The 57671-nt window shown below is 73.7% G+C and carries 42 protein-coding genes, 3 tRNA genes, 1 rRNA gene and 4 pseudogenes (1 of these 50 running past the window's edge); 20 read left to right on the plus strand and 30 right to left on the minus strand.

Annotated elements, in window-relative coordinates; all coding sequences use genetic code 11:
• From BJF77_RS03255 to BJF77_RS03270, 4 genes are all read right to left on the minus strand, one after another.
• Positions 1-77 (minus strand): 16S ribosomal RNA (locus tag BJF77_RS03255); the annotation flags it as partial.
• Between the two features lie 542 nt (positions 78-619).
• The gene (gene glgB / locus BJF77_RS03260; RefSeq protein WP_075871262.1) at positions 620-4549 is read right to left on the minus strand and encodes a 1,4-alpha-glucan branching protein GlgB; all 3930 of its coding nucleotides are present in this window, start codon (positions 4547-4549) and stop codon (positions 620-622) included.
• A gap of 53 nt (positions 4550-4602) precedes the next feature.
• Positions 4603-6372 (minus strand): maltose alpha-D-glucosyltransferase, encoded by a 1770-nt coding sequence (gene treS / locus BJF77_RS03265; RefSeq protein WP_047803027.1) that lies wholly within the window; start codon positions 6370-6372, stop codon positions 4603-4605.
• 107 nt (positions 6373-6479) lie between these two features.
• Positions 6480-8978: a maltotransferase domain-containing protein gene (locus BJF77_RS03270; RefSeq protein WP_075871263.1), complete on the minus strand. Its 2499-nt coding sequence runs from the start codon at positions 8976-8978 to the stop codon at positions 6480-6482.
• A 144-nt stretch (positions 8979-9122) separates the two neighbouring features.
• Between BJF77_RS03270 and glgP the strand changes: the two are divergent.
• A pseudogene (gene glgP / locus BJF77_RS03275) lies at positions 9123-11719 on the plus strand (alpha-glucan family phosphorylase).
• Between the two features lie 87 nt (positions 11720-11806).
• Here glgP and glgX read toward each other — a convergent pair.
• Genes glgX through BJF77_RS03300 form a run of 6 tightly spaced genes read right to left on the minus strand, consistent with a single transcriptional unit; the run spans position 11807 to position 18288 of the window.
• Positions 11807-14026 (minus strand): glycogen debranching protein GlgX, encoded by a 2220-nt coding sequence (gene glgX, locus BJF77_RS03280; RefSeq protein WP_075871264.1) that lies wholly within the window; start codon positions 14024-14026, stop codon positions 11807-11809.
• Positions 14013-14987, minus strand: coding sequence for a 23S rRNA (guanosine(2251)-2'-O)-methyltransferase RlmB (gene rlmB, locus BJF77_RS03285; RefSeq protein WP_047803023.1), 975 nt, complete (start codon positions 14985-14987; stop codon positions 14013-14015). The genes glgX and rlmB overlap by 14 nt, the downstream gene beginning before the upstream one ends.
• 40 nt (positions 14988-15027) lie before the next feature.
• Entirely contained in the window at positions 15028-16458 is a 1431-nt protein-coding gene (gene cysS, locus BJF77_RS03290) for a cysteine--tRNA ligase (protein ID WP_075871265.1), read from the minus strand.
• 35 nt (positions 16459-16493) lie between these two features.
• Entirely contained in the window at positions 16494-16985 is a 492-nt protein-coding gene (ispF, locus tag BJF77_RS21355) for a 2-C-methyl-D-erythritol 2,4-cyclodiphosphate synthase (RefSeq protein WP_047803021.1), read from the minus strand.
• Between the two features lie 3 nt (positions 16986-16988).
• Positions 16989-17798, minus strand: coding sequence for a 2-C-methyl-D-erythritol 4-phosphate cytidylyltransferase (gene ispD, locus BJF77_RS21360; protein ID WP_255396117.1), 810 nt, complete (start codon positions 17796-17798; stop codon positions 16989-16991).
• 7 nt (positions 17799-17805) lie between these two features.
• Positions 17806-18288: a CarD family transcriptional regulator gene (locus BJF77_RS03300; RefSeq protein WP_047803020.1), complete on the minus strand. Its 483-nt coding sequence runs from the start codon at positions 18286-18288 to the stop codon at positions 17806-17808.
• Between the two features lie 154 nt (positions 18289-18442).
• Here BJF77_RS03300 and BJF77_RS03305 point away from each other — a divergent pair, with 154 nt between their 5' ends.
• Positions 18443-19006, plus strand: a complete 564-nt coding sequence (locus BJF77_RS03305; RefSeq protein WP_047803019.1) for a hypothetical protein — start codon at positions 18443-18445, stop codon at positions 19004-19006.
• A gap of 107 nt (positions 19007-19113) precedes the next feature.
• Here BJF77_RS03305 and BJF77_RS03310 read toward each other — a convergent pair whose 3' ends face one another.
• Positions 19114-19794: a response regulator transcription factor gene (locus BJF77_RS03310; protein ID WP_047803018.1), complete on the minus strand. Its 681-nt coding sequence runs from the start codon at positions 19792-19794 to the stop codon at positions 19114-19116.
• A pseudogene (locus tag BJF77_RS03315) lies at positions 19791-21058 on the minus strand (sensor histidine kinase). The gene BJF77_RS03310 and the pseudogene BJF77_RS03315 overlap by 4 nt, the downstream one beginning before the upstream one ends.
• A gap of 215 nt (positions 21059-21273) precedes the next feature.
• On the opposite strand from BJF77_RS03315, the gene phoU reads away from it, so the two are divergent.
• On the plus strand, positions 21274-21972 hold the full coding sequence (gene phoU / locus BJF77_RS03320; protein WP_047803016.1) for a phosphate signaling complex protein PhoU: 699 nt from the start codon (positions 21274-21276) through the stop codon (positions 21970-21972).
• 100 nt (positions 21973-22072) lie between these two features.
• On the opposite strand, the gene BJF77_RS03325 is transcribed toward phoU, so the two are convergent.
• From BJF77_RS03325 to BJF77_RS03335, 3 genes are read right to left on the minus strand one after another with little or no spacing between them, the layout of a single operon-like run.
• Positions 22073-22831, minus strand: coding sequence for a phosphoglyceromutase (locus BJF77_RS03325; protein ID WP_047803015.1), 759 nt, complete (start codon positions 22829-22831; stop codon positions 22073-22075).
• A 56-nt stretch (positions 22832-22887) separates the two neighbouring features.
• Entirely contained in the window at positions 22888-23202 is a 315-nt protein-coding gene (locus BJF77_RS03330) for a DUF2516 family protein (protein WP_047803014.1), read from the minus strand.
• A gap of 9 nt (positions 23203-23211) precedes the next feature.
• The gene (locus BJF77_RS03335) at positions 23212-24381 is read right to left on the minus strand and encodes a PLP-dependent aspartate aminotransferase family protein (protein WP_075871266.1); all 1170 of its coding nucleotides are present in this window, start codon (positions 24379-24381) and stop codon (positions 23212-23214) included.
• A gap of 82 nt (positions 24382-24463) precedes the next feature.
• Here BJF77_RS03335 and tmk point away from each other — a divergent pair, with 82 nt between their 5' ends.
• Genes tmk through BJF77_RS03355 form a run of 4 tightly spaced genes read left to right on the plus strand, consistent with a single transcriptional unit; the run spans position 24464 to position 28590 of the window.
• A complete protein-coding gene (gene tmk / locus BJF77_RS03340) occupies positions 24464-25177 on the plus strand; it encodes a dTMP kinase (protein WP_083664939.1) in 714 nt (237 codons plus the stop codon).
• Positions 25174-26313: a DNA polymerase III subunit delta' gene (locus BJF77_RS03345; protein WP_075871267.1), complete on the plus strand. Its 1140-nt coding sequence runs from the start codon at positions 25174-25176 to the stop codon at positions 26311-26313. Before tmk ends, BJF77_RS03345 begins: the two co-directional genes overlap by 4 nt.
• Before the next feature lie 32 nt (positions 26314-26345).
• The gene (locus tag BJF77_RS03350) at positions 26346-27932 is read left to right on the plus strand and encodes an alpha/beta hydrolase (RefSeq protein WP_047803012.1); all 1587 of its coding nucleotides are present in this window, start codon (positions 26346-26348) and stop codon (positions 27930-27932) included.
• A gap of 31 nt (positions 27933-27963) precedes the next feature.
• Positions 27964-28590 (plus strand): HutD family protein, encoded by a 627-nt coding sequence (locus BJF77_RS03355; RefSeq protein ID WP_083664940.1) that lies wholly within the window; start codon positions 27964-27966, stop codon positions 28588-28590.
• 39 nt (positions 28591-28629) lie between these two features.
• Here the strand turns inward: BJF77_RS03355 and BJF77_RS03360 are convergent, their stop codons facing one another.
• The 3 genes from BJF77_RS03360 to BJF77_RS03370 form a co-directional block, all read right to left on the minus strand.
• Positions 28630-29034: a hypothetical protein gene (locus tag BJF77_RS03360; RefSeq protein WP_139318421.1), complete on the minus strand. Its 405-nt coding sequence runs from the start codon at positions 29032-29034 to the stop codon at positions 28630-28632.
• Positions 29019-29267, minus strand: a complete 249-nt coding sequence (locus BJF77_RS03365) for a hypothetical protein (RefSeq protein WP_075871269.1) — start codon at positions 29265-29267, stop codon at positions 29019-29021. The genes BJF77_RS03360 and BJF77_RS03365 overlap by 16 nt, the downstream gene beginning before the upstream one ends.
• A 128-nt stretch (positions 29268-29395) precedes the next feature.
• On the minus strand, positions 29396-30103 hold the full coding sequence (locus BJF77_RS03370; RefSeq protein WP_075871270.1) for an HAD-IA family hydrolase: 708 nt from the start codon (positions 30101-30103) through the stop codon (positions 29396-29398).
• A gap of 243 nt (positions 30104-30346) precedes the next feature.
• Between BJF77_RS03370 and BJF77_RS03375 the strand changes: the two genes are divergently transcribed.
• A tRNA-Thr gene (locus BJF77_RS03375) sits at positions 30347-30422 on the plus strand.
• A gap of 69 nt (positions 30423-30491) precedes the next feature.
• Here BJF77_RS03375 and BJF77_RS03380 read toward each other — a convergent pair.
• Positions 30492-32186, minus strand: coding sequence for a cell wall metabolism sensor histidine kinase WalK (locus BJF77_RS03380; protein ID WP_075871285.1), 1695 nt, complete (start codon positions 32184-32186; stop codon positions 30492-30494).
• A gap of 88 nt (positions 32187-32274) precedes the next feature.
• Here BJF77_RS03380 and BJF77_RS03385 point away from each other — a divergent pair, with 88 nt between their 5' ends.
• The 5 genes and pseudogenes from BJF77_RS03385 to BJF77_RS03405 all read left to right on the plus strand — a co-directional run bounded on the left by BJF77_RS03385 (position 32275) and on the right by BJF77_RS03405 (position 36838).
• The gene (locus BJF77_RS03385) at positions 32275-33399 is read left to right on the plus strand and encodes a PP2C family protein-serine/threonine phosphatase (protein ID WP_075871271.1); all 1125 of its coding nucleotides are present in this window, start codon (positions 32275-32277) and stop codon (positions 33397-33399) included.
• Positions 33396-35350: pseudogene (locus BJF77_RS03390) on the plus strand (glycosyltransferase family 2 protein). Before BJF77_RS03385 ends, BJF77_RS03390 begins: the two are co-directional and overlap by 4 nt.
• Positions 35334-35666 (plus strand): STAS domain-containing protein, encoded by a 333-nt coding sequence (locus BJF77_RS03395; RefSeq protein WP_047803006.1) that lies wholly within the window; start codon positions 35334-35336, stop codon positions 35664-35666. Before BJF77_RS03390 ends, BJF77_RS03395 begins: the two are co-directional and overlap by 17 nt.
• Positions 35659-36090: an ATP-binding protein gene (locus BJF77_RS03400; RefSeq protein ID WP_047803005.1), complete on the plus strand. Its 432-nt coding sequence runs from the start codon at positions 35659-35661 to the stop codon at positions 36088-36090. Before BJF77_RS03395 ends, BJF77_RS03400 begins: the two co-directional genes overlap by 8 nt.
• A gap of 166 nt (positions 36091-36256) precedes the next feature.
• Positions 36257-36838: a glycosyltransferase family 2 protein gene (locus tag BJF77_RS03405; protein WP_047803004.1), complete on the plus strand. Its 582-nt coding sequence runs from the start codon at positions 36257-36259 to the stop codon at positions 36836-36838.
• 38 nt (positions 36839-36876) lie between these two features.
• On the opposite strand, the gene BJF77_RS03410 is transcribed toward BJF77_RS03405, so the two are convergent.
• From BJF77_RS03410 to BJF77_RS03425, 4 genes are all read right to left on the minus strand, one after another.
• Complete coding sequence (locus BJF77_RS03410) at positions 36877-37206, minus strand: hypothetical protein (RefSeq protein ID WP_139318422.1); 330 nt, start codon at positions 37204-37206, stop codon at positions 36877-36879.
• Between the two features lie 60 nt (positions 37207-37266).
• On the minus strand, positions 37267-37731 hold the full coding sequence (locus BJF77_RS03415) for a hypothetical protein (RefSeq protein ID WP_139318423.1): 465 nt from the start codon (positions 37729-37731) through the stop codon (positions 37267-37269).
• Positions 37732-37844: 113 nt separating this feature from the next.
• On the minus strand, positions 37845-38828 hold the full coding sequence (locus BJF77_RS03420; protein ID WP_075871273.1) for an NAD(P)H-quinone oxidoreductase: 984 nt from the start codon (positions 38826-38828) through the stop codon (positions 37845-37847).
• Between the two features lie 155 nt (positions 38829-38983).
• Complete coding sequence (locus tag BJF77_RS03425; RefSeq protein WP_255396118.1) at positions 38984-40420, minus strand: deoxyribodipyrimidine photo-lyase; 1437 nt, start codon at positions 40418-40420, stop codon at positions 38984-38986.
• 83 nt (positions 40421-40503) lie between these two features.
• Here BJF77_RS03425 and BJF77_RS03430 point away from each other — a divergent pair.
• From BJF77_RS03430 to BJF77_RS03440, 4 genes are all read left to right on the plus strand, one after another.
• A tRNA-Ser gene (locus BJF77_RS03430) sits at positions 40504-40591 on the plus strand.
• A 169-nt stretch (positions 40592-40760) separates the two neighbouring features.
• Positions 40761-42881 (plus strand): bifunctional UDP-sugar hydrolase/5'-nucleotidase, encoded by a 2121-nt coding sequence (locus BJF77_RS03435; protein WP_075871274.1) that lies wholly within the window; start codon positions 40761-40763, stop codon positions 42879-42881.
• 76 nt (positions 42882-42957) lie between these two features.
• Positions 42958-43710, plus strand: coding sequence for a lamin tail domain-containing protein (locus BJF77_RS21365; protein ID WP_255396119.1), 753 nt, complete (start codon positions 42958-42960; stop codon positions 43708-43710).
• A complete protein-coding gene (locus tag BJF77_RS03440; RefSeq protein WP_255396120.1) occupies positions 43707-45602 on the plus strand; it encodes an ExeM/NucH family extracellular endonuclease in 1896 nt (631 codons plus the stop codon). Before BJF77_RS21365 ends, BJF77_RS03440 begins: the two co-directional genes overlap by 4 nt.
• Positions 45603-45678: 76 nt before the next feature.
• Here BJF77_RS03440 and BJF77_RS03445 read toward each other — a convergent pair whose 3' ends face one another.
• The gene (locus BJF77_RS03445) at positions 45679-47643 is read right to left on the minus strand and encodes an FAD/NAD(P)-binding domain-containing protein (protein WP_047802999.1); all 1965 of its coding nucleotides are present in this window, start codon (positions 47641-47643) and stop codon (positions 45679-45681) included.
• A gap of 63 nt (positions 47644-47706) precedes the next feature.
• On the opposite strand from BJF77_RS03445, the gene BJF77_RS03450 reads away from it, so the two are divergent.
• A complete protein-coding gene (locus tag BJF77_RS03450; RefSeq protein ID WP_075871287.1) occupies positions 47707-49824 on the plus strand; it encodes a prolyl oligopeptidase family protein in 2118 nt (705 codons plus the stop codon).
• 12 nt (positions 49825-49836) lie between these two features.
• Here the strand turns inward: BJF77_RS03450 and BJF77_RS03455 are convergent, their stop codons facing one another.
• The 5 genes from BJF77_RS03455 to BJF77_RS03475 form a co-directional block, all read right to left on the minus strand.
• Positions 49837-50247 carry a phage holin family protein gene (locus tag BJF77_RS03455; protein WP_047802998.1) on the minus strand — a complete coding sequence of 137 codons (411 nt, stop codon included), beginning with the start codon at positions 50245-50247 and terminating at the stop codon, positions 49837-49839.
• 116 nt (positions 50248-50363) lie between these two features.
• Positions 50364-50783, minus strand: coding sequence for a spore germination protein GerW family protein (locus BJF77_RS03460; protein WP_083664942.1), 420 nt, complete (start codon positions 50781-50783; stop codon positions 50364-50366).
• A gap of 141 nt (positions 50784-50924) precedes the next feature.
• Positions 50925-52034: a glycosyltransferase gene (locus tag BJF77_RS03465; protein ID WP_075871275.1), complete on the minus strand. Its 1110-nt coding sequence runs from the start codon at positions 52032-52034 to the stop codon at positions 50925-50927.
• A gap of 5 nt (positions 52035-52039) precedes the next feature.
• The gene (locus BJF77_RS03470) at positions 52040-52963 is read right to left on the minus strand and encodes an ATP-grasp fold amidoligase family protein (RefSeq protein ID WP_158041178.1); all 924 of its coding nucleotides are present in this window, start codon (positions 52961-52963) and stop codon (positions 52040-52042) included.
• Positions 52964-53122: 159 nt separating this feature from the next.
• Positions 53123-53211 (minus strand) — tRNA-Ser (locus BJF77_RS03475).
• A gap of 449 nt (positions 53212-53660) precedes the next feature.
• Between BJF77_RS03475 and BJF77_RS03485 the strand changes: the two genes are divergently transcribed.
• The gene (locus BJF77_RS03485; protein ID WP_075871277.1) at positions 53661-55043 is read left to right on the plus strand and encodes a hypothetical protein; all 1383 of its coding nucleotides are present in this window, start codon (positions 53661-53663) and stop codon (positions 55041-55043) included.
• Entirely contained in the window at positions 55043-56512 is a 1470-nt protein-coding gene (locus BJF77_RS03490) for a lipopolysaccharide biosynthesis protein (RefSeq protein ID WP_075871278.1), read from the plus strand. The genes BJF77_RS03485 and BJF77_RS03490 overlap by 1 nt, the downstream gene beginning before the upstream one ends.
• Before the next feature lie 36 nt (positions 56513-56548).
• On the opposite strand, the pseudogene BJF77_RS03495 reads toward BJF77_RS03490, so the two are convergent.
• Positions 56549-57671: pseudogene (locus BJF77_RS03495) on the minus strand (ATP-dependent DNA helicase RecQ) (it continues 1072 nt past the right edge of the window).

The following is a 57671-nucleotide window of genomic DNA, read 5'->3' on the forward strand; positions in this document are numbered from 1 at the left end:
GGAGATCATCGTTCGACTTGCATGTGTTAAGCACGCCGCCAGCGTTCGTCCTGAGCCAGGATCAAACTCTCCGTCAAAAAACAACGAAAAACATTTCGAACCCGGCCGAAAAGCTGCCGCCACCCCACGGAGGCGAGGCGCACGACAACCATCAACCGATAAAACAATCGGTATCAACAAACATGGCACACTATTGAGTTCTCAAACAACAGACCGGTGAGCGTGTCCCGCTGGACATCCTGCTCCCGGAGTGCTCTGCAACCTTAGCCCTCCCGGTCGGTCCGGTCAATCTCGGGTGAACACTCGGTGACCCGATCGTGACTGGAGCCGCCGTCCGGCGAAGCTCGCGAGCCGCCACCCTAGCACGTCCCCGGCACCTCGCGGCGCGCTGGCCGTCCGGTCCGGAACGATGTGGGTGGGGCGCCGTCCCGTGGTGCTCCCGGAGGAGTTCCTCGCCGCGACGACTTGGAAGAAGTTACCCGGTTCGCCGTTCCCGTGCAACCCGGCTGTTCCGTGCTCCGCAGCACCGGCCGGGAACGGGGAAGGGGCCCCGGTCCGAAGACCCGGGCCCCTTCCCCCCGTGCACCGGTCCCGTCCCATCGGGAGGACCGGCTCGGTCTCAGTGCTCGGCAGGCCTGAGGTACAGCACCGCCAGCGGCGGGACGGTCAGCACGGCGGACGCCGGGCTGCCGTTGTGGGCGCCCTCGGTGGCGCTCACCTTCCCGAGGTTGCCCACGCCCGAACCGCCGAAGTGCTCCGAGTCGGTGTTGAGCACCTCGGTCCAGTCGCCGGCCCACGGCAGACCCAGCCGGAAGTTCTCGTGCGGGTTGCCGGCGAAGTTGGCGACGCACACCAGCGGGTTGCCCTGCTCGTCCCACCGGGTGAAGGACAGCGTGTTGCGCCCGGCGTCGGCGGCGTCGATCCACTCGAAGCCGGCGGGGTTGTTGTCCCGCTCGTACAGCGCCGGGGTGTCGCGGTAGATGGTGTTCAGGGTGCGCACGAGCTCCTGGACGCCCTTGTGCGGCGGGGTCTCGGAGAGCCACCAGTCGAGTCCGTGCTCCTGGGACCACTCGGACTCCTGGGCGTACTCGGTGCCCATGAAGATCAGCTGCTTGCCCGGGTGGGCCCACATGAAGGCCAGGTAGGCGCGGACGTTGGCCAGCTGCTGCCACCGGTCCCCGGGCATCTTGCGCAGCAGGGAGCCCTTGCCGTAGACGACCTCGTCGTGGGAGATCGGCAGCAGGAAGTTCTCCGAGAAGGCGTAGACGAGCGAGAACGTGAGCTTGTTGTGGTGGTAGTACCGGTTGACCGGGTCCTCGGCCATGTACTCGAGGGTGTCGTTCATCCACCCCATGTTCCACTTCAGCCCGAAGCCCAGTCCGTCGGCGTCGGTGGGCCGGGTCACCCCCGGGTACGAGGTCGACTCCTCGGCGATCATGACGATCCCCGGGGTGCGCTTGTAGGCCGTGGCGTTGGCCTCCTTGAGGAACGCGATGGCCTCGAGGTTCTCCCGTCCGCCGTAGATGTTCGGCTCCCACTCGCCCTCGTTGCGCGAGTAGTCCAGGTAGAGCATGGAGGCGACGGCGTCCACGCGCAGCCCGTCGATGTGGAACTCGTCCAGCCAGTAGGAGGCGTTGGCCACCAGAAAGTTGCGGACCTCGTTGCGGCCGTAGTCGGGGATCAGAGTCCCCCAGTCCTTGTGCTCGCCGCGGCGGGGGTCGGCGTGCTCGTACAGGGGCTCGCCGTCGAACCGGGCCAGGGCCCACTCGTCCTTGGGGAAGTGCCCCGGGACCCAGTCCACGATCACGCCGATGCCGGCCTGGTGGAGCTGGTCCACGAGGTAGCGGAACTCGTCCGGGCTGCCGAAGCGGGAGGACGGCGCGTAGTAGGACGTCACCTGGTAGCCCCAGGACCCGCCGAACGGGTGCTCCGCCACGGGCATGAACTCCACGTGCGTGAAGCCCTGCCACGTGAGGTACTCCACGAGCTCCTTGGCGAGGTCCTTGTAGCCCAGCCCCATCCGCCACGAGCCGATGTGCAGCTCGTAGACGCTCATCGGGGCGTTGTGGGGGTCGGTGGCCGCACGGCGGGCCAGCCAGGCGTCGTCCTGGAACTCGTAGGTCGACTCGAAGACGCGCGACGCGGTGGAGGGCGGGACCTCGGTGCCGAAGGCCATGGGGTCGGCCTTCTCCCGCCAGCCGCCGTCCCGGCCGAGGATGCGGAACTTGTAGGTGGCGCCGGAGCCCAGCCCCGGCACGAAGATCTCCCACACGCCCGAGGAGCCGAGGGAGCGCATCGCGTGCTCGCTGCCGTCCCAGCCGTTGAAGTCGCCGATGACCCGCACGGCCTGGGCGTTGGGCGCCCACACGGCGAAGCTCACGCCGGTGATGTCCCCGAGGGCGGAGGGGTAGCGGCGCACGTGGGCGCCGAGGACGGTCCACAGCGTCTCGTGCCGCCCCTCCCCGATCAGGTGGAGGTCGAGCTCGCCCAGCGTGGGCGCGAAGCGGTACGGGTCGTCCATCCGCTGCGGCTCGAGGTCCCGGTAGGTCACGTCCACCCGGTAGTCGGGGATCCGGCCCGGCTCATGGGCCGGGACCACACCCGTGAAGATGCCGCCCCACTCGTGCTCGAGCTCGAAGGTGCCGTCCTGCGTGACCACGGCGACCGCCGTGGCGAACCGGCGCAGGGTGCGCACCGTGACGCTGCCGTCCGGTCCCAGATGGGCGCCCAGGACCCCGTGCGGGTTGTGGTGGCGGCCCTCGGAGACGGCGGCGAGCACGTGCTCCGGCACGGGGACGGGCCCTGCCGGGGCGACGTCGTGGCCGGTCGCCCGGACGGGGTCGGATCGGTCCTGCGGGGTGCTGGCGGTCACTTCGTCCTCGATTTCCGTTCCCGGTTCCGTCGCAGCGCGCCGCGCGGAACGGGACCTGTCGTCGTCTTGGCCGGTGCCGGATGCGGAGTCCGCGCCGGCGGGTTCAGGGTTCACGCTACGCGACGGCAGATCCTCCAGGAAACGGCGCACCGCTCCGGCCGGCACGCCCAGCCAGTCCGGCCGGTTGCGCTGCTCGTAGACGACCTCGTAGAGCGCCTTGTCCAGCCACAGCGCCCGGAACAGCGGCGAGTCGCGGTCGACGACGTGCCCGGCGCCCTGCTCGTAGCCGGACAGGAAGGCCTCCGCGGTCCGGCGGCCCCACTCCTCGGTGTCCCCCGCCCCGGCGCGCGCCCCGAACGCGGCGGCGTAGTCGAAGGAGCGGAGCATCCCCACGACATCGCGCAGGGCCACGTCCGGCCTGGTGCGCTCCTCGATCGGGCGCAGGGGCTCGCCCTCGAAGTCCAGGACCTTGAACTGGCCCTCCTCCGTCTGGAGCACCTGCCCCAGGTGGTAGTCCCCGTGGATGCGCTGCAGCGGGGGCAGGTCGGTCACGCCGTCGAGGGACCCCAGCAGCGCGTCGAGAGCGTCCGAGTGCTCGGTGAACAGGGACCCGGACTCCGCCCGGGCCCACCGGATGCGCCCGGCGAGGCCGTCCAGCAGGCGGGTGCGGGCCGCGTCGTCGGGGGTCTCCGTGCCGAAGGCGCGCGCCAGGTCCCGGTGCACGCGGGCGGTCGTGCGTCCCAGCTCGCGGGCCTCGTCGGTGAAGTCGGCGCCCTGCTCGGCCGCCTCGACGGCCCGGCCCCAGGCGTCGGCGGAGCCGGCGAGGAACTCGGTGGCCACCGCCAGCTGGCCCTCCGCGGCGGCCAGGCCGGTGCGCCAGCGGGCGTCGAGCCAGCCGAACGTGGCGGGGACCGCGGGGCAGCCGAGAGCGGTGAGTTCGTGGCCGACCTCCACGTCCGGGTTGGCGCCCTCGCCCACCACCCGGAAGAACTTCACGATGACGGCGTCGGCCTGCGCCCGGCCCGGCGGCGGGGTGATGATCACCGAGGAGTTCGACTGCTCGCTGGCGATCACCCGGACCTGCTCGCGGGACTCCACGGCGTAGGGCACGCGCAGCGCGTCCCCGTGCGCACCGGTCAGGGACAGCCCCAGCGGCCCGCCCCCGGCGGTCTCCTGCTGCTGCATGAGCGCGAGCGCGGGGCCCACGAAGGCGGGGTCCCCGACGCCGTCGTAGACCCAGGAGCCGGCCACCGCGCCGTCGGCCCCGGGCACGGGCAGACCGGTGCGGTCGGCCACCGCGCGCCCGGCCCGCGCGGCGCGGTCCTTGAGCTTGCGCGCCGCCCGCAGCGGACCGGGACCCTGTTCCGCGCCCGGCGCGGCCTCCGGCCCGGCACCGGTGTCCGCCGGGGCCGTCGGCTCCGCCACGAGGAACCGCTCCGCGCCCTCGAGGGGCGCCGCGCGCAGGGTCAGCGGCACCTGGAGCAGCTCGGTGCGGTCCCCCGCCGAGGCCTCCACGAGCAGCACCCGGGCCGTGCCGCCCGCCTGCTCCGGCAGGGCGAGCTGGGCGAGGACCCGCAGGTCGGCGCCCGCGCCGCCCTCCGCGAAGGGGAACCACCGCTGCTTCGGCAGCCAGCGCCGCAGGAGGTCGAGGAGCTCGTCGGGGTGCTGGTCGGTCATGGGATCGGGTCCTTCCGGGGCGGGCGAGGTGGTGGCCGGACGCGCGGTCGCGCTCAGGACGTCTTGGCGGGCGTGATGATCGGCAGGGCCGTGGTCTGCGGGTGCGTGCCGTCGTCGCGGCGGGCCGCGCGCAGCCGCAGCCAGAAGAAGTCCTGGCTGCCGAGGGTGATGCGGTACTCCCCGGCCTCGTCCACCTCCCCGAACAGGTCTCCGCCGAAGAGCTCGCGCAGCCCGCGGCCCGCGAACTGCGGCAGCCGGATGCGGGCGCACGCGGGGGTGTGGGCGAGGTTGAACAGGCACAGCACCGTCTCGCCGCGGCCGTCCTCGGTCTCCTCGTCCGGGAGCACCCGCAGGAACGCGAGCACGGAGTCGTGGTCGGTCTCCACGTTGACGTAGCTGCCCAGACCGAACGCCGGGTGCGCCTTCCGCACCGCCAGCATCTGGCGCATCCAGTGCAGCAGGGACGACGACGACGCCAGCTGTGCCTCCACGTTGACCTGGTTGTAGTGGTAGACCAGCGACTGGACCACGGGCAGGTACAGCTTGCCCGGGTCGGCCTTGGAGAAGCCGGCGTTGCGGTCCGGGGTCCACTGCATCGGGGTGCGGGAGGCGTCACGGTCGTCGAGCCAGATGTTGTCCCCCATCCCGATCTCGTCGCCGTAGTAGAGGAACGGGCTGCCCGGCAGGGACAGGAGCAGGGCGTGGATGAGCTCGATCTCCGCCCGGGAGTTGTCCAGCAGCGGCGCCAGCCGGCGGCGGATGCCCACGTTGGCGCGCATCCGGGAGTCCGGGGCGTACCAGCCCAGCATCGCCTGGCGCTCCTCGGTGGTGACCATCTCGAGCGTCAGCTCGTCGTGGTTGCGCAGGAACGTGCCCCACTGGGTCCCGCGCGGGATGTCGGGCGTCTCCTGCATGGTGTCCACGATCGGGGCGGCCTTCTGGTCCCGCAGCGCGTAGAAGATCCGCGGCATGATCGGGAAGTGGAAGCACATGTGGCACTCCGGGTCCTGCTCGGTGCCGAAGTACTCCACCACCTCGTGCGGCATCTGGTTCGCCTCCGCGATGACCACGCGCCCGGGGTACTCCTCGTCGATCATCCGGCGCAGCTGCACGAGGAAGTCGTGGGTGCCGGGGAGGTTCTCGCAGTTGGTCCCCTCCTCCTCGATCAGGTACGGGATCGCGTCGGCGCGGAAGCCGTCGATGCCCATGTCCAGCCAGAACTTCACCACGTCGTGGACGGCCTCCACCACGGCCGGGTTCTCGAAGTTGAGGTCGGGCTGGTGGGAGAAGAACCGGTGCCAGAAGAACTGGCGGCGGATCGGGTCGAACGTCCAGTTCGACTCCTCGGTGTCCACGAAGATGATCCGCGCGTCCTGGTACAGCTCGTCCGTGTCCGACCAGACGTAGAAGTCGCCGTAGGGACCGTCCGGGTCCTCGCGGGAGGCCTGGAACCAGGGGTGCTGGTCGCTGGTGTGGTTCAGCGGCAGGTCGATGATCACCCGCAGGCCACGGGCGTGCGCCTCCGCGACGAGCCGCTTGAAGTCGCTGATCGTGCCGAACTCGTCCAGGACCGAGTAGTAGTCCGAGATGTCGTAGCCGCCGTCGCGCAGCGGGGACTCGAAGAAGGGCGGCAGCCAGAGGCAGTCGATGCCCAGCCACTGCAGGTAGTCCAGCTTGTCGATCAGGCCGGAGAAGTCGCCGGAGCCGTCACCGTTGGCGTCGGAGAACGCCCGGACGAGGACCTCGTAGAACACCGCTTTGCGGAACCAGTCGGGGTCGTGGGAGATTCCGGGGGCGTTGAGCGAGAACGGCGAGATGCTCATGCGGGGGTGCCGCCTTTCGGGCAGGTGGGTCGGAGGCCTTCGGGTGGGAAGGGGGCCCTCCCGGGTGGCGATGCCCGGGAGGGCCCCGACGGGGTCCGGAAGGTCCCCTACTTGACGTTGCGCCGGATGTGCAGGACGTGCGCGGGGTCGTGGTGCGGATCGAGGCGCACGTAGTTGTGCGTGCCCCACTTCCAGGAGTGGCCGCTGAGCAGGTCGTCCACCCAGAAGCTGCCGTCCTCGTTGAAGTCGGCGTCGTCCAGGTTCAGGGACTCCAGGTCGAGCCAGACCGTGCCCTCGCGGGTCGCGTGCGGGTCCACGTTGACGACCACGATGATCGTGTCCTTGTAGGCGGACCCACCGTGCCGCACCGTCTTGGTCTTCGTGTACGCGACCAGGGCGTCGTCGGACGTGGACTGCACCGTCAGGTTCTGCAGGTCGCCCAGCGAGGCGTGCCGGCGGCGGATCTCGTTGAGCCGCGTGAGGTACGGGGCCAGGGACTCCCCGCGCTCCTCCGCCCCGGCGAAGTCCCGCGGGCGGAACTGGTACTTCTCGTTGTCCACGTACTCCTCGGCGCCCTGCCGGGCCACGTGCTCGAAGAGCTCGTAGCCGGCGTAGACGCCCCACAGCGGGGAGCCCGTGGCGGCCAGCACCGCGCGGATCCGGAACGCCGCGGGACCGCCGAACTGGAGGTACTCCGTGAGGATGTCCGGGGTGTTCACGAAGAAGTTCGGCCGGTACACCGCCGAGGTCTCGTGGCTGATCTCGTGCAGGTACTCCTCGATCTCCTTCTTCGTGTTGCGCCACGTGAAGTAGGAGTAGGACTGCTGGAAGCCCACCCGGGCGAGGCCCTGCATCATGGCGGGCCGGGTGAACGCCTCGGCCAGGAAGACCACCTCGGGGTGCTTGGCGTTGACGGTGCCGATCAGCCACTCCCAGAACCACAGGGGCTTGGTGTGCGGGTTGTCCACCCGGAAGATCTTCACGCCGTGGGAGATCCACAGCTCCACGATCCGCAGCACCTCGAGGGACAGCCCCTCGGGGTCGTTGTCGAAGTTGATCGGGTAGATGTCCTGGTACTTCTTCGGCGGGTTCTCGGCGTAGGCGATCGAGCCGTCGGCCCGGGTCGTGAACCACTCCGGGTGCGCCGTGACCCAGGGGTGGTCCGGGGACGCCTGCAGGGCGAGGTCCAGGGCGACCTCGAGGCCGTGGTCGGCGGCGCGGGCCACGAACCCGTCGAAGTCCTCGAACGTGCCGAGGTCCGGGTGGATGGCGTCGTGCCCGCCCTCGGGGGCGCCGATGGCCCACGGGGACCCGGGATCCTGGGGCCCGGCCACGAGCGTGTTGTTGGGGCCCTTGCGGTGTGCCGTGCCGATCGGGTGGATCGGGGGCAGGTAGACCACGTCGAAGCCCATCCCGGCCACGGCCTCGAGCCGCTCGGAGGCCGTCCGGAAGTTCCCGGAGGTCCACGTGCCGGTCTCGGGGTCGAGGGCGGCGCCCTCGGAGCGCGGGAAGAACTCGTACCAGGACCCGCGGCCGGCGGCGGTGCGCTCGACCTTCAGCGGATAGCGGCGGCTCTCGGTGACGAGATCGCGCAGCGGACGCTCGGCGACCACGGCCAGGACCTCCGCCGAGGTGCCGGCCTCGAGCCGGTGCTCGGCGGGCAGCTCCTGGTTGCCGAGCGTCCGGGAGGCGGAGCGGAACAGCTCGACGTCGGAGTCCGGGCGCCCGGGCTCCGCGGCGGCGCGGTCGAAGAGCACCACGCCCTCGGCCATCATCAGCTCGACGTCCTGGCCCACGCCCACCTTGATCTCGGCGGCGTGCCGCCAGGTCTCGTAGAGGTCGCCCCAGCCCTCGACGGCGAAGGTCCACGCGCCCTCGGAGGTCGGGGTCAGCCACGCCTCGTAGCGGTCGGTGCCGGCGGTGGTCAGGCGCATGGGCACCCGCTCGGTCTCGGTGCCCTGCGGGTCGTAGAGCACCGCGGTCACGCCGAGGGCGTCGTGGCCCTCCCGGAACACGGTGGCGCCCACCCGGATCGACTCGCCCGGCACGGCCTTGGCCGGGAAGCGCCCGTCCTCGACCACGGGGCTCACGCCGACGATCGGGATCCGGCCGTAGACCAGGTCCTCGCGGGAGAACGCCGACCCGGCGGCCTTCCGGCGCGTCGCCGGGGCCTTGCGCGTGGTCGTGGCCTTCTTCGTCGTCGACGTCCGGGCGGCCGGGGTCTTCGCGGTCGACGTCTTGGCAGTGGAGGTCTTCGCGCTCGACGTCTTCGCGCTCGACGTCTTCGCGGCCGAGGTCTTGGCGCTCGACGTCTTCGGGGTCGAGGTCCTGCGGGCACGGGTGCCGGTCTCCGCGGCGGGGACCACGGAGATGCCCGGCTCGTCCTCGACGGAGGCGGCGTCCGCGGCCGGGGCCTGCTTGGCGGTCGAGGCCCTGCGGCGCGCCGGGGCCTTCTTCGCCGGCTGCTCGGCCGGGACTGCGGTCCCGTCGCCGGGCACGGCCGCCTCGGCGGCGGACGTCGTCGGGGAGTCGGGGGCGGACGTGCCGGCCGGGCTCGCGGCCGGGTCGGACGGGGACGGCGTGTTGGCTTGGCTCACCTGGAACACGTTAGCGACAAACCCCGCGATCGTTAAGCCCGCTGTCGACGCACGCGGCGCTGTTTGCGTCCCCGCGGGCGCGCCCGGCACGCCGGGGCGGCGACCGGGCGACGACACGGCCGGTTCCCGCCGGGTCACCGGTAGTCTGACCGCGTGAAGGCAATCCGTAGATTCACCGTGCGCACCGTGCTGCCGGAGTCCATCGCCCCGCTGAGCCGTCTTGCGAGGAACCTCCGCTGGTCCTGGCACCGGCCGACCGAACAGCTGTTCGCCGACCTCAATCCGCAGGCCTGGGAGACCGTGCACGGCGACCCGGTCAAGCTGCTGGGCTCCCTCACCCGGGAGGAGATCCAGCAGATCGCCGAGGACCCCGCCACCGTGCGGCGGATCGAGGAGCTCGACGCCGACCTGGAGTGCTACCTCACCGACGAGCTGTGGTACCAGAAGACCCAGACCGAGGACGCCCCCCGCGCCATCGCCTACTTCTCGGCCGAGTACGGCGTGACCTCCGTGCTGCCCCAGTACTCGGGCGGGCTGGGCATCCTCGCCGGGGACCACCTCAAGAGCGCCTCGGACCTCGGTGTGCCGGTCGTGGGCGTAGGCCTGTTCTACCAGCACGGGTACTTCAAGCAGTCGCTCTCCCGCGACGCCTGGCAGCAGGAGTCCTACCCGGTGCTCGACCCGGACGGGATGCCCCTGGCCCTGCTGCGGGAGGAGGACGGGACTCCCGCGCGGATCACTCTGCCGCTGCCCAACGGGCGCTCGCTGTCCGCGCAGATCTGGCGCGCCGACGTGGGGCGCGTGCCGCTGCTCCTGCTCGACTCCGACATCCCGGACAACGACGACCACGCCCGCAGCGTCACCGACCGCCTCTACGGCGGCGGCGGCGACCACCGCCTGCAGCAGGAGCTGCTGCTCGGGATGGGCGGGATCCGCGCCCTGCGCACGTTCTCCCGGCTGACGGGGGCGCCGGCCCCGGAGGTCTTCCACTGCAACGAGGGCCACGCCGGGTTCCTGGGCATCGAACGGATCGCGGAGCTCATGGAGCCCTCCGACGGAAGTGAACCGCTGACCTGGGACGAAGCCCTCGCCTCGGTGCGCTCGGCCACCGTGTTCACGACCCACACCCCCGTGCCCGCGGGCATCGACCGGTTCGAGCGGGCGCAGATCGAGCACTTCTTCAACGCCGGTCTCGCCCCGGCCGTCCCCACGGCCAACGTCCTGTCCCTCGGCACGGAGGACTACGACGACGGCGACCCGTCCAAGTTCAACATGGCCGTGATGGGCCTGCGCCTGGCCCAGCGGGCCAACGGTGTGGCCAAGCTGCACGGCGTGGTCTCCCGCGGCATGTTCCGGGGGCTGTGGCCGGGCTTCGACGAGGACGAGGTGCCGATCGGCTCCATCACCAACGGCGTGCACGTCATGACCTGGATCGACCCCCGCATGGCGGAGCTCGCCCTGGACCCGATGGGCTCCGACCTCGACCGGACCGCACGGTGGCGGCGGATCTACGGGGTGGACGACGCCGAGCTGTGGGCGGTGCGCCGGGAGCTGCGCACCCGTCTGGTGGCGGACGTCCGGGCCCGACTGCGGGCCTCCTGGAAGAAGCGCGGTCTCGCGGACGCCGAGCTCGGCTGGACCGACTCGGTCCTCGACCCCGGGGTGCTGACGATCGGCTTCGCCCGCCGGGTGCCCACCTACAAGCGGCTCACGCTCATGCTGCGGGACCCGCAGCGGCTCAAGAAGATCCTGCTGGACCCGGAGCGCCCGGTGCAGCTCGTGGTCGCGGGGAAGTCCCACCCTGCCGACGAGCAGGGCAAGCGGCTGATCCAGGACCTCGTGCGCTTCACGGACGACCCGGAGGTGCGCCACCGGATCGTCTTCCTGCCCAACTACGACATCGCGATGGCCCGGACCCTGTTCCCCGGCTGCGACGTGTGGCTGAACAACCCGCTGCGACCGCTGGAGCCTGCGGCACCTCGGGGATGAAGGCCGCCCTCAACGGCGGGCTGAACCTGTCGGTGCTCGACGGCTGGTGGGACGAGATGTACGACGGCCAGAACGGCTGGGCCATCCCCACCGCGGACGAGGACGCCCACCCGGACGAGCGCGACGACATCGAGGCGGCCGCCCTCTACGAGCTCATCGAGAACCACGTGGCGCCCCGCTTCTACGGCGAGACCGACGACGCCTCCGAGCCGGGCACGGACGTGGTGCCGCACCAGTGGCTGGCCATGGTCCGGCACACCCTGGCCACGCTGGGCCCCCGCGTCTCGGCCAAGCGGATGCTCGAGGACTACGTGCGGGAGCTCTACGTCCCCGCCGCCGTGTCCGGGCGCCGGGCCGCCGAGGACGGGCACGCCGCCGCGCGCGCGAAGTCCCGGTGGATCGGGCGCGTGCGCCAGGCCTGGGGCCAGGTCTCGGTGGAGCACGTCGACACCGAGGGCGTGGCCCAGGACCCGCAGATCGGCGACGAGCTCTCCGTGTGCGCCTACGTCACCCTCGGCTCGCTGGCCCCGGAGGACGTCTGCGCGGAGATCGGCTACGGCCGCGTCTCGGAGACCGATCACATCCACGAGCGCAAGTACGCGACCCTGCGCCCCACCGGCGAGCTCGGGGGCGGGCGGCACAAGTTCTGCGGGACGATCACCGTGGACCGCTCCGGGCCCTTCGGCTACACCGTGCGGGTGCTGCCGGCCCACCCCCACCTCGCCGACAAGGCGGAGCTGGGGCTCGTGGCGAACGCCTGAGCCCGTCCAGGCCGGACCGGGGCCGGCACGAGCAGGGGCCGCACCCGTGCACGGGTGCGGCCCCTGCTCGTGCCGGGAGGACCCGCTTCAGAGGAGCCGGAACAGGGTGACCGAGTTGGCGGGCACGCCCTGGGGCCGCCCGGCGCGATAGCGGGCGCCGTAGCGGCCGTGCAGCACCGAGGCGGTGCTGTGCACCAGGGCGTAGACGCCGTCCGAGGCCCGCAGCGGGTGCTCCTCCTCGTCGGGGAGCAGCAGCTGCGTGACGTCCGGGAACGTGATCGCCATGTCGGCGCTCGCGCCGTTGACCACCATCAGCCCCGAGACGCGCCCGCCGCAGGAGCCGATCAGCACCTGGATGGTGCGGGCGCCGGGGGCCTGCCAGTCGGTGGCGGTCATGGGCGTCCCGTCCGGGCCGAACCAGTGCATCATCACCTCGTCCGGCCGGGTCGGGAAGTGGGACGGCTGCCCGGCGAGGAACTCCCCGCGCACGGCGACGAGGGAGCGGGTCGCGGCCAGCATCGCCCGGTCCGCCGGGGTGTGGTGCCAGTCCACCCAGGAGAGCTCGTTGTCCTGGCAGTAGGCGTTGTTGTTCCCCCGCTGGCTGCGGCCGAACTCGTCCCCGGCGGTGATCATCGGCACGCCCTGGGAGAAGAGCAGGGTGGCCATGACGTTGCGGGCGGTCTGGGCGCGGTCGGCCCGGATCCGCACGTCCCGGGCCGGGCCCTCGACCCCGTGGTTCCAGGAGTGGTTGTCGTTGGTGCCGTCCCGGTTCTTCTCGAGGTTGGCCTGGTTGTGCTTGTTGTCGTAGGACACGAGGTCGGCCAGCGTGAAGCCGTCGTGGGCGGTCACGAAGTTCACGGAGGCCAGGGCGCTGCGCCCGGAGGCGGCGAACAGGTCCGCGGAGCCGGTGAGCGCCCCGGCCAGGCGTGAGGCGTTGCCCCCGTCCCCGCCCAGGCTCATGCTGCGCGGGCCGGTGAGCCAGAAGTCGCGGACGGTGTCCCGGAAGCGGTCGTTCCAGTCCGCCCAGCCCTCGGGGAAGTGCCCGGTCTGCCATCCGCCCATGCCCACGTCCCACGGCTCGGCGATGAGCTTGGTGCCGAACAGCGCCGGGTCCGCGTTCACGGCGACGAGGAAGGGGTGGTTGCGGGTGAAGCGGTGGCGCTCGTCGCGGGCCAGCTCCGGGGCGAGGTCGAAGCGGAAGCCGTCCACGTGGCAGCGCTCCACCCAGTAGCGCAGGGAGTCCAGAGCCATCTGCACCACGCGGGGGTTGCCGAAGTTCACCGAGTTGCCGCACCCGGTGACGTCCACGTAGCGGCCGTCGTCGCCGTGCCGGTAGTAGGCCTCGTCGCCGAGGCCGCGCCAGCAGTAGGCCGGCTCGCCCTGTCCGGCCTCGGCCGTGTGGTTGTAGACCACGTCGAGGTAGACCTCAAGGCCGGCCCGGTGCAGGTCGCGGACCATCGCCTTGAACTCGTCGAGCACGCCCTGGGGGCCGCGGGCGCGGGCGGCCTCGGTGGCGTAGCCGGCGTGCGGGGCGAAGAAGCCCAGCGTGTTGTAGCCCCAGTAGTTGCTCAGCCCCAGGTTCGTGAGGTGGGGCTCGTCCAGGTGGGCGTGCACGGGCAGCAGCTCCACGGCCGTGACGCCCAGCGAGGTGAGGTAGTCGGTCATCACCGGGTGGGCCAGGCCGGCGTACGTGCCCCGCAGCTCTTCGGGGATGTCCGGGTGCAGGGCGGTGAGGCCCTTGACGTGCGCCTCGTAGACCACCGTGTCCCGCCACGCGGTGGCCGGCGGGCGGTCCTCGTCCCAGTCGAAGTCCTGCTGGGCGATCACGGAGACGTAGCGTCCGCCGTAGGCGTCCGGGCCGGGGTCCTCGACGTCGTCCGGCGCGGCCACGCGGCGCAGGCCCTTCCCGTAGGGGTCGAGCAGGATCTGCTGGTCGGAGGGGTCCGGGCCGCGGCGGCGGGCGGCCACCGGCGAGTCCGCGGGCACGAAGCCGTACTCCGTGCCGACGGGCAGCGCCGGGGCCTCGTCCCGGTGCCTCATGTACTCGAAGCCCGTCTCGGAGAGCCGCTGCTGCTCGGCCGGGGGGATCGTCCCGTGATGCATCCCGCCGGTGCGTCCGGTCAGCCGGCGCCGCTGCCAGCGCCCGCCCGGCAGCCGGAAGACGATGTCGAGGTCCGGCACCCCGGGGGCGTAGACGGCCACGTTGGCGCTGCCGTCGCGCTCGTGCGAGGGGTGCACCCCCAGCGGGTAGGGGTGGGAGACGTAGGGCCGGCCGGTGTCCTGCCGCCGCGGCTCAGGAACCGGCACGGCGTCGTGACACCTCGTACAGGGTGATGCCCACGGCCATCGAGGCGTTGAGGGACTCCATGGCGGAGTCGATGGGGATGGAGACGACCTGGTCGCAGTTCTCGGTGACCAGCCGGGACAGGCCCTTGCCCTCCGCGCCGACCACGATCACGAGCGGTTCGGTGGCGAGCTCGAGCCCGGGCAGCTGGACGTCGCCGTCGCCGTCGAGCCCGACCACGAAGTAGCCCATGCCCTTGAGCTCCTCGAGCGCGCGGTTCAGGTTGGCCGCCTTCGCCACGGGCACCCGGGCGGCGGCGCCGGCGCTGGTCTTCCAGGCGGAGGCGGTGACGCCCACGGAGCGGCGCTCGGGGACGATGACCGCGTTGCCGGAGAAGGCCGACGCGCTGCGGATGATGGCCCCGAGGTTGCGCGGATCGGTGATGCCGTCGAGGGCGATCAGCAGCGGCGGGCGGCGGATGTGCCGCTTCTCCCACTGGGTCATGAGCCGGCGGGCGGTCTCCACGGCGTCCTCGTACTCGTAGGCGGGCACCTGCAGGGCCACGCCCTGGTGCACGGCGTCGCTGGTGAGCCGGTCGAGCTCGGACTTGGAGGCCTCGAGGATCGTGATCCCGCGCTCGGCGCAGATCTGCAGGATCTCCCGCACCCGGTCGTCCACGTCGATCTTGCTCGCCGCGTGCAGGGCCTTGGCGGGGATGTCCGCCCGCAGCGCCTCGAGCACCGAGTTCCGCCCGGTGACGAGGTCCTCCTGGACCTTGCCCCGGGTGCGGGAGGCAGCGCGGCCGCCCTGGGCCTGGCGGCGCTCGGCGGCCTTCTTCATCTTGTGCGCCTTGTGGTACGGGCGGTCCTCGGCCTTCGGCGTCGGTCCGCGCCCCTCGAGCGCCTTGCGGCCGTGGCCGCCGGTGCCCACGAGGGGGCCCTTCTTGTTCTTGCGGATCGCACCGGGGCGCTTGGGGGCTGGCATGGCATTCCTCTGTTTCGGTCGGTGGTGGGTGGGGGCCGGCTCAGGCCACGGACCAGGCGGCGCCGCCGGCGCCGTCGCGGACCGCGACGCCGGCCGCGGCGAGCTCGTCCCGGATGGCGTCGGCCCGGGCCCAGTCCTTGGCGGCGCGGGCCTGTGCGCGCTGGGTCAGCAGGGAGCGCACGAGGGCGTCGAGGGCGGCGTGCTCGGCGGCGTTGCCGCCGGCGCCGCCGAGGTCCATGAGCCCGCTCAGCCCGAGGACGTCGGTCATGGCCCGCACGGCGCGGGCGGGCGCGGACGGGTCGCCGCCGTCGGCGAGCGCGGAGTTGCCCGCCCGCACGGTCTCGTGCAGGGCCGCGAGGGCCTGGGGCACGTTGAGGTCGTCGTCCATGGCGTCCTGGAAGGCCTCCGGCACGTCGGTGGGCGTCCAGGCGAGGTCGAGGCCGGAGTCCGCGGCGTGGCGCAGGAAGGACTCGACGCGCTCCACGGCGGCGGCCGCCTCGGCCAGGGAGGTGGGCCGGTAGTCCAGCACGGAGCGGTAGTGGGCCTGCCCCAGGTAGTAGCGCACGGCGAGCGGGCGGGCCGCGGCGAGCATGTCCGCCGGGGAGACGGTGTTGCCGATCGACTTGGACATCTTCTCGCCCGCGGAGGTGACCAGCCCGTTGTGCAGCCAGAAGTTCGCGAAGCGCTGCCCGGCCGCGGCCGACTGGGCGAGCTCGTTCTCGTGGTGGGGGAAGCGCAGGTCCAGGCCGCCGCCGTGGATGTCGAAGTGCTCCCCCAGGTACTTCCCGGCCATCGCGGAGCACTCGAGGTGCCAGCCGGGCCGGCCGGCGCCCCACGGGGACTCCCAGCGCGCGGTCTCCGGCTCGCCGGGCTTGTGCCCCTTCCACAGGGCGAAGTCGCGGGGGTCGCGCTTGCCGCGCGGGTCGGCGTCCGGGGCGTCCTGCATGTCGTCCACCGACTGGTGGGTGAGCTCCCCGTAGCGCGCCCAGGAGCGGACGTCGAAGTAGACGTCGCCCGAGCCGTCCGGGGCCGGGTAGGCGTGCCCGGCGTCGACGAGGGCGCGGATCAGGGCGTGCATCTCGGGGACGTGGCCGGTCGCGCGCGGCTCGTAGGTGGGCCGGGCGATGCCGATGGCGTCGTAGGCGGTGTTGAAGACCTGCTCGAACCGGTAGGCCAGCGCCCACCACGGCTCGCGGGGGTGGTCGCCGGTGTAGTCGGGGGCGTACGACGCCGCGGCGTTGGTGAGGATCTTGTCGTCGATGTCGGTGACGTTGCGCACCGTGGTGACCCGGTGGCCGCGGAACTCCAGCCAGCGCGCCAGCAGGTCGAAGACGAGCGCGGAGCGCACGTGCCCGATGTGCGGCATCCCCTGGACGGTGGCACCGCAGTAGTACAGACGCGCCTCACCGGGGTGGACGGGCTCGAAGTCCCGCACGGAGGCGGTGGCGGTGTCGTAGAAGCGCAGAGTCACACGGCCCATCATAAGGGCGCGCGCCCGCGGGCCGGTCAGGCCCCGCCCGCTCCCACGGCGACGACCAGGGCCGTGGCCACGGCCGCGAGCCCCTCGCCCCGGCCCGGGAACCCGAGGTGGTCCGAGGTCGTGGCGCTGACCGTCACGGGGGCGCCGGCGGCGGCGCTGAGGGCGTCCTCGGCCTCCGCGCGGCGGGGCGCGAAGCGCGGCCGCTCGCCGATCAGCTGCACGGCCACGTTGCCGATCTCGAAGCCGGCCGCCCGCACGATCCGGGCCGCCTCGGTGAGAATGTGCAGCCCCGAGGCGCCCTGCATCTCGGGCCGGTCCACGCCGAAGTTGGAGCCCAGGTCCCCGGTGCCCGAGGCCGAGAATAGGGCGTCGGCGGCGGCGTGGGCCACGACGTCCCCGTCCGAGTGGCCCGCGAGGCCGCGCTCCCCCGGCCACTCGAGACCGGCGACCCACAGCGGGGTGCCCTCGGGCCCGAAGGCGTGGACGTCCACGGCGATGCCGGTGCGGGGCAGGTTCACGGGTCAGCGCTCCTCGGGGACGGTGACGGTCGAGGGCCCGACGGCGACCGGGACCGTGCCGGCGGCGCCGGGCGCCCGGCCCCGGAGCACGGCCTCGGCCAGCACGAGGTCGAGGGGCCGGGTGATCTTGAAGGCGTGCTCGTGGCCCGGGACCGTCCGGACGGCGACGCCGGGGGCGTGGGTCTCCACGAGCGAGGCGTCGTCGGTGACGGTCTCCGGGTCCGTGCCGGCCTCGGCGGCGGCGCGGTCGACCGCGCGCAGCAGCGCGAGCTCGAAGCCCTGGGGGGTCTGCACCGCGCGCAGGACCGTGCGGTCCACGGTCCCGAGTGAGCGGCCGGCCTCGTCGACCCGGCGCATCGTGTCCGCGACGGGGAGCACCGGCACCACGGCCCGCGCCCCCGAGCGCACGCGCCGCGCCACGGACCGGAAGACCGAGGGCGGGGTCAGGCAGCGCGCGGCGTCGTGGACCAGCACCGCGGCGCACCCGGAGCCCTCCAGCACGGCCAGGGCCGCGCGGACCGACGCGGCGCGGGAGGCGCCGCCGGTCACGGGCAGCGCCCCGTGCTCCCGGGCCAGGGCGGACAGTTCGACGTCGCCGGCGGGGACCGTGACGAGCACCCGGTCGGCGATCCCGGCCTCGGCGACGCCGCGCAGGGCGTGCTCGAGCAGGGGGCGGCCGTCCAGCGGCACGAGGGCCTTGGGGATGCCGTGCCCGAGCCGGGTGCCGGATCCGGCCGCCACGACGACGACGGCGACCCCGCCCTCCGAGGAGGGCGGGGTCGCCGTCGTGGGCCGTGGCCCGTTCCCGGTCACGGGGAGGTCAGGACGCGAGGATGTCGTCGAGGCGCTTCTCGGCCTCTTCCTCGTCGATCTTCTTGGCGAGGGCGAGCTCGGAGGTGAGGATCTGGCGGGCCTTCGTCAGCATCCGCTTCTCCCCCGCGGAGAGCCCGCGGTCGCGGTCCCGGCGCCACAGGTCGCGCACGACCTCGGCGACCTTCAGGACGTCGCCCGAGGCGAGCTTCTCCAGGTTGGCCTTGTACCGCCGGGACCAGTTGCTGGCCTCCTCGGTGTCCTTCGCCTGCAGGACCGAGATGACCTTCTTCAGCCCGTCCTCGTCGACGACGTCGCGAACGCCCACCAGGTCCACGTTCTCCGCGGGGACCTCGATGACCAGATCGCCCTGGGTCACCTTGAGCTTGAGATACATCTTCTCTTCGCCCTTGATGGTGCGGGTCTTGATCTCCTCGATGGTCGCCGCGCCGTGGTGCGGGTAGACAACCGTCTCGCCAACCTCAAAAACCATATGGAAATACCCCTTTCAGAACGTCCATTCTAACACGGTGTAGGATTCGCCGATCCGCCGTGAACGGCCCCCCGGCGGCCGGCGATGCGGACGATCCGTCGGCAAACGGATAAGCTGATCGGGACATCGTCCTGAGCTCCGAGGAGTACGCGCCGTGAAGACCGCCGCCCGCAAGTCCCTGAAGCGCGCAGGCCTCAGTGCCGCCGCCGTGGCCGCCCTGCTCACCGCCAGCGGGTGCAGCGCCATCAACCCGGTGGCCACCGCCGAGGTGGGCTACGCGCCCGCGGACGGCATCGTGGTGGAGATGGGCGACATCAACCTGACGGACATGCTCATCGTGGCCGAGAGCGCCGAGGCCCCGGGCCGGCTGCTGGGCAGCATCGACAACGAGTCGGCCGAGGACGTGACCGTCACCCTGGACACCGGTGAGGCCACCGCCGAGATCGACGTCCCGGCCGGAGTCACCGTGAAGCTCGAGGAGGGCGAGCCCGTGATCCTCGAGCCGGCCGGCGCCATGCCCGGCCTGATGGTCGAGACCGAGTTCAGCGCGGCCGGCGAGACCCTGATCGACTCCGTGCCGGTGCTCGACCACACCTTCCCCCGCTACGCCGAGTTCATTCCCGGCGGGGCCCCGACCACCCCGGCCAATCCGTCCAACGTCCCGGCGGAGCCCGGCGACGAGGCCTTCGTGGGAGGCCAGCAGGCCGACGAGCACTGATCCGAGGCCGAGGCGCACGGGCAGGGCCCGGGACCCGCGGTGCGGGGCCCGGGCCCTGCCCGTGCACCGGAGCGGTGCACCGGCGCGGTGGGCTCCGCGGCGGGCGCTCAGGCCTCGAACTTGTAGCCCAGGCCGCGCACCGTGACCAGGTGCCGCGGCGTGGAGGGGTCGGGCTCGATCTTGGCGCGCAGGCGCTTGACGTGGACGTCGAGGGTCTTGGTGTCCCCCACGTAGTCCGATCCCCAGACCCGGTCGATGAGCTGCCCGCGGGTCAGCACCCGGCCCGCGTTGCGCAGCAGCATCTCCAGCAGCTCGAACTCCTTGAGCGGCATCGCCACCTGCTCCCCGTTGACGCTCACCACGTGGCGCTCCACGTCCATCCGCACGGGGCCTGCCTGCACGGTGGCGGTCACGAGCTCCTCGGGCTCCGCCTGGCGGCGCAGCACGGCACGGATCCGGGCCACGAGCTCGCGCGAGGAGTATGGCTTGGTGACGTAGTCGTCGGCGCCCAGCTCGAGCCCCACCACCTTGTCGATCTCGGCGTCCTTGGCGGTGAGCATGATGATCGGCACCGAGGAGCGCTGCCGCACCTGCCGGCACACCTCGGTGCCGGACTGCCCGGGGAGCATGAGGTCCAGCAGCAGCAGGTCGGCCCCGGCCCGGTCGAACTCCGTGACGGCGTCGACGCCGTTGTCCACGACCTGCACCTCGAAGCCCTCCTTCCCCAGCAGGTACGAGAGGGGGTCGCTGAGGGATTCCTCGTCCTCGACGATCAGGATGCGGGTCACTGTCGGTCCTCCGTGCTCCCGGTCCGGCGCGCGGGGGCGGCCGGCCGTGGGGTCGTGGTCACTGGTTCGGGTCGCGCCGTCGGGGGCGCCGGTGGGGCGGACGCGCCGGAGGCCGCCGGGGCGGTGTCCTCGAGCTCGTCGGCGCCCTCGATCTGGGGGATGCGCAGGGTGAAGGTGGAGCCGCGGCCCGGCTGCGACCACACGGTGGCCTCCCCGCCGTGCTGCGACATGACGTGCTTGACGATGCTCAGGCCCAGCCCGGTCCCGCCCGTGCGCCGGGATCGGGCCGCGTCCACGCGGTAGAAGCGCTCGAAGATCCGGTCCTGCTCGTCCTCGGGGATGCCCGGGCCCTGGTCGGTGACCGAGATCTGCGCCATGCCGTCCCGCTCGCGGACGCCGACGCCACGCGGGTGCCCTCCGGGGAGTAGTGCACCGCGTTGTCGATGAGGTTGCGCAGCGCCGTGACCAGCAGGTCGGGGTCGCCGAAGACGGGACGGCTCACGCGGCCGCCGACCACCAGCTCGATCCGCTTGGTCTCGGCGGGGAACCGGTTGCGGTCCACGGCGTCGGCGATCACCTGGTTGAGGTCCACGGGCCGGCCCTCGGTGACGACGTCGGCGCTCTGCAGCCGGGAGAGCTCGATGATGTCCTGCACCAGGGCGGTGAGGCGGACGGACTCCTTGTGCAGCCGCTGGGCGAAGCGGCGCACGGCCTCCTCGTCCTCGGCCGCGTCCTCGATCGCCTCGGCGAGCAGCCCGATCGCTCCCACCGGGGTCTTCAGCTCGTGCGAGACGTTGGCCACGAAGTCGTTGCGGATCGACTGCGCCCGGGCGATCTCGGTCTGGTCGTCGGCGAGCAGCAGGATGTACTCCTCGGCGATGGGGGCGACCCGGACGTCGAGCACCACGGCACCGGTCTGGAAGGGCCCCCGGGACAGCTCCACCCGCCGTTCCTCGATGACCCCGCTGCGCCGGGCGCGGCGGATCATCTCCAGCATCTGGTCGTGCACCACCGTGTGCCCCCGGACCAGGCCGAACGCGTAGGCGGCCGGGGAGGCGCGCACCACGCCGTCGACGCCGTCCACCACCACGTAGGCGCGCCCGATCACGGCGAGGACGTCGGCGGTGCCGTCCGGCAGGGTGGGCTCCTGCACGTCGGCGCGGGCGCGGCGTCCGCGGCCGCTCAGCCGCAGGCCGATCAGACCGCTCACGCCCAGGGCGAAGCCGAGCAGGCCGGCGACGACGGCGATGGCAGTTGGACTCACGGATCCAGCTTAGGCTTCCGCCGCCGCGGGGAGGTCACCCCGGGCGTCACGGGCTACGGGTTCAACGAACGTTCATCCTAAGATGAGCGGAAGTTCACTCCTGGCTGTGACCCTGGCGGCGGGTGTGCTCGCACCTCGCCCCTCGTCATCCGTTCCGCCCCGCGCCGTACCCGGCGGCGGGCCGCGGACGTGCCGCATCTCGAAAGGACACACCCGTGCGCAAGGTTTTCCAGGCAGAACTCCACCAGGTCGGGGAGGAGCTCATCCAGATCGCGACCCTGGTGCGCGAGGCCCTCGCCCGCGCCAAGGACGCCCTCCTCGACGCGGACATCCAGCTGGCCGAGGAGGTCATCTCCAACGACGCCCGGATCGACTTCCTGCAGAACGACCTCGACGAGCGCTCGATCGACATCCTCGCCCTGCAGAGCCCGGTGGCCTCGGACCTGCGGATGATCGTGGGGGCGCTGCGGATGAGCGCCTCCCTCGAGCGCGCCGGGGACCTGGCCCGCCACCTGGCCCAGGCCGTCCGCCTGCGCTACCCGGACCCGGTCATCCCCGAGCCGCTCGTGGAGACGTTCACCCGCATGTTCGACCTCGACCTGCAGATCGTGGACCGCGTCATCCAGGTGCTCCAGACCCGCGACCTCTCCCTCGCCGACGACATCTACGCCCTGAAGGGCGAGGTCAACGCGCTGCACCAGTCGGTGTTCGACGCCCTGGCCGCCCCCACCTGGGACTGCTCGGTGCCCACGGCCGTGGACGTCACCCTGTGCTCCCGCTACCTCGAGCGGATCGGCGACCACGGTGTCTCGGTGACCCGCAAGGTCTCCTACCTCGTGACCGGGGACTGGGTCCCCGCCAGCTCCGACCGCCCGACCGGCCACGGGCACGTGGGCCGCGACGGCGGCGAGTGAGTCCCCGCCCGGGCGCGGCACGGTCCGCGCCCGGGAACGCCGAAGGGCCGGCCCCACCGCAGCGGTGGGGCCGGCCCTTCGGCGTGCTGCGGTGCCGGGCCTACTTCTTGCCCTGGTTGGCGACCGCCTTGATCGAGCTGGCCGCGGCCTCCGGGTCGAGGTACTCGCCGCCGGCCACCACGGGACGCAGGTCCTCGTCCAGCTCGTAGTAGAGCGGGATGCCCGTGGGGATGTTCAGCGCCGCGATGTCGTCGTCGGAGATGCCGTCCAGGTGCTTCACCAGCGCGCGCAGCGAGTTGCCGTGCGCCGCCACGAGCACGGTGCGCCCGGCCTGCAGGTCGGGCACGATCTCCTGCTCCCAGTAGGGCATGAAGCGGTCGAGGACGTCCTTGAGGCACTCGGTGCGGGGGGCGTCCTCCACGTCGGCGTACCGGGGGTCCCCGGCCTGGGAGTACTGGTCGGAGTCGTCCAGCTCGGGCGGCGGGACGTCGTAGGAGCGCCGCCAGGTCATGAACTGCTCGTCGCCGTACTCCTCGCGGACCTGGGTCTTGTCCTTGCCCTGCAGGGCACCGTAGTGGCGCTCGTTGAGCCGCCACGACCGCTTGACGGGGATCCAGTGCCGGTCCGCCCGGTCCAGCGCGAGGTGCGCCGTGGTGATCGCCCGGCGCAGCAGCGAGGTGTGCAGGACGTCCGGGGCGATGCCCTTCTCCACGAGCAGCTCACCGCCGCGGACGGCCTCCTCCCGGCCCTTGTCGGTGAGGTCCACGTCCACCCACCCGGTGAACAGGTTCTTCTCGTTCCAGTCGGACTGTCCGTGGCGGAGCAGGACGAGCTTGTACGGTGCTGATTCGGTAGCCATGGCCCCATTCTTCCATCCGGGCACGAGCCCGGGACAAGCGGGCGCCACGGGGCGGGTCACCAGCTGTTGGGCCCCTTGGACTCCAGGCCCACGGCCGGGCGGACGTCGGCGAGGTAGACGCCCACGGCGGTGCCCGCGATGAGCAGGACGAAGAGGCTGGGCCGCAGCAGCAGCAGGGTAAAGACCGTGAACGCGAGGGACCCCCCGGTCAGGGCGAGCCAGAAGCCCTTGGTGCGCTTGAACGCGCGCTGGAACTGCACCGGCGCCTTGGTCAGGCAGTCGACGAAGGCCCACACGGCCAGGCCGGCGACGACCAGCGCGAGGGCGATGTCGATGAATCGCACGAGATAGAAGACCCAGGGAATGTCCACGGTCCCAGCCTACCTGTCGATCGCGGACAGGGCGCGGTCGAGGTCCTCCCAGAGGTCCTCGACGTTCTCGATGCCCACCGACAGGCGCAGCAGCGTCTCCGGCACGCTGCGCGGCTCCTCGTGGTGCCGGCGCCGGCGCTCGATCAGCGACTCGACCCCGCCGAGGGAGGTCGCGGGGGTCCACACCCGCAGGCGCTCCACCGCCGCCTCGACCGCCTCGACGTCCCCCGCGGGGACGATGGCCACGATCGCGCCGAACCCGTCCATCTGCGCGGCGGCGCGCTCGTGCCCCGGGTCCCCGGGCAGACCGGGGTAGCGCACCTCCAGCACGGCCGGGTGCTCCTGCAGCCGGCGGGCGAGCTCGCCCGCCGTCGCCGCGGAGCGCTCGATCCGCAGCGCGAGGGTCCGCATCCCCCGCAGCGCGAGCCACGCCTCGAACGGTCCGGGGATCGCCCCGTGCAGCGAGCGGTGGGCCTTCAGCCGGTCCCACAGGCCGGCGTCGGAGGTGACGGCCGCCCCCAGCACGACGTCGGAGTGCCCGGCCAGGTACTTGGTCACGGAGTGCACGACCACGTCGGCGCCGTGCTCCAGCGGGCGCTGGACGAGGGGCGTGGCGAAGGTGTTGTCCACGCACGTGAGCACACCGCGCTCCCGCGCCGCGGCGAGCAGCGCCGGGAGGTCGGCGACCTCGAGCATGGGATTGGTGGGGCTCTCGAGCCACAGCAGGTCCGCGGCGCCGAGGGCGGCCAGGACCTCCTCGGTGTCCGCGACGTCCACGGTGACGATCGTCAGCAGCCCGCGCGCCTCGAGGTCCTTGGCCAGGGCCAGGGAGCCCTGGTAGCTGTGCCGGGGCATGACCAGGCACCCGCCCGCGGGGACGAGGGACAGCACCGAGGCGATCGCCGCCAGGCCCGACGCGTAGAGCAGCCCGGGCCGGTCGGCCCCCTCGAGCCGGGCCAGGACTCCCTCCATGTCCTCCCACGTGGGGTTGCTGTAGCGCCCGTAGGCGCGGTCGGCGGCGTCGAGGCCGCCGGAGCCCCGGTACGTCGAGGTCAGGACGATGGCGGGCCCGACCGGGGCGTCGTGCTCCGGTGCGGGCCGCCCGCCGGCCACCACCACGGTGTCCGGGCGCAGGGCGTCGGTGGAGTGGGCGGACGGGGTCTCGGGGCGCGCAGTCATGGTCACAGGCTAGCGGCCCGCCGGGTCCCCAGCGGCAGAGCGCGGAGCGCTCCCTGTCCCCCGCGGTCGATAGGCTGGTGGGGTGACCTCCCGACCGGCTCCCGCCCCGCCGTCCTCCTCCGCCCCGGAGCGCTCCCCCGCGCCTGCCCGGCGCGGGGTCTTCGTCGTGTTCGAGGGCGGGGACGGCGCCGGGAAGTCCACGCAGGCCCGCCTGCTCGCCGACGTGCTGTGCGCGGAGGGGCACGACGTCGTGCGCACCCGGGAACCGGGCGGCACCCCCCTGGGCGACCGGGTGCGCGCCCTGGTCCTGGACCCGGCGCACGGCCCGGTGGACGCCCGCACCGAGGCCCTGCTGTTCGCGGCCGCCCGCGCCGCCCACGTCGAGCAGCTCATCCGCCCCGCCCTCGCGGCCGGGCGCACCGTGGTCTGCGACCGCTACGCCGACTCCTCCGCCGCCTACCAGGGCGCCGGGCGCGGGCTCGGGGTCGACCGTGTCGCAGAGCTCAACGACTGGGCGACCGCCGGCCTCGTGCCCGACCTCACCGTGCTGCTGGACGTCCCCGCGCCCACGGGCCGCACCCGCCGGGAGGCCCGCGACGGCGGCGCCGGCGACCGCCTGGAGCTCGAGCCCGACACCTTCCACGACGCCAACCGCGAGGCCTTCCTCGAGCTGGCGGCACGGGCCCCGGGCCGCTACCTGGTGCTCGACGCGACCCGGCCCGCCGAGGAGCTGGCGGCCGCCGTCCGGAACCGCCTGGTCGCGCTGCCCCGGACCGCCGCGGAGGTGGCCTCGTGAGCGTGTGGGACCAGCTCCTGGGCCAGGAGTCCGTGGTCGGGCAGCTGCGCCGCGCGGCGCAGGAGGACCGCCCCACCCACGCGTGGCTGTTCACCGGTCCGCCGGGCTCCGGCCGGTCCAACGCGGCCCTGGCCTTCGCGGCGGCGCTGCTGTGCGAGCAGCAGGACCCCGCCGACCGCGGCTGCGGGCACTGCCACGCGTGCCGCACGGTGCTGGCCAGCTCGCACGCCGACCTCACCCACTTCGTCACGGAGAACCCGCAGATCACCATCGACGAGGCCCGGGAGCTCGTGGTCCGCGCCCAGGACCGGCCGTCGGTGGGCCGCTGGCGCGTGATGGTGGTCGAGGACGCCGACCGGATGGTGGAGCGCACCTCCAACGTCATGCTCAAGGCCATCGAGGAGCCCCCGCCGAACACGATCTGGCTGCTGTGCGCCCCCAGTCCGATGGACGTGCTCGTGACCATCCGCTCCCGCTGCCGGCCCGCCACGCTGAAGGTCCCGGCGGTCGAGGACGTCGCGGAGCTGCTCATCCGCCGGCACGGGGTGCCCCGGCAGCGGGCGCAGGAGAGCGCCCGGCTCGCCCAGTCCCACGTCGGCATCGCCAAGCGGCTCGCCCTCTACGACGACGCCCGGTCGCGGCGGCAGGAGGTCGTGTCCATCCCCCTGAAGCTCTCCGGGGTGCCCGACGCCGTGCGCGCCGCGGACCGGCTGCACAAGATCGCGGTCGAGGAGTCCCAGGCGGACGCCGAGGCCCGCAACGAGTCGGAGCGCAAGCAGCTGCTCGTGGCGCTCGGAGCGCCCGAGTCGGGCCGGGTGCCGCCGGCCATCCGCGGCGCGCTGAACCGGCTCGAGGCGGACCAGAAGCGGCGCTCCCGGCGGATCCAGACCGACACCCTGGACCGCTTCCTCATCGACCTCACCACCTTCTACCGGGACGTCCTGACCCTGCAGCTGCGCACGGGCTCCGGTCTGGTCAACGAGCACCTGGCCCAGCAGCTGCAGGACCACGCCTCCAACGCCACCCCCGAGCAGACCCTGCAGCGCATCGACGCGATCAGCCGGACCCGCGACCGGATCCGCACCAACGTCAGTGCGCAGCTCGCGTTCGAGGCGATGGCCGTCTCCCTGCTGTGACCCCGTCCGACGCCCGTTCCCCGAGGAGCCCCATGATCCGCCGCGCCCCCCGACCACGCCGCACGCCCCTGCCCGCGGCGGCCGCGCTGACCGCGGCGGGCCTGCTCCTGGGCGGGTGCTCCTCCCTCGGCGCCTCCGGCACGGACGAGCCGTCCGGGGGCGCGAGCGGCGCCGTGGTGGAGGGCACGCCCGCGGAGCTCGAGCGGTTCTACACCCAGTCGGTGGACTGGGGCCGGTGCGAGTTCGAGATCGAGACGAACGGCGCGGAGGACGACCTCCGGTGCGCCGCCGTGGAGGTGCCCCTGGACTACGACGACCCGTCCGGGGAGACCACCACCGTGGTGATGTCCCGCCTCCCGGCCGAGGGGCAGGCCCGCGGGAGCCTCCTGATCAACCCGGGCGGCCCCGGTGCCTCCGGGGTGGACGCGACGGCCTTCGCCGAGTACACGGTCACGGACGAGGTGCGCCGGGTCTACGACGTCGTGGGCTTCGACCCGCGGGGCGTGGGCCGTTCCGCGGGGATCGAGTGCCTCGACGACGCCGAGCTGGACGCGTGGCGCGCCGAGCCGATGTTCGACCCGGGGTCCGAGCCCGCCGACGAGATCCGCGAGGAGTACCGGCGGCTGGGCGCGCAGTGCGTGCAGAACTCCGGGGACCTGGTGGCCGAGATGGACACCGCCAGCGCCGCCCGGGACATGGACGTCCTGCGGGCGGTCCTGGGCGACGAGCGGACCACGTACCTGGGCTTCTCCTACGGCACCCACCTGGGCGCCGTGTACGCCGACCTGTTCCCCGAGCGGGTGGGCCGGCTCGTGCTCGACGGCGGCGTGGACCCGACCCTCAGCGACCAGGAGGCCACGGCGGACCAGGCCGTGGGCTTCGAGGAGAACCTGCGGCACTGGGTCCAGGTGTGCCAGGCCGAGATCCGCGGCTGCGTGGTCGGCGGGTCGAGCACGGACGCGGCGACGGCCCGGATCCAGGAGCTCATCGCCTCGGTCGAGGAGGGCACCGTCACCGCCGGGGACGGGCGCCGGGTCACCGCCACGAACGTGGTGGAGGGCATCCTGACCCCGCTGTACACCACCACGTCCTACCCGCAGCTCAACGAGGCCCTGGGGGCCGCCTTCGACGGGGACTTCTCCCCGCTGCTGGCGCTGTCCGACGCCACCCACGGGCGTGACGCCGAGGGCCGGTACGCGAACAACACCACGATGGCCTTCACCGCGGTCAGCTGCCTCGACCGGTCCGCCGGGACGGTCACCGAGGAGCAGATGGCCCGGCACCAGGAGCAGCTCGAGCAGGCCGCGCCGACCTTCGGCCCCTACCTCGGCTACGGCGACGCGGCGTGCCAGGGCTGGCCGGTGGAGCCCGCGGCCGCGCCAGCTCCGGTCGACGCCGCCGGCGCCGGCCCGATCCTCGTCGTGGGGACCACGCACGACCCCGCGACCCCCTACCACTGGTCCGAGGCGCTCGCGGAGCAGCTGGAGAGCGCCCGCCTGCTCAGCTACGACAGCTACGGGCACACGGCCTACGCCTCGGGCGACGAGTGCGTGCAGGACGCCGTGGACGCCTACCTGCTCGAGGGCGAGCTGCCCGAGGAGGGGACCACGTGCTCCTGACCCCGCCCACGACCGCCGACCGGAGGCTCCTGTGACCGACCCGCTCCCCCACCCCGTCCTGCTGCGCGCCGGCGACCTGCCCGTCACCCGGGCCGGGGGCCGCACGGTGCGCCGGATCGCGGCCGGCCCGGACGGCGCCTGGCTGCTCTCGCTGCTCGACCTCGAGCGCCCCGGCACGCTGCCCGCCGCCGCGGGGGCGGAGCGCGTGCTCACCGTCGTCGACGGCGAGCTGCTCGTGCTCGGGACCGGCGGGCGGGAGCAGGCGCTGGAGCGGCACCGGCCCTTCCGGGGCCCCGCCGACGAGCCCGTCGACGTCGCGCTGCCCACCGGCCCGGTCCGCGCGCTCGAGGTCCTGGCCCCGCGCGAGGCCGTCCGGGCGCACGTGGTGGTCCTGGAACTGTCCCCGAAGCGCCCGCACCCGGTGTTCGCGGACCAGCTCGCGGTCCTGCTCTCCGGCCGCGCCGTGCTCACGGCCGGCGGGGCCGCGGAGCAGAGCACGGAGACGGCCCCCGGAGAGACCACGGCGAGGACGACCGGGAGGACCACCGAGGACGTCGGGGTCCTCGACACCGTGCGCGGCGGCGAGCCGGACGCTCCCGAGCTCACCGGCCGCGGCTTCCTGGCGGTCGTGTCCCTGGATCCGCCGGTGCAGGACTGAGCGGGCCGCCCCGGCGCGCACCCGCGCCGGACCGCCCGGTCAGGCCCGGGCGAGCTCGGCGCGCTGGCACCAGCCGCCCGCGCGGAAGGCGAGGGCCAGCAGGCCGAGGAACACCCCGGCGACCAGCAGCACCGCGTCGGTGTCCCCGAAGGACCAGCCGTTGACGAACGGCGCCCGGCCGAGCTCCACGCCGAGGGCGGCGAAGATCCTCCCCTGCGCGGCCGCGAACAGGAACGGGCCCAGCAGGGACAGCGCCACGAGCGAGACCGAGGAGACCGTCAGCCCCACGGTCAGGACCCGGTCGAACGGCTTGCCGAGGTGGATGCGGTGGCACAGGTAGGCGAGGAAGAAGCAGATGCCGGCGAAGACCACCGTGCCCAGGGCCAGGGTCAGCGCGTAGAGGACCATGCTCGAGGGCTCCGCCCCCGTCACCCGCAGGTGCACCAGGTCGTAGCCTCCGAGCTGAGACCCGGGGCCAGGTCCCCGACGTCCGGGGCGGTCGCCGCGGCGGCCTCCAGCCACAGGTCCGCCCGGCCGTGCCAGGCCCGGACCCCGGCCTCGGCACCGGCGAGCAGGACGACCAGCCCCAGCACCCCGAAGGCGAGCGTCAGCCCCGTGATCAGCACGCGCTGCGAGGTACGCCAGGAGCGGTGGAGGGGCGGGGCGGGGCGTTCCATGGGGTTCCTCTGGGGTGTGCTGGCGGACGAGGGCGGGGAACGGCGGCCCGCCGGTCCCCCCGCACAGCATGCCAGCAGACGGCGCCGTCCTGCTCCCGGGGCGGAGGACGGATCCGTGCCGGGGCGGATCAGCGGCGAGAGGCCACGGGCGCCCGGAGGAGGCCGGGCAGGTCCCGGACCGAGTCCACCACCACGTGTGCACCGGCCGCGCGCAGGGCCTCGGCGGGGTGCGCGCCCGTGCGGACCCCGACGACGGCGGCCGATCCGGCCCGCCGGCCGGCCTGCATGTCCGCCGCCGTGTCCCCGACGACCATCACGCGGCGGACGTCGCCGAGGTCCAGGGCCAGCACCGCGGTGAGGACCATGTCCGGCCAGGGCCTCCCGCGCCCCGCGTCCGAGGGACACAGGCTGAGGTCGGCGAGGCCCGTCCAGCCCAGCTGCTCCAGCAGTGTGTTCATGCTGTGCCGGTTGTGGCCGGTGGCCAGGCACACCCGCAGCCCGGCCGCGCGCAGCTGCGCGACCGCCTCCTCCGCGCCCTCCACCGGGCACACTCCCTCGGCGGCCAGGAGGTCGTCGAGGTGGCGCTCGAAGTCCCGGACGGCCCGCCGCGCCCGGTCCGGCTCGGCGGCGAAGAGCTGCTCGAGCACCTCGGACCGCGACTGCCCCGGACTGCTGCGGAGGTGCTCCAGCATCTGCCGGAACCGCTCGGAGCCCGGGTCCACGCCCAGGCCGGCCGCTGTCCGCCCGAAGGCCCGCTCCACGATCCCGTTGTCGTGGAACAGGGTCCCGGACATGTCCAGGAACGCCAGGTCGAGGTCCTGAGCCGTCTCGCCCACCGGGGCCCTCCTGTCCCGGGAGAGCCCTCACCGGCCACCCCGTCGTCGTGTCCGTCCATGGTGCGCTCCAGGCCCCGGACCCGGAAGGCGTGGCGGCCGAAGGGCGGGTGAACACCCGGGGAACGCGGGCACCGGGCCGGTGCCGCACCCGCACCACGCCGGGACGGCCGGAATTGCGGCCGCCCGGACGCTCTCTGCTACAGTTTCACCTGCACTGATCCCGTCCCGGACGGCGACGTGCAGGCCTCCTTAGCTCAGTCGGTAGAGCGTTTCACTCGTAATGAAAAGGTCGTCGGTTCGATTCCGACAGGAGGCTCCACCCGGAGGCTCCGGACCCACCAGGGTCCGGAGCCTCCGTCGTCCCCGCGCCCAGCCCCTGCTCGGTGCGTCAGCCGTGCCGCTGCAGGGCCTCGCGCGGGCCCGCGCCGGCGGACCCGGGGCCGGCGAGCGGCAGGACGACCGTGAAGACCGTGCCCTCCCCCAGCGCGCTCTCGCAGCGGATGCTCCCGCCGTGGCGCTCGACGATCTCCCGGGCGACCGCCAGCCCCAGCCCCAGCCCGGGGATCGTGCTCATCCGCGCGTTGGGGCTGCGGAAGAACCGGCCGAAGACGTCCTCGGCGTCCTGCGGCCGCATGCCCATGCCGCGGTCGGCCACCCGGATCTGCACGGCGCGCCCGGCGGGGGTGACGCTCACCGTGACGGGCCCGCCGGACGGCGAGTACTTGATCGCGTTGGAGAGGAGGTTGTCCAGCACTTGGCCGAGCCGCACGGGGTCGCACTCCAGCACGAGGCGGCGCGGCACCTCGACGTGCAGGTCCACTCCACCGGCGGCGGCCTTCGGGCCGGCCGCGGCGACGGACTGCTCGACCACCTGCACGAGGTCGGCGGACACGAGCTGCGGCTCGAGCGCCGAGCTCGCCGTGCCCAGCAGGTCCTCCACCAGGACCAGCAGCTGGTCGGCGTTGCGCTCGATGACCTCCAGGCCGGAGCGGACGTGCCCGGGCAGCCCGTCGTCCATGGCCAGCAGCTCGGTGTAGCCCCGGATCGAGGTCAGCGGCGTGCGCAGCTCGTGCGAGACGCCGGCCAGGAAGTCGTCCTTGGCCTGCAGGGCGGCGACGAGCTCCGTGACGTCGTTGAAGGACAGCACGGAGCCCTCCGGGCGTCCGTCGTCGTCGCGCATGACCCGCGCGGAGACGGAGAGCACCCGCTGAGCCGGGGCCCGGCCGGCCCAGACCAGGACGTCCGAGAAGGACTCCCCGCGCACCGCGCGGGCCGCCACCCGCTCCTCCGGGAGCAGGGGCGTCCCCTCCGCATCCGCGTAGATCAGCAGGTCCGCCTCGGCGCCGTCGGACATGCCCTCGGGCAGCGACAGCTGGTGGATCCGGCGCTGGCGCCGGTTCATGAGGACGTCGTGGCCGTCCTCGTCGATGGCCAGCACCCCCACGTCCACCGCGTCCATGACGGTCTGCAGCAGCCGCTCCCGGCGCGCGGTCACGGCCAGCAGGCGGCGGAGCTGCGCGTCCTTGGCCGTCAGCTCGGCGTTCTGCCGCTCCATGCTGTTCGAGAGCACCTGGACGGTGATCCCGATGCTCAGCAGCATGAACGGGATCAGCAGCGGCGCCGTGACCATCTGCGCGGTGAGCGGCCGCGGCGGGACGAGGAGCGGGACCCAGACCATGGCCAGGGTCAGCAGGAAGCCCAGCGGGGCGGCGGCGCGGGGCAGCCGCCCCGAGCCGGCGAGCCAGACGACGGGGAAGGCCGCCATGATGCCCACCCCGGTCACCCAGCCGAGCGTCGCCTCCCGGAGCAGCGTGAGGGGCACGAAGTCCAGGACGGGCACGGCCAGGAACGCGCCGTCGGGCAGCCGGTCCCACGGCACCAGCACGCACAGGGCCGTCAGCACCAGGGTCAGCGCCGTCGCGAGGTGGAGCTGGAGGTCCCCGCGCAGGGGTGCGTGGGCCACCCAGACGCCGAGGACGAGCACCACCGTCGTGACGCTGAACGGCAGCTGGCTCAGCAGCACCCTCCGGCGCATCGACAGTTCGTGGAAGCTGAGCCGGTCGAGGGACAGGGCGGTGAGCATGCGGTCCACGGGAAGCACTTCCGACGCGGGTGGGCCGTCCCCGGAGGGTCGGGATGACATTCGCAAAGATTAGCGGCTTAATGGGTCCATGACCCCCTCCCCCCAGGGCCGTCGTGCCGTCGTCATCGAGGATCACGACGACATCCGCAACCTGCTCGCCCAGACCATCGGCATGCGCGGTTTCGCCGTGACCACGGCCGCGACCGGCCGCGAGGGCCTCGAGGCCGTCCGCCGCAACGGCGCCGACCTCATCACCCTCGACCTGAACCTGCCCGACCTCGACGGCATGGAGGTGTGCCGGCGGGTCCGGGAGTTCTCGGACGCCTATCTCCTCATGGTCACCGCCCGCCCGGGCGAGATCGACCGGCTCGAGGGCCTGGAGATCGGGGCGGACGACTACATCAGCAAACCGTTCAGCCCGCGCGAGCTGCAGGCGCGGATCGAGGCGATGTTCCGCCGCCCGCGTGCCCGGGCGGAGCAGGCCGACGCGGAGGAGCTGCGCCGCGCCGCGGAGGTCCAGCGCAGCCTCCTGCCCTCGGCCGCCCCGGTCGTGGCCGGCTACGACGTGGCCGGCGCGTGCCGGCCCTCCCGCAGCGTGGGCGGGGACTTCTTCGACTGGTACGCCACCGAGGGCGGCCTGCAGGTCTCCCTGGCCGACGCCATGGGCAAGGGCATGGGCGCCGCGCTCATCGCCGCCACGGTCCGGGCCGTGCTGCGCTCGGCCGCCGGGCAGCCCGACATGGAGCGGGCCTTCCGGGACACCTGCCGCCACCTCGAGAACGACCTCGACCACTCCGGGTCCTTCGTCACGCTCTTCCACGCCCGGCTGGACACGGCCCGCGGGGTGGTCGACTACGTCGACGCCGGCCACGGCCTGGGCCTGCACGTGCACGCGGACGGCGTCGCGCGGCTCCGCCCGGGCGGCCCGCCCGTGGGCGCGGTCCCCGGCACCAGCTGGACGCCCGGCCGGTTCGCGCTCGCACCCGGCGACGCGCTCGTGGTGGTCAGCGACGGCCTGCTCGACGCCTACGAGGACGTGGACGAGGCCGTGCACGCCGTGGCCGAGGCCACCTCCCGCGGCGCGGACGCCCGGGCGGTCTGCGCGGCCGTTCTCGACCTCGCCCGCGGCGCCGCCCCGGCAGCGGACGGACCCGGCGACGACGTGACCGCGGTGGTCCTGCGCCGGCTCCCGGAACCGCGGGCCGGGGCATGAACCGCTTCCTCGTCCGGCTGCTGGTCGTCCTGACCCTCCTGCTGGGCGTCAACTACATCGCCTGGCGCTGGCTCGAGTCGCTGAACTGGGCCGCGTGGTGGATCGCCGTGCCCCTCGTGCTCGCCGAGACCTACAGCCTCATCGACGTGTCGCTGTTCGGGCTGACCGTGTGGCGCCTCCGGCGCCGGGGAGAGGCCGGGGACCCGCCCGCGGGCGCCACGGTGGACGTCTTCATCACCACCTACGACGAGCCGCTCGACCTCGTGATGGGCACCGCCCTGGCCGCGAAGGCGATCAGGCACCCGCACAGCACGTGGATCCTCGACGACGGCGCCCGGCCCGAGCTGGAGGCCCTCGCCGCCGAGCACGGGCTGGGCTATCTGACGCGCAGCGCGGACTGGGCCGACCGGCCCCGCCACGCCAAGGCCGGCAACCTCAACAACGCCCTGATGCTCACCCAGGGCGAGTTCCTGCTGATCCTCGACGCCGACCAGGTGCCGGACCCGCGGATCCTCGACCGGACCCTGGGCTGGTTCAACGACCGCAAGGTGGCGCTCGTCCAGACCCCGCAGTGGTTCGTCAACGTCCCGGCGCACGATCCCCTGGGCAGCCAGGCCCCGCTGTTCTACGGCCCCATCCAGCAGGGCAAGGACGGCTGGAACGCCGCCTTCTTCTGCGGCTCCAACGCGATCCTGCGCCGTGAGGCGCTCATGCAGCTCGGCCTCTCCGGCTACGTCCGGGAGGTCGAGCAGGACGTCAGGGATTCCCTCGCCCGCACCCGGACCGCCCTGCGCCGGGCCCGGAAGTCCCCGGAGGCGGCCAACCCGGTGGTCGCCGGGATGCTCGACGACGTCGAGGCCGCCACCGAGCGGGCCCGCGCGGAGCTCCGGGCCGGGGCGCCGCTGACCGAGCTGACCTACCGGCTGCATCGGGCCGTGGACGCCGCCGCCCGGCGGACCGTCACCCAGGAATTCTCCCAGATCGAGGCGGACCTCGCCTCGATCGCCGCCCTGGAGCTGCCGCCCGAGGACGGCATGGTGTGGCCGGACGAGCTCTCCTCCGCCGTGGACCGGATGTCCCGCCGCGACCTCTCCCCTCTGGCGTCGGTGGAACCGGTCCGGGAGGTGCTCGAGGCGGTGTCCGTGGAGCGGCCCGGCGAGGCCCAGCCGCTGATGCCGCTGGCCACGATCTCGGTCACCGAGGACATGGCCACCGCCATGCGCCTGCACGGGCTGGGCTGGCGCAGCGTCTACCACCACGAGATCCTCGCCCACGGCCTGGCCCCCGAGGACCTCAAGACCATGCTCACCCAGCGCCTGCGCTGGGCGCAGGGCACGGTGCAGGTCCTGCTCCGCGAGAACCCGCTGCTGCAGCGCCGGCTCGGGTGGGGCCAGCGGCTCATGTACTTCGCCACGATGTGGAGCTACCTCAGCGGTTTCGCGGCGGTCGTCTACTTCGCGGCGCCCATCGTCTACCTGGTGCTGGGCATCCTGCCCGTCAGCAGCCTCAGCTGGGACTTCTTCGTCCGGTTCATCCCCTTCATGGTGGTGAACCAGCTGCTGTTCCTGGTGGTGGGACGGGGCATCCCCACGTGGCGCGGCCAGCAGTACAGCCTGGCCCTGTTCCCCATCTGGATCCGGGCGTGCACCACCGCCGCGCGCAACGTGTGGTTCGGCCGGCCCCTCGGCTTCGCGGTCACGCCCAAGGTCCGGCAGGACTCCGGCCCCGCCTGGCACCTGATCCGCCCGCAGCTGGTGGTGATGGGCCTGCTCGCCGCGGCCTGGTGATCGGCACGCTGCGCCTGGCGCTGGGGCTGAACGAACCGGTGGGAACCCTGGTCAACGTGGCCTGGGTCGCCTTCGACCTGGTGGTGCTGAGCGTGCTCGTCACCGCCGCGAGATACACGGGCTTCGACCCGGAGGAGAGGAAAGCCGATGCAGTTCACGGTTGAGCAGAAGCCGAGGTTCGCCCACATCACGGGCACCGGACGGCTGAACATGGTGGGAGCGCCGAAGCTGCGGGAGGTGGTGGCGCGGGTCGTGGACGAGGGCAGCAACCACGTGGTGGTCGACCTCGGCGGCACGGAGTTCATGGACTCCTCCGGTCTGGGCGCCCTCATCGGGTGCCTCAAGCTGGCCCGTCAGGCCGGCGGGGACCTGCGGATCGCGAACGTCCGCCCCCAGGTGCGCATGGTCCTCGAGCTCACCAGCATGCACCGCGTCCTGACGCCCTACGACACCGCTGACGCGGCCTTCGCCGATGACTGAGAGCACGTCCCGCCGCTCCCGGCGCGGCCCGGCCACCGCCGAGACCGTGGACGCCCTGCACGAGGACTTCGACGCCCTGTGGGAGGCCGCAGCGTTCGTGCCCGAGGCCGACCGGATGGCCTTCACGCTGGCGGTCATGGAGGCGGCCGGCAACGTGGTGGTCCACGCGGTGCCCGCCGCGGAGGCGCCCATCCAGCTCGAGGTGGACCTCGCCGCGGGACCGCACCGGCTGGAGGCGATGATCTACGAGATCGGCGCCGCCCCGGCGGAGGTGGACCTCGGCCGCGCCATGGCCGAGGAGCACCTGGAGTCGGGCCGGGGACTGGCCCTGATCCAGGCCCTCGTGAGCCGTGTGGTGTTCGAGCGCCGCGGGGAGGCGAACGTGTGGGAGCTCTCCCGGGAGTGCGGCCCGGAGGCCCCGTAGACCCCGCCGTCCCCCTATTTGCGTATGTGAACTGTCTGTCGTGATCCCTAGAATCGGGAGCAGAACAGGACGTTCAGGGGGGACATCCGATGTCATCTGCAGCACGCACTCGGGGAGCCGATCAGGTCTTCCGCCGCGGGGGTCACCGCCCGCAGGAGGCGTCGTCATGATCACGGCCATCATCCCCGCCCACGACGAGGCGGCCCGCGTGGGGCACGCGGTCACCGCGCTCCACCGCCAGTCCCGTCCGCCGGAGCGGATCCTCGTGATGTCGGACGAGTCCACGGACGCCACCGTGGACGTGGCGCTGGACGCCGGGGCCGAGGTCCTGCTCACCGTGGACAACCCGCACCATCGCGCCGGGGCCCTGAACCAGGCCCTGGGCACGGTGCGCATGGAGGCCGGCGACCTCGTCCTGCTGCTCGACCCGGACGCCGAGCTGCCGCCGGGGTTCCTGGCCCGCGCGCTCACCGCCCTGCGGGACCGCAACGTGGGCGCCGTCTCCGCCCGGGCCTCCGCCGTGGGCGGCGCCGCGGCCCTGGTCCGCTGGTGCGCGCTCGAGGACGTCCACCGGTCCTTCGGCCGCTACTGCGACGAGGGCCCGGTGACCGGGCACACCCGGCTGGCGCTGGACCTGGAGGCGGTCGGCTGGCGCCTGGCCGCGCCGCTGGAGGCCGAGCAGGACGTGCCCGTGGGCGCGCCGGCCGGGGTGCTGCACGGCGCCGCGGCGCAGCCGGTGGCCGCCTGACCCACCGGGCGCCCCGCGGCGACGCCCGGGACCGGTCCTCAGGAGCGGGCGGCGCGTCCCACGACCACGGCCGCCGCGCCGGCGAGGACCGTGGTGGTCAGGCATCCGATCGGGATGGGCAGGCAGCAGCCGCCCACCGAGACGTTCGTGCCCCGCCGGGTGCGGGTCGAGTAGCTCGGGAACGGCAGCATCCGCAGGCCCGAACGGCGCCCGCCGCGCCCGTACGGGTCCCTGCGGTAGCCGGGGAGGTCGTAGCCGGGGCCGTAGCGTCCGGGCCCCCGGTGTCCGGGGCGGCCCAGCCGCGAGCGGGACCAGCGGGGGTCGAAGTCGTCGTCGGCCGCGCGGTAGTCGAACGCTGGAGCAGTCATGCCGTCCATCAAACCATCAGCAGGCTGTTGGGTCCATCCCCTGCGGGCCCGTCGGCCGTCTCATCCGCGCTCGAGCAGCTCCCGGGCGCGATCCACGTGCCCGCGCACCGCCTCGGCCCGGCGCACCACCGCGTCCAGGCGGTGGGCCGCGCTCTCGTCGTCGGTGCGCATGAACCGCGCCATGGTCAGCGCCTCGGCGGCCTGGGCCATGGCGTTGCCGGCCCGGGAGAGCTCCCGGTGGACGTCGTTGAGGTAGCCCCCGGTCGAGGCGGGGATGTCGTGGCTGCCGCTGGGCGCCGTGCGCTGGGCGGCGGCGCAGATCGCCCGCACCTCCGGCAGCAGGTCGGCCAGCGCGTTCGCGGTGGGCACCACGGACTGCGCGAGCGCCTTGTCGGGGAGGGTCTCGAGGATCTGGTGGAAGCGGTCCAGACCTCGGCGGAACCGGTCGTGGGCGCGGCGCCACACACCCAGTCCCAGTTCGGCCTCGTCACGGCGAGCGGCGCGGTAGTCGCGCAGGAATGCCACGGGCGGTCCTTTCGGGAGGAGACAGTCCATCCTACGGCGATGGGCGCGGCCGTCCGCGCGCCGCCGGCGCCCGGTCGGCGCAGGCCCCGGGCGCGGTGGCCCGGGGCGGGTGCTCAGGGGACGAGCAGGACCTTGCCGATGTGGGTGCCCGAGTCGAAGTGCTCGTGGGCCTGCGCCACCTGGTCCAGGGGGAAGGTGCGGTTGACCACCGGGACGATCCGCCCGGCCTCGACCTGCGGCCAGACGTGCTCGCGGAGGGCGGCCATGATCCGGGCCTTCTCCCCGGCGGGCCGGGAGCGCAGCGTGGTGCCGATGACCGCGGCGCGCTTGGCCATGAGCTTGCCCAGGTCCAGCTCCCCCGTGCGCCCGCCCTGCAGGCCGATCACGACCAGCCGCCCGTTGACGGCGAGCGCGTCGAGGTTGCGGTCCAGGTACGCCCCGCCCACCACGTCGAGGACGATGTCCGCGCCGTGGCCGTCCGTCAGCTCCCGGACGCGGGCGACGAAGTCCTCCTCGCGGTAGTCGATGGTCTCCGCGCCGAGCTCGCCGGCCGCGGCCGCCTTTTCCGGGCCGCCGACCGTGGTCAGCACCCGCAGGCCCAGCGCCCGGCACATCTGGATGGCGTTGGTGCCGATCCCGCCGGTGCCGCCGTGGACGAGCACCGTCTCCCCCTCCCGGGCCGCGGCGGCCATGAAGACGTTGGAGAAGACGGTGGCGCACACCTCGGGCAGCCCGGCGGCGGCCTCCACGTCCACGCCCCGCGGGACGGGCAGCACCTGCGCGGCGGGGACCACGACCTCCTCGGCGTAGCCCCCGGAGTCCAGCAGCGCGACGACCTCGTCCCCGACCCCGATCCCGGCCTCCGCCGGGACCGCCGGGCCCAGCTCCTGGACCGTGCCCGAGACCTCGAGCCCGAAGACCTTCGAGGCCCCCGGGGGCACCGGGTACCGGCCCAGGCGCTGCATGACGTCGGCCCGGTTGACGCCGGCCGCGCGGACGCGGATCCGCACGCTGTCCGGGGTGAGCTCCGGGGCGGGGACCTCGGTCACGGCGAGCACCTCCGGTCCGCCGGGGGTGGTCTCGAGCACTGCGCGCATCTTGGGGCCTTCCTGTCGGGAACGACGTGCGCTCCCATTGTGTCCCCGGGTCCGGCCCGGGTCACCCGCGGCCGCCGGTCCTCCCCCGCCGGCGAACGCCCCGGGCCCGGCGCTCTGCCGCTGTCCGACCGGCGGCCCGGGGCGTTCGGCTCCGCTCAGCGGATGGAGGCGTAGGCGTCCAGGGCGCGGGCGCGGCTGGCCGGCAGGTCCACCACCGGGGCGGGGTAGCCCACCGACGGCCCGAGCAGGCCGGGTTCGTGGGGATCCACCCCGGAGTCACCGGCCAGCTCCGGGACCCACCGGCGGATGTAGCGGGCGTCGGGGTCGAACCGGCGCCCCTGCGTCAGGGGGTTGAAGATCCGGAAGAACGGGCTCGCGTCCGCCCCGGAGCCGGCCACCCACTGCCAGTTGCCCGGGCCGCCGGCCGGATCGGCGTCCACGAGGTGGTCCCAGAACCACTGCTCCCCGCTGCGCCAGTCCACCAGCAGGTTCTTGGTCAGCAGGGACCCGGCGACCATCCGGACCCGGTTGTGCATCCAGCCCGTGGCGAGCATCTGCCGCATGCCCGCGTCCACCAGCGGGAACCCGGTGCGCCCCTCCTGCCAGGCCCGCAGGTCCGCGGCGCCCTCGGCGGGGTCCCGCCACGGGAACGCGTCGAACGCCGGGCGGACGTGGCGCACGTGCAGCTCCGGCTCCTGGTGCAGCAGGTGCCAGTTGAACTCCCGCCAGCCCAGCTCCGTCAGGAACTTCTCCAGCCCCGGGCTGCCCCCCTGCTCGGCGCGGTGCCGGACCGCGGCGTCCCACACCGCGAACGGGCTGATCTCCCCCCAGCGCAGGTGCGGGGAGAGCCGGCTGGTGCCCTCCCGGTCGGGGCGGTCGTGGCCCTCGTCGTAGTCCTCGGCGCGGTCCAGGAAGTCGTCCAGCCGCTCCCACGCGGCGGCCTCTCCCGGGGTCCACGTCCCGGCCAGCCCGGCCGCACGCCCGGGCTCGGGGAGCAGGCCCCACGCCTCCGGGTCCTCCCCGGCGGCGCAGGCCGCGACGGCCCGGTCCGCGCCCCGTCCCGCGCCCGGCACCGGCAGCGGCTGGCGGATCTCCAGCGCCCGCAGGGCCTTCCAGAAGGGCGTGAACACCTTGTACGGCCCCCCGGCCCCGGTGCGCAGGGCCCACGGCTCGTGCAGCAGCGAGGCCTGGAAGGAGTGGGCCTCCACCCCGTGCTCCGCGCACCACTGCTTCACCCCGGCGTCCACCGCCAGCTCGGGGCCGCCGTACCGGCGGTTCCAGGTGATCCCGCCCGCCCCGGTGCGCTCGAGCACCTCGGGCAGCACCGCCCCGGCGGGCCCGCGGCGCAGCACCAGCGGGATCCCCAGCTCCTCCAGGGAGGCGCGCAGGGAGCGCAGCGACCCGTGCAGCCACCATTTCGAGGCCGCGCCCAGGGGGCGGACACCCGCCGACGCCTCGTCCAGGACGAACAGGGCCAGCACCTCCCCCCGCCGGCACGCGGCCTCGAGGGCGGGGTGGTCGGTGACGCGCAGGTCGTCCCGGACCCACACGATCGTCGTCGTCCCGCGGGCGGGGATCTCCGGTGCGCTCACGCGCCCACCTAGCGGGGGCTTTGCTGGCGTTCCCAGCGGCGTGGAAGAATGGGCGGCGCGCTCCGCCGTCCCGGCGAGCGCGGGGAAGGTTGTCCGAGCGGCCTAAGGAGCCGGTCTTGAAAACCGGTGTGCGGTGACCCCGTACCAAGGGTTCAAATCCCTTACCTTCCGCTGCTGACCCGGCCCCCGGCGCCCCGCGCCGGGGGCCGGGTCGTTGCCGTGGCTCTCCGGCAGGTTCCCGGCAGGCCGCCGACATGTGCCCGTCACGACGCCGGACGTTCACATCTGCGTGCTCCAATGGGGACATCGACTCGTCACCCCGCCCCCGGAGGACCCCGTCATGACACCCCCGAAGCACCGTCCTGCCCTGCACGCGGCTCTCGCCGCCGGCGTCGTCTCCTCGTCCGTGCTCGTCCTCCCGGCGGCGCACGCCGACGAGACCGCGGGCGCCTCCCCCGCCCCGGCGGCCGCGGACGCGGACGTCGACCTGCTCTACTTCAACGACTACCACGGCCGGCTCGCCTCCGACCCGCTCCTGTTCGCGGGCGCGATCGAGCAGCTGCGCGCCGAGAACGAGGACGGCACGCTGCTGCTGTCCGGCGGCGACAACGTGGGCGCCTCCGAGTACGTCTCGGCCGTCCAGCAGGACAACCCCACCCTGGACGTGCTCGACGCCCTGGAGCTGGACGCCTCCGCCGTGGGCAACCACGAGTTCGACCGCGGCGTGGAAGACCTCACCGGGCGCATCACCGAGCGCGCCGACTTCCCCTACCTCGCGGCCAACGTCCTGGGCCCCGACGGCGCGCCCGTCACCGAGGCCTCCGCGACCTTCGACGTCGACGGCGTGCGCATCGGCGTGGTCGGCGCCGTCACCCAGCAGACCGCCACCCTCGTCTCGCCCGCCGGGATCGCGGGCCTCACCTTCGGGGACCCCGTCGCGGCGGTCAACGCCGAGGCCGAGCGGCTCGAGGCGGCGGGGGCCGACGTCGTCGTCGCCCTCTACCACGAGGGCGCCGCGGACGCCTCCGACGTCCTGGCCGACCGGCTGGTGACCGGCACCTCGGAGACCGTGGACGTGGTGTTCAACGCGCACACCCACGACGTCTACGATCAGGCCGTGGATCTCGACGGCGACGGCGACTTCGAGCGCGCCGTGCTGCAGGCCGGCTCCTACGGCGGCAGCCTCGGACGGGTATCCTTCAGCTACGACCGGGCGGCCGACGACGTCGACCTCACCACCGAGGTGCTCGACGTCGGCGAGACCGTCACCGCCACCGAGGAGGAGCTGGTGGCCCAGTACCCCCGCGTCGCCCGGGTCGCCGAGATCGTGGCCGCGGCCGAGGCCGTGGCCGTCGAGCGGGGCAGCACCCCGGTCGGGCAGATCACCGGGGACATCACCACCGCCTACGGCCTCCGCGACGGCCAGCCGGCCCGCGACGACCGCGGCGCCGAGTCGAGTCTGGGCAACCTCGTCGCGGAGTCCATCCGCGCCACCCTGCAGGAGCCCCACGGCGTGCAGATCGGCCTGATCAACCCCGGCGGACTGCGCGCGGACCTGCTCTGGGCGGACGACCCCGGCGAGGCCCTCGACGGCGACCGCGACGGCCAGGTCACCGAGGCCGAGGTGAACCAGGTGATGCCCTTCTCCAACAACCTGAACACCGTCACCCTCACCGGCGCCCAGTTCAAGCAGGTCCTCGAGCAGCAGTGGCAGCCCGCCGGGTCCTCCCGGGCCTATCTCCAGCTGGGGCTCTCGGAGAACGTCTCCTACACCGCCGACCCCTCCCGTCCGGCCGGCGACCGGATCACCTCCATCACGGTGGACGGCGCGCCCTACGACCCCGCGGGCAGCTACGTGGTGGGCTCCGTGTCCTTCCTGACCGCCGGCGGCGACAACTTCACCGCGCTCGCCGAGGGCACGGCCGCCACCGACACCGGCCGGATCGACCGCGAGGCCTTCTCGGAGTACCTCGCCGCGAACGCGCCGCTCAGCCCGCAGTTCGACCGCCGCTCCGTCCAGCTCACCGGGACCGCCGCCGAGGCCTGCACCGTGCGCTTCGACGTCTCCTCCCTCGACATGACGTCCCTGGGCGCCCCGGACACCACCTCGCTGTCCGTGCGCGCGGGCGCCCCGGACGGGACGGAGCTCGGCACGGTGCCGGTCCTCGACGGCGCGGCCTCCGTCCGCCTCGACACGGCCGAGCTGGCCGACGGCGCCGCGGTGTGGCTGGTCGCCGAGCCCACCGGCACCCGGGTGCGGGTCCCGGACGCCGTCCTGGGCCTGGCCGCGGACTGCGTGACGCCCGGGCCCGCCGAGCCGGAGCCCACCGAGCCGGCCGAGCCCCAGCAGCCCGGCAAGGGCCGGCCCGGTGAGCACCCCGGGAAGGGCGAGCCCGGCCGCGGCGTCTGGGAGCACGGCTCCGAGCGCGCCCGCCAGGTCCTCGGCCGCTTCTTCGGCTGACCCCCGCCCGCCTCCTCCCTGCGCTGACCTCTAGCCCTTCCGCTCCCTTTTTTCTGACCGAAGGAACCCTCCCACCGTGAAGACGTTGCTCTCCCTGCCCCTGAGCGGGGCCCTGGCGGCGGCGCTGCTCGCCGCGCCGCTGACCGTTCCCGTCCACGCCGCCCCGGACGGGACGGCCGTGGTCATCAACGAGGCCTACACCAACGGCGGTTCGGCCAACGCCGTCCACCGGCACAAGTTCGTCGAGCTCTACAACCCCACGTCCGAGACCGTGGACCTCACCGGCTGGACGCTGCAGTACCGGGCCGCGGGCGGCACCGGCACGTCCAGCGCCGTCGCACTGTCCGGGACCATCGCACCGGGCGGCTACTTCCTGGTCCAGGGCGGGTCCAACGGCGGCAGCGGGGAGCCCCTGCCCACCCCGGACCTGACCACCTCGTTCAATCCCGCGGGCGCCTCCGGAACGATCCTCCTCTCCGACGGCGCCGAGCGCCTGAGCGCGCCCACCGGCTCGGTGACCGGCGCGGACGGCATCGTGGACCTGCTCGGCTACGGCACGTCCAACACGTTCGAGAGCGCACCGGCCACCGGGCCGGCCACGAACGGCGACCCGCGGTCGATGACCCGCCAGGACGGGGTCGACACCGACGACAACTCCGCCGACTTCACCGCCACGGGCACCGTGACCCCGCAGAACTCCGGCGGCGACGGCCCGGCGCCCGAGCCCACACCCGACCCCACCGCCGAGCCCACGGCCCCGCCCGTCAGTCTCCCGATCCGGGAGATCCAGGCACCGGGGACGCCTCGCCCGTGGCCGGGCGGACGGTGACCACCCGCGGCGTGGTCACCGCCGTCTACGCGACAGGGGGCCTCGACGGCTGGTACGTGCAGACGCCGGGCACCGGCGGAGACCTCGACCTCGAGCAGCACGAGGCCTCGGACGGCGTGTTCGTGTACTCTCCCTCGGCCGTGGCCGACGTGCGGCTCGGCCAGTACGTGGAGGTCACCGGAACGGTCGCCGAGTACTACGGCCAGACCCAGCTCAGCGTGCGCCCCGACGGGCTGCGGGTCCTGGACGAACCCGTGGAGGCCGTCAAACCGGCCACGGTCGGCTGGCCGGCCGACGACGCCCGGCGCGAGAGCCTCGAGGGCATGCTGCTCGACCCGGCCGGTGAGTTCGTGATCACGGACAACTACGGCCTCAACACCTACGGCGAGCTCAGGCTCGCCGCGGGCGGCGCACCCCTGGTCCAGCCCACCGCCGTCGGGGCCCCCGGCTCCCCGGAGGCCGCCGCCCAGGCCGCCGACAACGCCGCCCGCGGGGTGCTGCTCGACGACGGCGCGACGACCAACTACGGCAGCTTCGCCAACGCGTCGGTGCCGCTGCCCTATCTCGCCCCGCGGACCCCGATGCGGATCGGCGCGCCCGTCGACTTCGTGGCGCCCGTGGTGCTCGGCTACTCCTTCGACGAGTGGCGCCTCCAGCCCACCACCCACCTCACCGGGAGCAACCCGCAGGACGCGCCGGTCGTCGCCGAGAACACCCGCACCGCCGCCCCGGAGGACGTGGGAGGGGACCTCCAGCTCGCCACGTTCAACGTGCTCAACTACTTCAGCACCACCGGGGACGAGCTCTCCGGATGCTCCTACTACACCGACCGCGCCGGGGACCCGATCTCCGTGCGCGGCGGCTGCCTGGCCCGCGGCGCGGCCGAGCAGGAGGACCTGGAGCGCCAGCAGGCCAAGATCGTGGCCGCGATCAACGCCCTCGGCGCCGAGGTCGTCTCCCTCGAGGAGATCGAGAACTCCGCGAAGTTCGGCAAGGACCGCGACCAGGCGCTCGCGGACCTGGTCGCGGCCCTCAACGCGGCGGCGGGGGCGGAGACCTGGGCCTACGTGCCCTCGCCGGCGCAGCGGCCCGCCCTCGAGGACGAGGACGTCATCCGCACGGCGTTCATCTACCGGCCGGCCGCGGTCGGCCCCGTGGGCGAGTCCGTGATCCTGCAGGACGAGGAGAACTTCGACAACGCCCGGGAGCCGCTGGCCCAGACGTTCCGCCCCGCCGGCGGGAGCGCCGACGACGACTTCACCGTGGTGGTCAACCACTTCAAGTCCAAGGGCTCCGCGCCCCGCACCGGGCCCAACGCCGACGCCGGGGACGGTGCCGGGGCCTGGAACGCCGACCGCACCGCGCAGGCGCAGGCCCTGGTCGCGTTCGCCGAGCAGCTGAAGACCTCGCAGGGCACGGACCGGGTCTTCCTCACGGGCGACTTCAACTCCTACGACCAGGAGGACCCGATGCGGGTCCTGCACGAGGCCGGCTACGCCAATCTGTCCCCCGAGGGCGAGTACTCCTACGCCTACGGCGGCATGCTCGGCTCCTTGGACCACGTCCTGGCCTCCCCCGCCGCGGCCGAGCTCGTCACCGGCTCGGACATCTGGGAGATCAACGCCCACGAGTCGGTGGGCCTGGAGTACAGCCGGCACAACCACAACGTGGTCGACCTCTACGCCGCGGACCCGTATCGCGCCTCCGACCACAACCCGGAGGTCGTGGGCCTGGCCTTCGGCGGTGCGCAGCCCACCGACCCGCAGAAGCCGGGCCGGGGCAGCTCCGGCGAGCACCCCGGCCGGGGCCACTCCGGCGAGCACCCCGGCAAGGGCCTCCGGGAGCACGCCAGCGACCGCGCCCGCGAGGTGCTGCAGGGCCGCCTCGGCTGACCGGCCCACGGCACGCCGATCGCGCTCCCGCCGCTGAGCGACCCCGCTGCACCCGAGGGATCACGACCTGCTGTGGTCACTCGCGGCGCACAGCGGGGGCCAGCACGGCCTCGGCGATGCGGTCGGCGTCGGCCAGGGTCCGCGCGCCCAGCTCCGCGGAGGCCCCGGCCTCCGCGGCGATCGCCACGCCCCACTGCACCGCCGAGAGCTGGATGCCGAGCACGTGCACACCGGGCTCCACGCCGCCGTCGACCCGCACGGCCCGGTACGGGGGGCGGCTGACGTCGAGGCCGGTGCTGGGCACGGTCGCGACGCCGTCCCGGGTCTCCATCGCCCGCACCCGGACCAGGCCCTCCCGGTGCATCGCGGTCAGCAGCGGCGAGATGTTGCGGCGGACGTCGTTGGGCGGTGACATGGCCTCCACCAGGTGCTCGGCGTGGAAGGGCTCGTCCTTGACCCACGGCGAACCGGCCACGAACCGGCCCTCCTCCTCGTGCACGAGGAACTGCGGGTCGGGGCCCAAAAAGCGGACCACCCCGGCCCGGGCGAGGGCCGCCAGCTGCTGGGTCCGCAGCACGGGCGGCCCCGAGGCGAGGCCCTCCACGAACGGCTCGAAGCTCCGGCGCAGCTCGTCCGTCCAGGAGGCGTCGCCGATCCCGATGTCCGCGAGCACCGCCTTGAGCACGGTGCGCGCGGCGTTGAGCGAGGCGACCGCCATCTGCAGCGGGTCGTCCTCCCCCGCGAGGGCCCCGTGCACGTCCCGGTCCAGGTGATGGACCACGGCCGCGGCGAACTCGTCGTGGGAGCCGAAGCCGATCCCCTCGAACGGGCGGGCGAGCCGGAGCGCGTTCAGCTGCCGGCCCGGGACCACCGCCGAGGCGATGAGCCGCTCCGCGCGGGAGGTCCACGGCCCCTCCGGGTGGTCGTCCCCCGTGCCGAGCACGGCGTCGAAGCGGGCCAGGAACTCCTCCGGGTCGGTCTCGAAGGCCTCGGGAGCCGTCCTGGCCAGAGCCGTGTAGTAGTTCCACTGGGCGTCCTTGCGGATCAGCGGGTAGAGGTCCGCCTCGAAGGACAGGGGCCCGTCGGCCCGCGCCGCGAGCGCCCGCACGGCGTCGAGGGTGAAGAAGCGGGTGCTCAGGGAGCGCGCGTAGTAGCCCTCGAGCACCGCCTTGGAGCGGTAGGGGGCGCCGCGGCGGGAGCCGGCCACGATCACCGGCTCCCGGCCCGAGGGGTGGTAGACGAAGCGCTCCCCCTCCTGGGTGTAGATCCCGCCGCGGCCCTCGGTCACCTGGGCCAGCACGTCGCAGAAGTTCAGCCCCATCCCGCGCACCAGGACGGTCTCCCCGGCCGGCAGGTCGTCCCAGTGGACGTCGGCCGGCACGGCCGGCGGCCAGTAGGTCAGCCCGAACTCCGCGGCGCCGTCCACGAGCTCCTGCTGGTCCGGGCGCAGGTCGGCGTCGAGGTGGCCGAGGGCGAGCACCACGGCGTCGGCCGGCAGGTTCTGCCCGCCGCTGATCTCCACGTCGTAGCGGTGCCGCGCGTGCTCGCGCACGTGCACGCCCACGGCCTCGGCCCGGTGCACGGTCAGCTGGACCGAGGCCGGGAGGGCGTCCCGCAGGGCGCGGAAGACCCAGTCGAGGTAGACCCCGTACATCCGCCGGGAGGGATAGGACGTGGGGGTCATCCGGGTGAGGTGCGCGGCGTCGTCGGGGTCCACGGCGATCCCCCCGGACACGGCCGCGAGCCGCCAGTGCTCGAAGCTCATGTTCCGCAGCGGCTCGAGCGGGTCCACGGGCAGCACCCCGTCGTCGGCGATCACCGTGGGGAACAGCGACGGCGTGTTCATGAGGTAGAGCGGGGACTGGTTCGTCCGCCACACGTGGCCGGGGCCGGGCGGGAAGGGGTCGACGACGTCGATGCGCACCCGGGTGCCGGAGGCCGCCGAGCGGGCCGCGAGCCGCTCCACCACGGACAGCCCGCGCGGGCCCGCCCCGATCACCGTGACACGTCGTTCCGTCCCTGTCCTGCCCGCTGCACTCATGACCCTCAGGGTATCGACCCGCGCGGGCGGCGCCGGACGGGAGCGGGGCCTACGATGGCGGACATGACCGAGACCGCTGAGACCGCCGCCCGCCCGACCGCCGAGCAGCCGCACGACGAGCACCTGTGGCTGGAGGAGATCACGGGCGAGGCGCCCCTGCAGTGGGTCGCCCGGCAGAACGCCCGCACGCTCTCGGCGCTCGAGGGACCGCAGCTGCGTCGCCTTGAGGCGGACGTGCTCGAGGTCATGGACTCGACCGAGCGGATCCCCATGGTCGCCAAGCACGGCCCGCACTACTACAACTTCTGGCGCGACGCCGAGCACCCGCGCGGTGTCCTCCGCCGCACCACGTGGGAGTCCTGGCTGAGCGAGGAGCCCCGCTGGGAGCTGCTGCTCGACGTCGACGCCCTGGCCGCCGAGGAGGGCGTGGAGTGGGTCTACGGCGGCGCCCGGCTGCTGCGGCCGCAGTACACCGGCGGGCAGCACCGGCGGGCGCTGATCAGCCTCTCCCCCGACGGCGGCGACGCCAAGCGGGTGCGCGAGTTCGACCTCGAGCGCCGGCAGTTCGTGCCCGGCGGCTTCGACGTTCCCACGGCGAAGTCCTCGGTGAGCTGGGTCGACGCGGACACCGTGCACGTGGGCACCGACTTCGGGCCCGGTTCGATGACCGCCTCCTCCTATCCCCGCACGGTGCGCGTGCTCCGCCGGGGCCAGGACCTCGCCCAGGCCCGCCAGGTCTTCGAGGTGGACGAGCAGCACGTCCAGGCCGTGTTCGTGCGCGACCACACCCCCGGGTTCGTCCGGGACCTGGCCGTGGACGTGGTCGACTTCTTCGCCTCCCGCACCTACCTGGTGCGCGGGGACGAGCTGGTGCACGTGGACGTGCCCGACAGCGTCACGGTGGACCTGCACCGGCAGTGGCTGCTGCTGCGGCCCCAGGAGGAGCTGGAGCTGGACGGCACCGTCCACCCCGCGGGGTCCCTGCTGGCGGCCGAGCTGGAGGCCTTCCTGGCCGGGGACCGGTCCGTGGCACCGGTCTTCGTCCCGGACGAGCGCACCGCGCTGCAGTCCTGGTCCTGGACCGCCGACCGGCTGATCCTGAACCTGCTGCGGGACGTCTCCTCGGTGGTGCGCGTGGCCGAACCGGGCCCGTGGAGCACCGTCGAGCTGCCCGGGGCGCCGGCGCTGTCCAGCCTGGACGCCTACGCCGTCGACGACGAGGACCCGGAGGCGGGCAACGACTACTGGCTGGTGGCCTCCGGGTTCCTCACCCCGACCACCGTCTCCCGGGGCACCCTCCCGGCCGGTGCGGGCGCCGGGGCGCCCCCACGGCCGGCGAGGACCGCGCCGGGGTTCTTCGACGCGTCCGGGCTGGCCGTCGAGCAGCACTTCGCGGTCTCCGCCGACGGCACCCGGGTGCCGTACTTCCAGGTGGGTCCGGCCGAGCTGGTGCTCGACGGGGAGAACCCGACCCTGCTCTCGGGCTACGGGGGCTTCGAGGTCTCCCGGACCCCCGCGTACTCCGGGGCGCTCGGGCGGTCCTGGCTGTCCCGCACCGACGACGCCGGCCGCTCCGGGGTGTACGTGCTCGCCAACATCCGGGGCGGCGGGGAGTACGGCCCGGCGTGGCACCGGGCCGCGCTGCGGGAGCACCGGCACCGCGCCTACGAGGACTTCGCGGCGGTCGCCGCGGACCTGCAGGCCCGCGGCGTGTGCGCGCGGCGGCGCCTGGCCTGCTCGGGCGGGTCCAACGGCGGGCTGCTCGTGGGGAACATGCTCACCCGGTGGCCGGAGCTCTTCGGCGCGGTCTCCTGCGGGGTGCCGCTGCTGGACATGCGCCGCTACACGAAGCTGTCCGCCGGGGCGTCCTGGATCGCGGAGTACGGGGACCCGGACGACCCCGCCCAGTGGGAGTCCGTGCGCACCTTCTCCCCCTACCACCTGCTGCGCGAGGATCGGGACTACCCGCCGGTGCTGTTCTGGACCGCCACGAGCGACGACCGGGTGGGCCCGGTGCAGGCCCGCAAGACCGCGGCGCGGATGCTGGGGATGGGCCACGAGGACGTGTGGTTCTACGAGGCCACCGACGGCGGGCACGCGGGCGCCGGGGACAACCGGCAGGCGGCCCGGCTGCACGCCCTCTCCCACGAGTTCCTCTGGGCGGCGCTGCACCGGGACTGAGCCCGGACCGGCTCAGCGCCGCTCGCGCTCCGGCACCACCCAGCCCATCACGAGGGAGACGACCCCGATGATCAGCGTGGCCAGCACCGCGGTCCAGAAGAAGTCGTCGATCTCGAGCCGCAGCGGCGTGAACGAGCTCAGCCAGGACGTCAGCCACAGCATCGCCGCGTTGACCACGATGGCGAACAGGCCCAGGGTCAGGCAGGTGATGGGCAGGGACAGGATGGTCAGCACGGGCCGGACGATCGCGTTGACCAGGCCGAAGACCAGCCCCACGAAGAGGTAGGCCAGGACGGAGGCCGTGGTCCCGCCGCCGACGGCCGAGACCACGGAGGGGTCGGCCGTGAGCTGCATCCCGGGCAGGATCCAGGCGGCCACCCAGATGGCGAGCGCGTTGACGAGGACGCGGAGCAGGAAGGACATGGCCCCATCCTGTCAGGCCCCGGTGCCGGGGCGACAGGAGCGGACGCTCGGTGACGGCGCCCCGGCACGGCAGCGCGGCAACGACCGCGCGGCAACCACCACGCGGGAGCGGCCACTCAGGAGCGGCGTGAGGCGAGGGCCCAGCCGACCGCGCCGAGCGCCGCGACGAGGGCCAGGCCGACGGGCAGGGCGATCCGGACCGGCTCGACGGCCGGCTGCCACGTCACTGCGCCGCCCCGGAGCACGTACACCCCGGCCGGGGAGGCGTTGACCCCGTAGCCGAGGCCCGATCCGCTGCCGGACTCGCCGTGCTGCTCGCCGGAGCCGCCCCCGCCGCCGCCCCAGCCGCGGACGTGGGCCACGGGCACGATCGTGGCGCCGTCGAGCTCGTAGGCCTCGCCGAACACCCGGCGCACCGTCACGGCGTCGAGGGCGCGCTCCAGCACGGAGCGGTCGGGGGCCCCGGACTCCCACTGCGCGGCGGAGCGACCCGAGGACGGGTCGGCCGGGACGGAGGGCTGCTGCTGCTCGGACATGGTCTTCCCCCTGGGATCGGTCCGCCGGCGGTGCTGAGCACCATCCTAGGAAGCGGCCCGGCGGCGATCACGGGCACGGCCGCGTATGACGGAGCGCGCCGTCGGGGCGCGCACGTCCCACGGCATCCGTGCCCGGGGGGCTCAGGCGCGGCAGCGGCCGGCATCCTGCGGCGGGACCACGGACCGGTACAACCGGTCCAGATCCGCCGCGACCCGTTCGGCCCCGTACACGCCGCGGACCTCCTCCGCCATCTCCTGCGCCGACAGCAGTCCGTGGCCGTACGCGACCTCGAGCACGGCGCGGCCGAAGGCCTCGGGAGTGCGCTCGGCCACCAGCCGCCCGTTGCCCGGGTGCACGAAGTCCCGCTGCCCGCCGACGGCGCCCATGACCACGGGCCGGCCCGCCGCCAGGGCCTCGGCGGCGGCCACGCAGAACGTCTCCGAGCGGCTGGGGAGCAGGAACACGTCGGCGGCGCCCAGCCGCCGCTGGACCTCCTCGGTCCCCACGCTCCCGACGAGCAGGACCCGGTCCTCCAGGCCGTGCTCCCGGATCCGGGCCCGGACGTCCTGTTCGAGCTCCCCGGCGCCGCACCAGGTGAGCCGGACGTCGTGGCCGGCCGCGCGCAGCCAGGCGACCGCCTCGACGGCCAGCAGGGGGTCCTTGAGGGCACGCAGCGCGCCGACGGAGACCAGCTCGAGGATCCGCCCGCGCGGCGGCTCCGTCACGGACGGGGCGTGCTCCACCACGTTGCCGATCCGCTCCACCCGGGAGGCCGGCGCGAACCGGCGCAGCACCTCGCACATGACGGAGCTGACCCCCGTGGTCCGGTCGGGCAGGCGCAGGATCCGGCGGCTCCAGGCCAGGCGCCGCCAGAGCGGCCCGTTCTGCTCGGGGGTGAGCACACCGTTCCAGTGCTCCGTGTGCACCCAGGGCCGGCGTCGCACGGACAGCAGCGCGATCAGCGCGGCGGAGAAGGGCATGGTGTGCATGACGTGGGCCTCGGCCAGGGAGCGGCCGATCCAGCGGTAGGCCCGCAGCACGGTGGCCGGGCGCAGGGGGTGCAGCGGGAGACGGACCACGGGGATCCCCTCCCACTGCTCCCGGGTGCAGGCCCCGGTGCGCAGGATCTGCACGTGCAGCACACTGACGTCGTGGTGCCGGGCGATGGCCCGCACGTGCCGGGCGATGAAGGGGGTCTCCCCCGGCCTCTGCGCGGACGGGTACCACGTGGTGAGAACGACGACGCGCACGCGGGTCAGCCCTCTTCCCCGCGCCCCGACACGGGGAGCCTCCACTGCTGTCCCAGTTCGAGGTCGAACTCCGGCGGATCGAACGGCGGCAGGCCGCCGCCGGGGGTCGGCGTCAGCTCACCGAACCAGATGGTCCCGTCGGCGTCGTAGAGGTCCACCCGGATGAAGTCGTAGGCCGCGCCGATCCGCTCCGCGAGCTCCACCATGCGCGCCAGGGTCGGCGGCGGCGGGGTCGCGGGCGCGAGCTCCATGCCGGTCAGCCGCACCTCGAGCGGCCGCCAGTCGCGGGTGTAGAAGCGGCGCCGGACGTCCCCGGCGCGCGGGGTGTCGACCTGGATCGTGTGCACCAGGCCGTCGAAGACGAAGAAGCGGTAGTCGTTCGGCGAGGCGCCGTCCCGGGTGGGGATGCGCTGCTCGACGAGGAACCCGGGCCGCGACCGGCTGTACTGCCACTCGCCGTAGATCCGGTGGGCGTCATCGGCCCGCCAGCGTCCGACCTCGTCCACGTCGATCCCGCTCTCGCGCAGGCTCCCGGTCCCGAACGCGGCGTACCCGGATCCGGTCACGGGCTTGAGCACCCAGGCGCAGCCCCAGTTCCGGTCCTGGATCGCGTGCAGGTCCTCGCCCGACCACAACGTGCGGGGGATCAGGATGTCGAGGCCCAGCGCCGCCACGTACTCCTTCATGGAGATCTTGTCCCCGCCCACCGCGATGAGGTCCCGCCGGTCGTGCAGGATCCGCCACTGGACCTTCTCCGAGAACGTGCGCGGCCGCCAGGAGAAGAAGCGGTGGTGCCGGTAGAGGAAGAACGCCTGACGGCGCAGCGGGAGCGGGATCAGGCTGATGGCCCTCCGGGCCAGCGCGGGCACCGGGCCGTCGCGCACGATCCACGGGTTCTTGGTGAAACCGGGTACTCTCTGCTCGGCCACGGGGTCCTTACCTGCTTCCTGGCGGGGGCGGTGTCCGGAACAGGTTACCCATTCCCGGCCGCGCACCTGGCCGGACCCGGACGGGCAGGTGCGGCGGAAAAGACGAACACCCCGGACCACAGGTCCGGGGTGTTCCGATGTCCTGAGACATCGCACGGGCGGAGACGGGGGGATTTGAACCCCCGGTCGAGTTTAACCCCGACCCTTCATTAGCAGTGAAGTCCATTCGGCCGCTCTGGCACGTCTCCTGGGCCGTCCGGCACCGCGCTGGTGCGGACAACACAGGCCAGCTTAACGGCAGGATGCGCGGTGGGTCAAAGCAGGAGGAGACAGGCGTCCGGTCAGCGCGGCGGATCCGCGGCCCCGGCCGCGTGCACCACCCGTTTGGGCCACGCACCCGCCCCGGCGATAATGGGCGAGGCCCGCCCCTCGACCCCAGAAACGAGCGTCCTATGCCCTGCGCCCCGAGCATCGTGGCCGTTGCGCCCCGCCACGACGAGGAAGCGGCGAGCGGCAGGGCCGCCACCGACCGGCGCGCCACGGTGCCCGGCACCGGAATCCTCGCCCGCGCGGACCTCCGGAGCGACGGCGCCGCCGACCGGGCGACCCCCCGGCTGAGCGGCCGCCCGCTCCCGGGGCCACCGACCGCGACCATCGGCCGCGCACCGCGGCACGGCGGCTCCCGGGAGCAAGCGCTGTGAGGCCCGGCTCGACCGCGCACGGGCGCCGCGGCGGCCGGTGGCGCCCGTGGGCCGTCGGGATCGGACTGCTGCTCGGGCTGCAGTTCGTGTTCTTCGGCCTGCTCACCGCCGCCCAGGCGGTGCCCGACCGGCCGATCGTGGACAACCTCCTGTCCTCGGTCGAGGCGGGGACCTACGGACCCAACTCGCTGCCGGACCGCGTGGGCGGGATCTCGGACACGTTCACCGAGTGCGTGCTGGTCGGCACCGGTCTCGGCGCCGAGCCCGACGAGTCCGCCTTCAGCCGAGCCGTGCGCATGCCGCGGATCGCCAGCTGCGCGGGCGGCGAAGCCGATCTGCGCGCTCTCGCCGGCGACGCCCCCGTCCCCCGGGAGGAGCTCCCGGGGGACAACAACTACTTCCGGTACTGGGCCGGGTACACGGTCCTCACCCGCCCGGCGCTGGCCCTCATCGGGCTGGAGGGTCTGCGCATCGTCTCCGGCGCCCTGATGGTGGCGGCGCTCGTGGGCGCGGCCCTGGCTGTGCGGGCCCGCACGTCCACACCGGTGGCGCTCGCACTGACCCTGCCGTTCCTGCTGGGCACCAACATGCTCTCGACCCCGTCGACGTCCTTCAGCCACTCCCTCGCCATCGCCGCCGCCTACCTGTCGGTGCTGCTCACCGCGGTCGGCGCCGGACGCTCCCTGCGCCTGGGGTACCTCGGGGCGGCGCTCGGGGCGGCGGTGTTCTGCTACGTGGACCTGCTCACCACACCGGCCGTGCCCTGGATCATGTCCGCGTTCGTGCTCGGCGCCGCCGTCTGGTACCGCCGGCGCAGCACGGCCGAGGCGCTGCTGGTGACGCTCACCGCCGGAGTCGTCTGGGTGGTCGCCTTCGGCGTCACCTGGGCGTCGCGGTGGCTCTTCGCCGTCGTGTTCCTGGGGGTGGACGAGACCCTGTCGGTGGTCCGGGGCAAGGTCGCGGAACGGACGGGCGGCGCCTGGGACGGGGTGTCGGACGCCTTCGGCGCCGGCGTCGTCAGCAACCTCGACTACTGGTGGGACAGGGTCCCGACGTCCTCCCTGGTCCTGGCGGCCTGCACCGTCGCCGTGCTGGCAGGGCTGGTCCTCGCCGTGGTCCGCGGCGGCCCCCGGCGGCTCGCGGTCGCCGCGGTGCTCGGTGCCCCCGCGCTCGTGGTGCCCGTCTGGTACGCGGTGCTGAGCAACCACTCCCAGATCCACGAGTTCTTCGTCTACCGCAACGTCCCGGCGGCGCTCGCCGTCGTCACGGCCGCGGCCCTGGCCGCCGCTGCCCCGCCGCGGCCCGAGGACGCCCCGGGGAGGGAGACCCTCACCCGCGGAGGGAGCGCCGTCCCCGAGGACTCGGCGCCGGTCAGGTGATGTCCCGCCTGCGCGCCGTCCTGTTCCCTCCGCCCAACCACGGGAGCACGGACCAGTCCCTGGGCTCCTCGTTCGGGCTCACCGTGGTCGCGATCCTCGTCCAGGGGCTCTCCCGCTTCGGGTACAGCATCCTCGTGGGCCGGCTCATGGGCAAGGAGGCCCTCGGGGAGGTCAATCTGGTGCTCTCCCTCGCCGTCTTCCTCGTCCTGCTCTGGCCGCAGGCCTCGGGCACCGCGGCGGCCAAGTTCGTGGCCATGGCGCGCGGGCGGCAGGACCCGGACGAGCACCTGGCAGCGGCCTCGTTCACCGCCCGGAGCGCCGCGGTCGGCGCGGCGGTCCTCGGTGCCGCCGGTGCCGCCTTCACCGCAGCCGTCCTGGGCCTGTCCTGGGGTTATGCCGTCTCGAGCGGCCTGCTGGTCCTGTCGCTGTCGGCGTACAACTACACGCGGGGTCTGCGCGCCGGCAACAACCAGTTCGTGACGACGGCCCTGTGGGACTGCATCAGCTCGTTCACCACCCTGTCCCTGCTGCTGCTCGTCCTGCTGGCGGGCTGGCACTGGGTCCTGCTGCTGCCGTTGATCACCGGCTACACCGTCTTCGCCCTGCCCGCCTGGCGGCGCCGGTCCCGGGCCCGCCTCGCTCCGGGACGCCGCCGGGAGATCCTGGTGTTCACCGCCTGGGGCTCGGCGCACCTGCTGGCGGCGAGCGGACTGCTCCATCTGTCGGTGGTCATCGGCCGGACCTACGACTCCGAGGAGGCCCTCGGACTGTACGCCGCGGCCGTGTCCCTGGCCACGCCCGCCAGCATGCTCTCGGGCGCCATGATGACGGCGCTGTCCCCCAGCGTGGCCCGGATGTTCGCCGCCGGGCACACCGACGAGCTGTCCCGGCAGGTGGACGCCATCCTGCGCACCATGGTGACCGTGTTCCTGCCCGTGTTCGGCGTGGGCATCCTGTGGGCCGGCCCCGTGCTGCACGTGGTCTACGGCCCGGAGTGGCAGGCCGCCGAGCCCCTGCTGGTGCTCCTGTTCTTCGCGGTGTCCGCGACCAGCTTCAACGCCGCCAACGCCCGCCTCAACGGCACCGAGTCCTGGGGCATCAAGGTCCTCGCCGCGTCCAACGGCGTGGGGCTGGCCGTCGGGATCGCCACCATCCTCGTGCTGGGCCCCGAGCTCGGCATCCGAGCCTCGGCCGTGGGCTACCTCGTCGGCTCGTTCCTCAGCGCCCTGCTGCCCCTGCTCTTCGTGTGGAGGCTGGACCGCCTGCGCTGGGGCGGCGTCCTGCTGCGCATCCTCGCCGGCTACGCCATGGTCCTGGCCGGGCTCGCGCTGCTGGGGGGCGAGTTCCGGTTGCTGCCCGCGCTGGGTGTCACGGCGGCCTTCCTCTCGATCTGGCTGCTGCTCTGCGCCCGGGACGTCCGCCCGCTGCTCGGGTCGCTCGCTGCCCGCCTGGGACGCGCCCGGGGCTGAGCGACGGAGCGGACCCGGTCCCGGGTCCGCCGCGGCTCAGCCCTGGGCGGCCAGCACGAACGGCAGCACCGGCCCGGAGCCGGCCCGGCGCAGGGCGCGGGCGGCCACGGCCAGGGTCCAGCGGCTGTCCACGAGGTCGTCGACCAGCAGCACGGGCCGTCCGCCGAGCCGGTCCAGCTCCTCGGCGAGTCCCGGACCCACCTGGAACTTCTCCCACACGGCCGCCAGCCGGTAGGCGCTGTTGCCGCCGTGCCCGCCGGTGGGGAACCCCTCGGGGACGTCGAGCTCCCCGAGGTAGGGCAGGTGGCCGACCCCGGCCATGCCCTCCGCCAGCGAGCGCACGAGCCGCGGCCGGGAGCGGGACGGGACCGAGACGACCGCTGCGGGCCGGTCCGCCCAGCGCCACTCGGCGAGGACCTGCACGCAGGCCCGGCCCAGGGCCGGGTCCACCGGCCCGTCGACGGGAGCGCCCTGCTCGTCGGTGCGGAACAGCTCGCGCAGCCGGTTGCCCCAGCCCAGGTCCGTGAGCCGGGCGAGGGCCCGGCCCTCGGCGCAGCGCTCGTCCTCCGGGATCCGGCCCTTGACGTCCACGCCGAGCCGCGGCATCCCCGTGGGCCACTGCGCCCGGGGCTCCACCACGACGCCACCCGGGTCAGCGCCGCCCCGGCGGAGTCTGTGGCGCTCTCGTCGACGGTCGTGGGGTACCACGGACCGGCGCAGGTGTCGCACCGCCCGCACGGCGCGGCCGTGGGGTCGTCCAGCTGCCGGGCGAGGAACTCCATGCGGCACCCGGTGGTGCGCTCGTAGTCCAGCATGGCGTTCTGCTCGTCGACCCGGGCGGCGGCGATCCGGTCGTAGCGCTCGGCGTCGTAGCGCCACGGTGCGCCCGTGGCCTGCCAGCCGCCCTGCACGCGCTCCACCGCGCCCTCGACGGCGAGGACCTTCAGCATCAGCTCGAGCGGGCTGCGCCGGACGTCCACGCGGGACTCCAGGACGGCCACGGAGAGGGCGCCTCCCGCGGCGGCCAGCTCGCCGAGGACGGCGGTGGCCTTCTGCTCCGTGGGCATGGAGGCGGTCGCGAAGTACTCCCAGATCTGCCGGTCCTCCGTCCCGGGCAGCAGCAGGACGTCGGCGTTGTCGGTGGCGCGCCCGGCACGGC

The organism is Kocuria sp. CNJ-770 (assembly GCF_001942375.1).
Lineage (GTDB): Bacteria > Actinomycetota > Actinomycetes > Actinomycetales > Micrococcaceae > Kocuria > Kocuria oceani.

What these genes read in the sequence shown, in the direction of transcription:
- BJF77_RS03395 (WP_047803006.1), top strand. Translation starts at nt 35,334, where the DNA reads ATGCAGTTCACGGTTGAGCAGAAGCCGAGGTTCGCCCACATCACGGGC.
- BJF77_RS03405 (WP_047803004.1), top strand. Translation starts at nt 36,257, where the DNA reads ATGATCACGGCCATCATCCCCGCCCACGACGAGGCGGCCCGCGTGGGG.
- BJF77_RS03435 (WP_075871274.1), top strand. Translation starts at nt 40,761, where the DNA reads ATGACACCCCCGAAGCACCGTCCTGCCCTGCACGCGGCTCTCGCCGCC.
- BJF77_RS03490 (WP_075871278.1), top strand. Translation starts at nt 55,043, where the DNA reads ATGTCCCGCCTGCGCGCCGTCCTGTTCCCTCCGCCCAACCACGGGAGC.
- BJF77_RS03410 (WP_139318422.1), bottom strand. Translation starts at nt 37,206, where the DNA reads ATGACTGCTCCAGCGTTCGACTACCGCGCGGCCGACGACGACTTCGAC.
- BJF77_RS03385 (WP_075871271.1), top strand. Translation starts at nt 32,275, where the DNA reads ATGACCCCCTCCCCCCAGGGCCGTCGTGCCGTCGTCATCGAGGATCAC.
- BJF77_RS03300 (WP_047803020.1), bottom strand. Translation starts at nt 18,288, where the DNA reads ATGGTTTTTGAGGTTGGCGAGACGGTTGTCTACCCGCACCACGGCGCG.
- BJF77_RS03350 (WP_047803012.1), top strand. Translation starts at nt 26,346, where the DNA reads ATGATCCGCCGCGCCCCCCGACCACGCCGCACGCCCCTGCCCGCGGCG.
- BJF77_RS03325 (WP_047803015.1), bottom strand. Translation starts at nt 22,831, where the DNA reads ATGGCTACCGAATCAGCACCGTACAAGCTCGTCCTGCTCCGCCACGGA.
- BJF77_RS03365 (WP_075871269.1), bottom strand. Translation starts at nt 29,267, where the DNA reads ATGGAACGCCCCGCCCCGCCCCTCCACCGCTCCTGGCGTACCTCGCAG.
- BJF77_RS03450 (WP_075871287.1), top strand. Translation starts at nt 47,707, where the DNA reads ATGACCGAGACCGCTGAGACCGCCGCCCGCCCGACCGCCGAGCAGCCG.
- BJF77_RS03335 (WP_075871266.1), bottom strand. Translation starts at nt 24,381, where the DNA reads ATGACTGCGCGCCCCGAGACCCCGTCCGCCCACTCCACCGACGCCCTG.
- BJF77_RS03420 (WP_075871273.1), bottom strand. Translation starts at nt 38,828, where the DNA reads ATGCGCGCAGTGCTCGAGACCACCCCCGGCGGACCGGAGGTGCTCGCC.
- BJF77_RS03380 (WP_075871285.1), bottom strand. Translation starts at nt 32,186, where the DNA reads ATGCTCACCGCCCTGTCCCTCGACCGGCTCAGCTTCCACGAACTGTCG.
- BJF77_RS03400 (WP_047803005.1), top strand. Translation starts at nt 35,659, where the DNA reads ATGACTGAGAGCACGTCCCGCCGCTCCCGGCGCGGCCCGGCCACCGCC.
- treS (WP_047803027.1), bottom strand. Translation starts at nt 6,372, where the DNA reads ATGAGCATCTCGCCGTTCTCGCTCAACGCCCCCGGAATCTCCCACGAC.
- BJF77_RS03455 (WP_047802998.1), bottom strand. Translation starts at nt 50,247, where the DNA reads ATGTCCTTCCTGCTCCGCGTCCTCGTCAACGCGCTCGCCATCTGGGTG.
- rlmB (WP_047803023.1), bottom strand. Translation starts at nt 14,987, where the DNA reads ATGCCAGCCCCCAAGCGCCCCGGTGCGATCCGCAAGAACAAGAAGGGC.
- BJF77_RS03445 (WP_047802999.1), bottom strand. Translation starts at nt 47,643, where the DNA reads ATGAGTGCAGCGGGCAGGACAGGGACGGAACGACGTGTCACGGTGATC.
- BJF77_RS03460 (WP_083664942.1), bottom strand. Translation starts at nt 50,783, where the DNA reads ATGTCCGAGCAGCAGCAGCCCTCCGTCCCGGCCGACCCGTCCTCGGGT.
- glgB (WP_075871262.1), bottom strand. Translation starts at nt 4,549, where the DNA reads ATGACCGACCAGCACCCCGACGAGCTCCTCGACCTCCTGCGGCGCTGG.